Origin of the sequence: Serratia proteamaculans (assembly GCF_008830365.1) — a bacterium.
GTDB classification, from domain to species: Bacteria; Pseudomonadota; Gammaproteobacteria; order Enterobacterales; family Enterobacteriaceae; genus Serratia; species Serratia proteamaculans.
This window is the reverse complement of the sequence record NZ_WBKI01000002.1, coordinates 855,303-910,585: the sequence shown is the minus strand read 5'-3', so window position 1 is coordinate 910,585 and position 55,283 is coordinate 855,303. Positions and strand designations below refer to the sequence as shown.

Below are 55,283 nucleotides of genomic sequence, written 5' to 3'. Positions count from 1 at the left end.
CGCTGCCAACACCGGCTGTGCCTCGCCGGGATCGACGATAGTGCAATGCCCCTGCTGGTTATCCAATAACCAAATGTAATTGTCCTGGAAGGCGGGAATACTGATAAGATTCATGTTGGACCTCTCGTTGGCAACGGCTTGAAAGAAGATAATAAATCATGAAACCAGCCCATACTCTACAAAAGCTCACCGGCCCACAGTCCTGGTCGGAGTTGCCGTGGGGGGAATACTATCGTGAGGCGCTCGAGCGACAGTTGCAACCCTGGTGGTCGAAGCTGTTTGGTTTCCACCTGCTAAAACTCGGTAATCTCAGTGCCTGTCTGGCAACCGACAAATGCGCCATTTCTCATCAGGTGAATGTGGGTCTGGAAGGGGATAACCTGCAGGTGATTGGCGATGCCTACCAGCTCCCTTTTGCCGCCAAATCGGTGGATGCCTGCCTGTTGGCGCATACGCTGTCTTATGCTGACGATCCGCACCGCATGCTGCGCGAGGTTGATCGCGTGTTGATCGACGACGGCTGGCTGGTGATCAGCACCTTCAATCCGTTCAGTCTACTGGGGTTAGGCAAGTTGGTTCCCGGGTTACGCCAACGTCAGCCTTACGTCAGCCGGATGTTTACCCAGATGCGCCTGTTGGACTGGCTGAGCCTGCTGAATTATGAAGTCCTGCATCAGTCGCGTTTTCACGTGTTGCCGTGGCAGCGTAAAGGCGGGAAGTTTTTATGCACCCACTTACCGGCGCTGGGGTGCATGAGCGTGATTGTGGCGCGTAAACGCACCCTGCCGCTGACGCCAACACCGATGAAGTTCGGTGCGAGAAAGCCTGCTCTCAGCCGCGCCGTCGGCGCGACCAAGAGTTATCGCAAACTGCCTTAACTTTCCGGTTTATAACCGACGTCATCCTGGGTTGGATTACCGGCAGCATCGCGCGCCAGCACGTCGCAGCGTTCGTTTTCCGGATGGCCGGCATGGCCCTTGACCCATTCCCATTTGATGGTGTGGCGCTGAATGGCCAAATCCAATCGCTGCCACAAATCGACATTCTTGACCGGTTTTTTGTCGGCCGTTTTCCAGCCGCGCTTTTTCCAGTTGTGGATCCAAGTGGTAATGCCCTGGCGCACATACTGGCTGTCGGTGCTCAGAACCACTTCGCAAGGGGTGGTCAGAGCTTCCAACGCGACAATCGCCGCCATCATCTCCATGCGGTTGTTGGTGGTCAGGCGGAAGCCCGCGCTGAAGGTTTTTTCAGTCTGCTTATAACGCAGTATTGCGCCATATCCACCGGGGCCCGGGTTGCCAAGGCAGGAGCCGTCGGTGAAAATTTCTACCTGTTTGAGCATCTCTGGTAGACTCTTCCTATCAGTTTTATAAAAGCCAAGTCTGACATAAACACGCGCTGCGAGCACTGCAATATGATCTCTACAACCACCAGACAGATTGTCCTCGATACCGAAACCACCGGTATGAACAAACTCGGGGTGCATTACGAAGGCCACCGCATCATTGAAATTGGTGCACTGGAAGTGATTAACCGCCGCCCGACCGGCCGTCACTACCACGTCTACATCAAGCCGGATCGGCTGGTGGACCCTGAGGCCTATGGGGTTCACGGCATCAGCGATGAGTTCCTGGCGGATAAACCGACCTTTGCCCAGATTGCCGATGAGTTTATCGACTTTATCCGCGGTGGCGAGTTAGTCATCCATAACGCGGCGTTCGACATCGGCTTTATGGATCACGAATTCCGCATGCTGCAGCAGGGCATCCCGAAAACCGATACTTTCTGTACCATCACCGACAGCCTGTTAATGGCGCGCCGCCTGTTCCCGGGCAAGCGCAACAACCTCGATGCCCTGTGCGGCCGCTACGAGATAGACAACAGCAAGCGTACGCTGCACGGCGCGTTGCTCGATGCCGAGATCCTGGCGGAAGTTTATCTGGCGATGACCGGTGGTCAGACGTCGATGGCCTTCCAGATGGAAGGCGATACGCAGAATAATAATTCAACGCAGGACATTCAGCGCATTGTGCGTCCGGCGACGACGATGAAAGTGGTCTACGCCAGCGATGAAGAAGTGGTGGCTCACGAGGCGCGTCTGGATTTGGTGGCGAAAAAGGGCGGCAGCTGCCTGTGGCGTACAGAAGTGGAATAACGCTGTATTCGGCGTAAAAATACCGGGCGGTCGGCTTTTAGGTCCGGTTAGCTGAAAAACTGTGCAAACGGTTCATTTGGTAAGAGAAAGGCATTGACGCCATAGTGGCTCAACCGTAATATGCGCCTCGTTCCTCTCGAAAGAGAAGAACGGCGCGGAGCGGTAGTTCAGTTGGTTAGAATACCTGCCTGTCACGCAGGGGGTCGCGGGTTCGAGCCCCGTCCGTTCCGCCAACATTCAGAAGCCCTGAGTTAGCAATAACTCAGGGCTTCGTTGTTTTTAATCTTTGCTTAATTCTGCCTTGGCAAAGGTCACTGCCTGATTGGCTGCCCATTCATGGCGGGCAATGATTCGATAACATCCCCCACCCAGTGCTGCACCGATAAACCAACTGAAGTTAGCCACCTGATGCAGGCCCGGCGTAAAGCTGATGGCCAGCCCGATCACCACGGCTGGTACCAGCGCCCAAATCGCATTCGGATTGAAGCCGTTCTTGTACCAGTAACGGCCGTTTGGCGTGGCGTTATACAGGTCGTCGACGTGCAGTTCGCCGCGCTTGATGATGTAAAAATCCACCAACAGAATGCCGAACAGCGGGCCGATAAAGGCGGCCAGTACGTCCAGCGTGTAATGAATCAGCTCGGGTGACTGGAACAGGTTCCACGGCGTCAGCAGGAATGAGCCGACGGCGGCGATCATTCCGCCAGTGCGGAAGCTGATCTTCTGTGGTGAGCAGTTGGAAAAATCAAACGCCGGCGACACAAAGTTGGCCACGATATTGATGCCGATGGTAGCGACAATCATGGTCAGCAAACCCAGGGCCACGGCGATATCGCTGTCGAGGCGGGTGACGGTTTCGATCGGATCGGTGATGAGCTGCCCAAACAGCGGCAGGGTGCCGGAAACGATCACCACGGTCACCAGCGAGAACAGCAGATAGTTGAAGGGCAGGCCCCAGCGGTTACCGCGCTGCACTTCGGCAAAGCTTTTACCATAGCGGGTAAAGTCACCGAAGTTAAGCAGCGGGCCGGAGAAGTAAGACACCACCAGCGCGGTGGCGGTCAGCATCAGCCAACCTTGTTCACCGGTGCTCAGGGTTTTGCTCGACAGTGTGAGGGACAGGTTGGAAAAACCGACGCGATAAACAATCCAGCCTGCCAGCGCGAACATCACCACATAAACGGCCGGTCCGGCGATATCGATAAAGCGCTTAATGGCCTGCATACCGTGCCAAAACACCATCGCCTGCAACAGCCACATGGTGATGTAACAGACCCAACCCAGTTGCGACAACCCGAGGAAATGCGGCTGGGTCATCGGCTCCAGCGACGGGAAGAATTTCAGCAGCGTCAGCATCAGTGCGTTGGAAGCCAGATAGGTTTGGATGCCGTACCAGGCGAAGGCGATCATGCCACGGATCACCGCCGGAATATTGGCACCGAACACGCCAAACGCCTGACGGCTTAAAACGGCGTAGGGCACGCCGCCGAGCTGGCTGGGTTTAGCCACCAGGTTGGCACAAAACTGCACGATGCAAATTCCCACCAGCAGACAAATCAAGACCTGCCAGCTCGACAACCCGAGGGCGAAGAAGCTGGCGGCCACCACATAGCCGCCCATGCTGTGTACATCCGACATCCAGAAAGAAAAGATGTTGTACCAACTCCAGTTCTGGTCACGCGTGGGGGCCAGGTCGTCGTTACACAGCTTGGGACTGTAGTTTTCATTAGGGTTTGGCATAAATCGTGCTCCTCTCAAGAACGTCACCCGGATGTTGTTATCTGTTTTTGGCAAAGATTGCTGAGAGGGCTTTTGCAGGATCCAGGCCAGACTGCTCATTTTTGTATACAAAAGATATTATTCTTGTATACGATTTGATTATCTAAGGGGACGGGGAGCAGCAAAATGATCGGTACAGCGATCGGCACCAACGCCGCGTGGCATGGGCAGCAGGCCAGTTATTTCATTGAAGATAAAGACGATCATATTTACAACTCACTGGTGAAGGCGATTGTTGAGCATCGGTTGCTGCCCGGCAGCAAATTGCCGGAAGAAGCGTTGGCGGAGACCTTTGGTGTCAGCCGCACCGGTATCCGGCGGGTGCTGCAGCGCCTTGCCGCAGTGCAATTGGTCACCCAACTGCCCAAACGTGGTGCACAGGTTGCTACGCCGGGGCAGGGCGAAGCGGCGAATGTTTTCCAGACGCGAAAAATGCTGGAGTGCGCCAACCTGCCGCAGGTGATTGCTTACTGCCGTGAAGAGCACCTGTTGGCGATGGAACAGATAGTGGCGCAGGAGCAGCAGGCCCACCGCGATCAGGACGGTGCGGCGGCGATCCGCCTGTCTGCCGCGTTTCACGTTCAACTGCAGGCGATCGCCGGTAATCAGGTGCTGACCGAGATGGTTTCACTGCTCACCCTGCGTTCATCGTTGGTGATAGCCGTTTACGGCTCTCCCTGGCAGCAGGGCTGTCGCTGCCACGATCACAGTGATTTGCTGATGTTGCTGCGCGACAAAGACAGCGCGGCGCTGGCGGATCATATGGCCCGTCATTTTGACGACATTGTGGCCAATCTGCGGTTTGACCAGGGTGCAAACGAAACGCCAGATTTCGCCCAAATCTTTGCCGAATCCGGCTCGCGGGAGTCGCTATGACCGCGGGCTGCATCATTCAAGTCATCAATCCGAACACCAGTCGGAGCATGACCGAAACCATTGCTGTGGCAGCCCGATCGGTGGCTGCACCAGGTACCGAGATCCTGGCGGTCTGCCCGCAGGAAGGGGTGCCATCAATAGAAGGGCATTTTGACGAAGCCATTGCTGCCATCGGCGTATTACAGCAGGTGAAGTTGGGACGTGAGGCGGGCGTCAGCGGTCATGTCATCGCCTGTTTTGGCGATCCGGGCCTGCTGGCGGCGCGGGAGTTGGCAAACCGGCCAGTGATTGGCATCGCCGAGGCGGCCATGCATATGGCGACGCTGGTGGCGACGCGTTTTTCCATTGTCACCACGCTGCCGCGTACGTTGGTTATTGCGCGGCATTTACTGCATCAATACGGCTTTGAGCGCCACTGCGCCGCACTGCATGCGATCGATCTGCCGGTATTGGCGCTGGAAGATGGCAGCGGTCTGGCGCAGCAAAAGGTGCGTGAACACTGTATTCAGGCAAAACAACAGGACGGCAGCGGGGCGATTGTGCTCGGGTGCGGCGGCATGGCCGATTTGGCGCGTGAGTTGACTCAGGAACTGGGGATCCCGGTGATCGACGGTGTCAGCGCCGCGGTAAAAATGATCGAGTCGTTGCATGCTCTCGGTCTGAACACCAGCAAGCACGGCGATCTGGCTTTTCCGCAGGCCAAACCCCTGTCCGGTATGTTTGGTGGTTTTAACCGGTAATCAGTAAAGGGAAGCAGCGATGAGTAACTACCAGTTCAACCAGGATTATCCCCGTGATTTGATTGGCTACGGTGGCCAGCCACCCCATGCACGTTGGCCGGGACAGGCGCGGATCGCGGTGCAGTTTGTCCTCAACTACGAGGAAGGGGCGGAGAATAGCGTGCTGCACGGCGACGCCGGTTCTGAACAGTTCCTCTCCGATATTATCGGCGCGGCCAGCTACCCTGAACGGCATATGTCGATGGAGTCCCTGTACGAATACGGTTCACGCGCCGGGTTCTGGCGTATCCATAATGAGTTTCAGCGCCGTGGCCTGCCGCTAACGGTGTTTGGCGTGGCGATGGCACTGGCGCGTAATCCGTTGGTGGTTGAGGAAATTAAAAACGCCAATTATGACGTGGTCAGCCACGGCTGGCGCTGGATCCACTACCAGCACATGGACGAGGCGACCGAACGCCAGCATATGCAACAGGCGATCGCGGTATTGCGCGATCTGTTCGGCAAGGCACCGCTCGGCTGGTATACCGGTCGCGACAGCCCGAACACCCGGCGGTTGGTGGTGGAGCAAGGTGGACTGTTGTACGACAGCGATTATTACGGTGATGACTTGCCGTTCTGGACCGAGGTGCAGTGTGCCAACGGTGAGACGAAGCCGCATTTGATCGTGCCCTATACGCTCGAGGCTAACGACATGCGCTTTGCTTCGCCGCAGGGGTTTAACACCGGTGAGCAGTTCTTTACCTATCTGAAGGACAGCTTTGACGTGCTGTATGCCGAAGGGGCGGAGTCGCCGAAGATGTTGTCTATCGGCATGCATTGCCGTTTACTCGGGCGTCCGGGCAAGTTCCGTGCGTTGCAGCGTTTCCTGGACTATATCGAGCAGCACGATCGGGTCTGGGTATGTCGCCGGCAGGATATCGCCGAGCACTGGGTCGCGCAGCACCCGTTCAAGAAATGAAGAAAGGGCCGAAGTGGCCCTTTCTTCATTCTGTTTGGGTGCGAAAATGCGCCCAGGCAGGGATCAGAACAGGACGGAGTAGTTCAGGCCAAAGGTACGGCCGCGGCCTTTATAGCTGTAAAGCTCTGGCGAGCCGTAAGTTGGGCTATAGAGGATCGGTGCGCGCTGGCCCCAGACGGTGGTGTATTCCTTGTCCAGCAGGTTTTCCACGCTGAAGCTGACTTTACCCACCGGCAGGGCGTAGCTGCCGAGGAAATCGATGGTGTTGTAGCCATCAATTTTGCGGCCCTGAGTGGAGCCGGCCTTGGTGTAGTCGCCGTCATCCGACACGTCGAAGCTCTGCTGTGACTGCAGGCGCAGGTTCCAGTCACCCGGAGCCCAGCCGACATAGGCGGTGACTTTCGACGGGCTGGCGGTGTCCACCAGCAACTTTTTCCACTCGCCGTTGACCTTGGTCTCGGAGCGAATGAAGTTGAAGTTGGTGCCCGCGCTCCAGTCACTGTCTTCGAAGAAGTAATCGACCGCGCCTTCTACCCCATAGATACGACGCTTATCCGAATTGACGTTAATGGTCATGTCGGTTTTGTTGATCGAAATACTCTTATCGGACAGAGAATAATAGCCGGCGATCTGCGTGCGCAGGTTGTCGCCGGTATAGCGCCAGCCGAGCTCATAGGAGTTAACCTTGATGCCTTCCAACTTGGAGTCGCCGACGTTGACGCTTTTGTTCAACTGATAGTGGCCGTTGTTCAGCGAATAAGTGCCGTTGCCATAATATTTGCCCGGATCCGGAATTTCGTAGCCCTGTGAGAAGTTGACCCAGGTCTGTTGACGTTCTGTCAGGTGCGCCAGCAGGCCGGCGTTGAACAGAGCGTTGTTGTAGTCGGTTTTTCCGCCTGGGATCGCATCCGCGGAGGTTGCACCGCCGGTAGCGATGGCCTGCTGTTGGTTATAGCCGACAAAGTCATCAATCTTGTTTTCGGTGTACTGATAACGCACGCCGCCGCTCAGGGTAAAGATTGGGTTGATGTCGTAACTGGCTTGCATAAAGGTGGCCAGGTTGCTGGTGGTATAACCCGGATAGCGGCCGGTGTTATAGGCATTTTCCAGCGTCATACCGCCGGATTGCTGCGCCTTCGCCAGATTGAAGAACTGCTGATTGGAGTTAAAGCTTTCATGCTCGGCGTCGATGCCGTAGGTCAGCGTCAGGGCGTCGATCGGTTTACTGTTCAGCGTCAGCTTGCCGCCGTAAAAATCGGTTTTCTGCTGTGAGGCACCTATGCTGCTGACATAGTAGTCCGGCGCTTTGCCCGCCAGCGTCGGGAACGGATAGAAGGTCAGCGACTCATCGCGATAATAAACCTGAGCGACCAGATCCTGCCCGAGGAAATCGGTGTTGGAGTATTGCAGGTTAATCAGGTGGCGTTCAGTGCCTGGAATACGATCCGAATTCAGGTCACCGCTGTTGTACGCCTTGGCGCTGCCGGTCACGGCTGCGAAATTTTCCCCCAGATACAGGCCGTGGTCACCATCGGACTGGCTTTTGTAATACTGGGTGGTCAGCTGCAACTGCTGGTGATCGTCAATATTAATGGTGCCGGTACCCATCACGTCGAGACGATCGGAATACTGCAGGCCGGTCTGGGTATTGTCGATCAGGACTTCATTGCCTTTGCCATCGTACCAGCCGCCGTAACGCTGGTAAGAGACCGACAAGCGGCCCGAGGCATTGTCGTTGCCACCGCTGACCGCCGCCGCCACGTTCTCATCGTGGTCGTTATGACCGCCAAAGCCGGTTTTGCCGCCAACCTGCAGCTCAACCTGTTGCTCTTTCTGGCCCTTTTTGGTGACGATGTTGATCAAACCGCCGGTGCTGCCGCCGCCGTACAGCGAGGTGGCACCGGAGATCACTTCAATGTGGTCGATGTTAAACGGGTCGATCGAGTCCAACTGGCGGCTGTCACTGCGTGAAGAGTTCAAACGCACGCCGTCGATCATCACCATCATCGAACGGCCGCGCAGGTTCATGCCGTAGTTGGTACGGCCCTGACCGCTGACGTCCATCCCTGGGATCAACTGCGCCAGCATGTCCTTGATCTCTTTGCCGCCCTGTACCTGTTGCTCAATTTCCTGGCTTTCAATCACCCAGGTGGTCTGCGCCATTTCTGCCACGGAACGGTGCGAGCGGCTGGCGGAAACCACCATTTGTTCTTCGCTTTTTTGTTCTTCTGCCCAGGCTGCTGCGGGTGCGATCATCGCCAGCAGACAAGGATTTAATACCCAGAGGTGTTTGCGCTTCATCATTATTTTCCAGTGGTTCCCATCATTGGTGTGTAGTTAAAACTCGGTGTAATTGAGCATGGCGTGATCGGCACGGGTTGGGGTGCCCGGTTGCCGACTGCGCCATTGGATCACCGCCGGGGTGGACGTTAAATCGAACTGGTCGTGTCCTAAAGCCCGGTTGAGAATACGAGCCGATCGCCAGGCCATCAGGCTGAGCTGGGGTTCGGCGATGCCGTGACTGTGCATGCCGGCGTTAACCGCAAACAGGCAGTTTTCCTTGGGGCCTTCCCATTCGAGGGTAAAGTCAGGGGCCACGCGATATTGGTCATCGGCCGTGGTCAACAGACGATCCGCCAGCGGCTCGAGGAAAGCCGGGCGATCCTGCTGATAGCCGGTAGCGAAGATCACCACGTCGGTATTGAAGGTTTCCTTACCCTGATCGAGATGGTGATGAGTCACCAACTGCCAGCCGTTGCCTGCGGCCTGAATCGCCGCCAGCGAGCGGCTTGGCAGCAAGTGCGCCCAGGGTTTTTCACGCAGCACTTCAAACTGGTGATACATCGCGCGGTAAATAGCCAGCAGCGAATCGCTGGTGATGCCGTCTGAGGTCATCTTCTGTTCGGTCAGCATGCGCTGCTTGGCGTTGTCGTTCAGGCCATAGAAGCTGTCAACATAGTCCGGCGTGAAGTACTCGTTGGCGAAGGCGGCTTCGTCCAACGCGTTATAGTTGTTGCGACGTGAGATCCAGTTCAACTGCGCCGGCAGGCCCCATTCGGCACGGAAGATGTTCAGGAACAGATCGGCACCGCTCTGGCCGCCGCCGACGATAGTGACGCGCTTGCCGGTCAGGTCCGGGTTGCGCAGCGTCATCTCACTGGCGTGGAAGCAGCGGTCGTTCTGTTCGGTGACGCAGTCCGGCAGCTTGATGCGTTTGCCGATACCCAGACAGACGTGGCGCGCCCGGTAGGTGGCTCGCGGGGTGGTGACGACAAATTGGCGCTGCTGGTCGTCAAAATCCACGCTTTGGATCTCCTGGCTGAACTCGAGCGACTTCAGGCCATTGGCGGCCCAGTCGAGGTAGTCGGCGAACTCTTCACGCGATACCGTGCGCAGCTCGGTGGTCAGGAAACGGTAAAATTTCTTTCGTTTCACCAGATAGTTAATAAAGCTGTAGGGGTTGGTCGGCGATACCGCGCTGACCAGATCTTTCAGGAAACTGGTCTGCATATGGCAGTCCGGCACCATCATGCCGGGGTGCCAGGAAAAGTGCGGTTTGCGCTCGAGAAACTTCGCGTTAAAACCGGCAACTTCACTGCCGAGTGCGGCAATACTGAGGTTGAACGGGCCTACGCCAATGCCGATGAAATCCAGGGGCTGATTCATTGGGCAAACTCCTTGGTGACCAAATAAAGAGGGTTATCCAGATCCTGCAGATAGTTTGGCAACATGCGACTGCCGCCATCCTGCTCCGAGTAGGTGAGTTTCACCGGGTTGAGCACGACGCGAATGATTTGTGGTTTAAACAAATCAAACAGGGCAAAACGTTCAGCCATCTCCGGGTGCTGTGCCATATAGCTTTCCAGCACCTGCGCCAGCAGTTGATAGAAACGGGGTTCACTGACTCCGCAGGCCTGCATCAACGGTGAGATAAAACGCAGCACGGTGACGAAATGCCCGGTTTGCAAATCATGGATCAGATAGTCGGCGGACAGCCGTACGGTGACGTCTTTCACCACTTTCGGCAGCGAAGCCGCTTCGGGGAAGTCCTGATCCACCAGGCGCATATCCCCCTGGAAGTCTTTCAACAGCACGCGCTGCGGCACTTGGTCTTTCATCACCAACGTGATGTTCTGCCCGTGGGCGATCAGCGCCACGCCGTAGCGACACATCAGGTGGTACATCGGCAGCACCACCACGCGGAACATCTGTTGCAGCCAGGCTTCGGCGTCGAGATCGGAATTGGCAATATAGGCGGCGATCAACGGTTGGCCGAGGTTGTCGGTTTCCATCAACGTCGCCATCAAAATGGCCTGTTCGCCTTCCTGCAGATAACAAGAAGGGTTTTCTCGCCAGATCACCCCCAGCATTTCCTGATAGCGGTAGGGCGCCTTGGTCAGCGAAGCGTAGGTTGGGTGGGTCATGTAACCTGCCGCCGGTTCGCCAAGGATCTCGGCCCCGCTGTTACGCAGCGTGCTGTCTTCGGCAAAAATTTGTTGTAGCCAGCGGGAAGCAGCTGGCCCGGCGCTGATGTACTTGCCCGGGATACCGCGATAGCACGAGGTGTTGTAAATGGTCAGCGGCAGCTTGATGTCGAATGCGGAACGGCGGCTGATGTTGGTCAGGGTGCGCAACGATTGCTGTGCCAGATAGCTGTCGCCGAACTCACCCAGCTCCACCAGTTCCCCTTCGGCCAGTTGCGGCAAGAAGTGCAGGGCGATTTTTTGCTGCCACTGCCACGGGTGCAGCGGCACCGGGATCCAGTCTTGTGTCAGTTTCAGCTCGCGCCAGCGGCGGTCAAAGCGCTGACGTTCGGCGCTATCCATGGCGCTATCCAGCAGGTTGGCCAGCGGATAGGCTTCATCAGCACACCAGACGAAGCTGCCGCGTTTGGCTGCCACCCAGTGCAGCCGGAACTGGCCCTGGTATTCCGGTGCATATTGCTGCAGCGCGGTCAGCCCCCAACCGCGACGGCCTTTGTTAAAGATAAACTTGGGATGTCCTGCCAGCAGACATTGCAGCGCATCGGCGTCCAGCGCGATCAAATCCTGCGCGCTCATGCCGTGGCGGGCAGACAGCAACTGCATATCACCGCGCAGCGTGGCGTACAGGTCTTCCAGGTGTTCGGCGACCTGCGCATCGTCCATCTTCAACACCTGTGCCAGATGGCGCAGCGTTTGGTCGGCGGCTAACGGCGATTGATCGCAGGCCAGCGTAGTCGGATCGATGTGCAGCCAGCCCCAGATACCGCGTTCGGCGCTGAAGTGGTAGTGGGCATCACCCAGTGCAATGCGCCATTGCCCATCCTGTTGTTCGGCCTGCAGCGTGCGTTCGTATTCCAGTTCGGCCAGGATTTTGGCGATCATCTGGCGGTTAACGCGCTGCCAGTCGGCGTAATCAGGGGTCATCATACGCAAGCCTCCCGGAAGAACTCATCACGCTGATTCATAATCAAACGCGAACGTTTATGCGGGAAATCAAACTCTTTAAGGGTGTAATAGCCAGCGGCGGGCAGGTGACGGAACAGCCGCTGGTTGTCAGCACGCGGCTCGGCGACCACTCGCGTGGTGCGTGGCTCATCCAGATATAAGTAATGCGTCAGGCCGCGTAGCCAACTGCGGATGTACTGCGCGCCGCGGCAGTCTTCCTCACCGACCAGCATATGCAGCCCGCGATCGAACGGCTGCCAACGGTAGTGACGGCCAATGCGATCTTCGGGGGCCCAATAGACTTCGAAATAACCGAACGGGCGATCGTCAAAGCAACCCAGCAGCGGGTAGCAGTAGCTGGAATCCAGTTGCCGTTGCAGGTAGGCGGCCTGGGTTTCGAGCGGGCCGCTCATTTCCCAGAAGGCATCGACGCGCGGCGAGTTCATCCAGCGGGTGAATTGTTCGGCATCGTGTTCCACTTCCGGCAGGCGGAAGCTCAGGGTCTTCTTCAATTGCGGATCGTAACGGCGATAGACCTCACCGCTGGGCCGTACCGGACGCTGTGGAAACCACAGGCTGCGTTCAGCGTCATACTGCATCTGGCCAGAGGCACGGTTGCGTTCACCGCTGAGCCACAGCGGTAATTGATAAAAGGTTTCGCGCGCCAGATAGTCACCGCTGGCCAAAGCGAACAGTGCCTGCGCCTGCGGTTCTTCACGCCATTGCGCATAGGGCAAGGTGACACCGCTGAGCTGCGGTGCCGCTACCAATAACTGGTCCAGCGCCGCTACCAGCCAGCCCTGCGGCAACGAGCCCGGATAGTGCAGCACGGCGCTGCCATCGAGACCGAAACCCAATTGCAACTCCTGTTCCAGGCGTTCACAGCGAAAACCGCTGCCGGCATGCATCAGTTTGGCGTGTGGCATCATTGAATAGCCTCCTGGCGCAGCGGGTTAACGAAGTCGAAGTAAATCACCGCCGGATCGACGATGGTGTTTTCGTTATGGTCGTGCAGATAACAGAAGAAGTTTCCTTTGCAATTCCAGTGGCTGCTGTCGAGCACATAGTCCAGGCACAGGGTATTTTTGGCGCTGGCGCGCAGGCCGCTCAGTGCGTCGCGAACCCGGGCCATCAACTGTTCTTCACTGTCGAAACCGGCCGCGGCCAGTGCGGCGGTTACCGCCAGGCTGGAGTTCACCAGCAGGTAGTAAGGGAAGTAGCGCAGCAGTTGCTGTTCGCTGAAGCGGTTTTCCGCATCGGCTTCGCCAATCTCTTCCAGCCAGGGGCCGGCATCACGGGTAAAGCCGCTGCCCTGGCAGTCGCGGTACAGCATGCCGATCGGCAAATCCTGCTGCATCTCAACCAAAATGTTTTGCTGGTGAGCCAGCAACACCAGGCCGTAATCGGCTTCGGTGCTGAACAGCGGCAGCAGGACCTGTTGGCAGTAAGCGTCCAGCCAGGTATGGGCGGCCTGTTGCAATGGCAGATTCAGACGGCTGGCCAAACGGCGTACCGCTGCAGCCAGCAGGCTGTCACCGCCATCCGGCGCGGCCTGGGTCAGCGTCACCAACACGTTGGTCTGACTTTGCGGCTGATCGAACAACAGGTTATCGCGCAGTGCCATCAGGCTTTCTTCCTGGATGCTGCCGTCCGCCGAACGCAGACCGGCCCAGCCGTCTTCCTGCATTACGCGAAAGGTCGGATAGCGCGCCTGCAACTGCTGCCAGCGTGACGTTTGTGCCAGGCGTGCCAGGCGGATGCCGCGCTTCACTTCTTTTACTGACAGGGTGCGTACTGAGTTGGTCAGACGCACGCTGAGGGAAAACTTGATCATGTCGCGGTTGCTGGCGCTGTACAGCGAGCGCGAAGAGCTGGTTGGCAGCCAGCGTTCGCCGGCTTCGCCCAGATCGTGCAGCAGCCCCTGGGCCACCAGATCCTGACACCAGCTCTGGGTCAGCAAATGGTCGGCCTGCCAGGGATGCATCGGCAGCAGCCAGACGTCATCGCTAAAATGGGCCAGCAGTTGCGGGGCGCTTTCGGCGGCAAAACGTTGCAAGCGTTGCTGCAGCGTCAGGTTCAGGCTGTCACCGCACAGTTGGCGTTTATCCACGGCGAACCAACGCAGCGGGAAGCTGGCGCCAAAGTCCGGCAGATAACGGCGTGCCTGCTGTTGGTTGAACGGCTCATGAGACTTCGGTGCCGGGTGGAAGGCGTGACCGACCAGCAGGCCCTGTTCCGCCTGGGCGAAGTTCAGCGGCTTGTCGCGCAGCGCAGGCCAGTCCAGACGGATATCGATCGCCTGTTGGGTATTACCATGACTCTCCAGCACACGCTGACGAAAACGAGCGACCACGTCATCCGACAGTTCGCCTTTCACCGCCGGTTTTTCCAACATCAAGGAGATAAGCTGTTCCACGCTCAGCGCAACGCCGGCCCCGTCATCCTGCTGATGCAGGTAGGCGGGGAATAGATATTGGTGATGCTGAGTGGGGGAGGTATGGCGTAAAGAGATGCGAATAGCCTGAGAAGGCGAAAGTGGAATGTGGAGCTGCGGATGCTGTTGGTCGTTGGCTGGCGGAATGATTTGCCAGTCCCGGGTTTCACGCACCAATGCGTTGAGAAAACATTGTGCAGCCACGTCGGTCGTCGCGGTTTCAAACTGGATTGTCATGATCCCATTTCACTATTGAATCAATTGAGAATGATTCTTATATCAATAATATTTATTGTTATCAATCGTCCTATGATACAATTTTTTAATGAATTAAACATAACCTTATAATATTATTAACGGTAAATTTACGTTTGATGCATATTTCTTCTCCCCCAAAATCACCGACAATTGGGAATACGTCTCCTTCCAACTGGCCGCTGGCACTTTGCGCCGGGTTGTTGGGCATCGGGCAAAACGGCCTGCTGGTGGCGTTACCGGTGTTGGTCAGCATGACTCATCTGTCGCTTTCCGTCTGGGCCGGGCTATTAACGCTCGGCTCAATGCTGTTTCTGGTTGGCTCTCCGTGGTGGGGCAGGCAGTCTGAAATTCGTGGCTGCAAGTTTGTAGTAACCCTGGCTTTAACAGGGTATTTGTTCAGCTTTGCTTTACTGGCATTGGCGGTTTGGGGGCTGGCGGCCGGCTGGCTTTCGCCAATGCTGGGACTGGGCGGCCTGATCGTGGCGCGGATTATCTATGGTTTGACGGTTTCCGGCATGGTGCCAGCCAGCCAGACCTGGGCTTTGCAGCGTGCCGGTTACGAACAACGGATGTCGGCGCTGGCGACCATCAGCTCCGGGTTGAGCTGCGGGCGGCTGCTTGGCCCGCTGTGTGCGGCATTGGCGTTATCTATTCATCCGATGGCACCGCTGTGGCTGATGGCGATTGCGCCTTTAATCGCCTTGTTGGTGATATGCCGCCAACAAAACGATCCGCCTTTGCCACCAGTGGCCCATCAGCAGAATCGGCTGCGTCTGAATATGGTGCCTTACCTGTTGTGCGCGGTGCTGTTGGCGGCTTCGGTCAGCCTGATGCAACTGGGATTGGCACCGCATTTGACCCGTATGTTCAGCCACTCGGCCACTGGCGTCAGCCATCATGTGGCGGTGTTGCTGAGTGTGGCGGCGGCCTGTACGTTGTTGGCACAGTTCCTGGTGGTGCGGCCACAGCGCTTTAGCGCGCCACAACTGCTGCTGATTGCGGCGGTGTTGATGGTCGTCGGCCTGGGCCTAATGTGCGCTCAGCCGCTGGCCTTGTTCTATGCCGGTTGTGCGCTGGCCTCCTTTGGCGCGGCCATGGCGACACCGGGCTATCAACTGATGTTGAACGATAAATTATCCACCGGCAAAGGATCGGGAGCTATCGCCACCAGCCACACGCTGGGTTACGGCCTGAGTGCGCTGATGGTGCCGGTGGTGGCCAGGTTTTATGGTGAGTCGCAGCTGATCGCGGCGGCTCTGATGATGGCGGTTCTGCTGGGCGGTATCAGCGGCTGGTTATGGTGCCAGCACCGTATCCAGGTAAATTCTGCGGGAGAGTAACTGTTATGTCCGGCGCATCAAGCTACAGAATTTTTGATATCACACTGAAAGTAAAAGAAAACGTATCACCCTCCTTGCTGCGCTGTGTATTCGAAGGACCGGACGTTCATCGCATGAAGTTAGAGGCGCCGGATCAGCGTATCAAACTTTTGTTCCCGGCCGAGAATCGCCAGCAGCCACCGTTGGAAAATAGCGACGACTGGTATCGCCACTATATGGCGATCCCGAAAGAACAACGCCCGGTGATGCGAACTTATACGCTGCGTGCGTTGCGCACGGAACACAATCAGATGGACGTCGAGTTTGTGCTGCATGGCGTCAACGGCCCGGCTTCCGCCTGGGCGATCCAGGCCAAACCGGGAGATACCCTCCAGGTAGTGGCACCCAATGCCGATTTTGACGGTGACAGCGGCGGTTATGAATGGGCACCGCCGAGTGTGCTGCAACAGGCCCTGCTGATCGCCGATGAAACGGCGGTACCGGCAGCTGTGGGTATTTTGGAACAGCTGGCGCAGCGGCCCAATCCACCGCAAGTGCAGGCGTTCTTTGAAGTACCGGTAGCGGGGGATTGCCTGAATATGGATCGCTTCCCGTTTGCCGAGGTGTATTGGTTACCGCGTGACGTGGGGCATCAGCAGATGCACGGCACCTTGCTGGTGGAATCGGTACGCCAGCGGGTGAATATTCCAGAGTCGGCGCGTACGCAGTCACAGTCGCTGACCGAAAACAGCCTGGGTGGCGACCTGCTGTGGGAACGGGCCGAAGGGGCGAAAAGCTTCTACGCTTGGGTCGCGGCGGAGTCTTCAGCGGTGAAGGCGTTGCGCCGTTACCTGATTGGCGAACGCGATTTGGACCGCTCCACCGTGAATTTTATGGCCTATTGGTGTTGAGTTAAAGGGCGCGAGGCTCGCGCCCTAAGCCTTATCCCATCAAACTCACATGCGCAGCCACAATGCGCCAGCCGCAGGGCAGTTTGACCCAGGTTTGCATCTGACGGCCGACACTGTCGCTGCCGGGGCGACGGAATTCGGTACTGGCCACCGCCATATCATCGCCGTAGGTGGTGATGATGGTGTTCTCCAGCAGACGATCCAGCCCTTTCGAGGGGCGTTGCTGGCGGAAGTCGCGGATCTGTTCGATACCGTACAAATTCTCCGTCGCACCATAACGGACGGTGCGCCCATCGTGCCAAAACAGCTCGTCCAATACCTCAATATCATTACCAGTCAACGCCTGTTCGTAACGATAAAAGGCGGCGTTCACTTCTGCCAGCACTGCCGGCCGATCGATATATTCACTCTTCATTAGTTAATCCTGTTTCCCTGGTAAAACACAGGTAGCTACGCCGCGTTGTTCCAGTGCATAGGCGGCTCGCAGTGCCAGATCTTCACGCCATGGCGGTGCGATAAGCTGCAGCCCGATCGGTAGCCCCGCCGCGGTTTTCAGCGGCACCGTCACCACCGGCAGACCGAGGAAGGAGATCGGCTGTGTCAACATGCCCATGCTGGCGCGGATCGGCAGGTCGGTGCCGTTGATACGCATGGTTTCTTGACCAATCTCCGTCGCGCCGCACGGCGTGGCCGGGGCGATAAGAATGTCCCAGTGTTCAAACAGTGGTAATACCTGCTGCTGGAAATGAGAGCGGAAACGTTGCGCCTGCAGATACCAGGCGGCGGGCAGCATGGCACCGGCCAGCAGCCGCTCGCGCGACAGCGGTTCAAAGCGCTCAGGCTGGCTGCGCAACTGCGGTAGATACTGGTTCCCCCCCTCGGCGGCGGTGAGAATAAACGCCGCCGAGCGTGCCAGTTCGGCCTGCGGCAGTTCGACTTCGGCGATGGCCTCCAGCGCCTGAGCGACCTGTTGCACTGCCGCTTTGGCGTCGTCATTGCACCACTGCTGGAAATAACCGGCCAGTACCGCACAACGCAGCCCCTGTTGACCACGCGGCAGCAGCGATTCGGTTTGGGTGATCGGTTTTTCCGCCTGGAAGCGGTCTTCGACGTCGGTACCCTGCATCACGTCATATACCGCTGCCAGGTCGCGAACCCGACGGGCAAAGGGACCGACATGATCCAGACTGGCGACAAATGGCTGGCTGCCACTGCGCGAAAGGCGGCCAAAGGTCGGTTTCAGGCCAAAGATGCCGCACAGCGAGGCGGGCACGCGTATCGAGCCGTTGGTATCGCTGCCGAGCGAAAATGTCACCAGTCCGGCGGTGACCGCAGCCGCTGATCCGCCAGAGGATCCACCGGCAATACGTGTGGTGTCGTGTGGGTTGCGCGTTGCACCGTAGTGGCTGTTTTCGGTAGTGAAACCGTAGGCATAGGCGTCCATATTCAGCATGCCGGAGAGCAGCGCGCCTTGCGCCGCCAATGTGTTTACCACCCAGGCATCTTGTTTGGCAGGGGGGTTATCGCTGAACAGGCTGGCACCGGCCAGGGTGGTTTCCCCGGTGACGTCGAACAGGTTTTTCACCGCGTAAGGAATGGCTGCCAGGCTGGGTAGCGCTTGCCCCTGGGCACGGCTGCGATCGAGAAGATCAGCCTCACTCAACATACGTTCGCGGGTGACGTGGGTATAGGCGTTCAACGAAGGGTTTTGGGTGTCGATATTGTCCAGCGTTTGCTGGGCGATCTCGCGGGCGGAAATCGCGCCTTGTTTCAGGGCGGCGCGGATCTCGGCGATCGACAGTGCGCTGAGTGGATTCATGCTCGATATACCCCGGCAATCTCCAGACGCTGATCGAGCGGCAGGGCCATCAGCGGTTCCGCCATCGCAGCGATGCGGTTGAATTGGATCAGCAGTTCCTGACGGCGCACGTCATTCAGCTCCAGGGCCAGCACGGCTTCCATCTGGCTGATATAGGTCGCCCAGTCGGTGGCAGGTGGGTGGTTCATCGGTGTCCCCTTTTTGATAGAGCGGTTAGAAGCCGGCGGCGCTGCCGTTGCTGCGTGGATCAAAAGCGCCTTCGAGCATGCCGTTAGTATGGCGAACGATGGCACCGGCGTGGCCGACCGCTTCGCTGAAATCTGGCAACACTTCCACGTCGTGGCCGCGTTGACGCAGGTAGGAAAGGGTTTCTTCGCTGAAACGTCCCTCCAGTTTTAATGAGTCGGAGCTTTCACCCCAGGTGCGACCGAGCAGCCAGCGCGGCGCACTGATCGCCTGTTGCAGCGGTAGCCCCTGTACCACATGGCGGACAAACAGCGCCGCCTGGGTTTGCGGTTGGCCGTCACCCCCCATGGAGCCGTACACCAGGGTACGCCCGTCATACAGGCGTGCCGCTGCCGGATTCAACGTGTGGAAAGGTTGTTTGCCGGGTGCCAGTGCCAGCAGGTGCGCGGCATCCAGACTGAAGGACGCGCCGCGGTTTTGCCACAGTACGCCACTTTGCGGCAGTACCACGCCGCTGCCGAATTCGTGATAGAGACTCTGGATAAAGGACACCGCCAGACCGCTGCTGTCCATCACGCCCATCCAGACGGTATCGCCCGGTCCTTTGCCTTTACCCCAGGCGGCGGCTTGTTCAGGATCGATGCGCCTGGCCAGGGTATCCAGATGTTCGGCCGTCAGTAGCTCTTGCGGATCCTGAGTCATCTGACGCGGGTCGGTGATGAATTGATCGCGCAGGCCGAAAGCCAGTTTGGTGGCCTCGACGATACTGTGCACCACCGCGCCTTCGCTACGGCTGGCCAACGGCAGGCGGTCGGTCAGCCCGAGGATCGCCAGCGAGACCAGGCCCTGAGTCGGTGGTGTCAGGTTAAATATCTCCCCTTTCTGATGCTCCAGCCGCAGCGGGGTGCGGCGGCGCGGCCGATAATCTGCCAGATCCTGCGCGGTGAGCGGCATACCGAGCTTGGCCATATCCGCCGCCATACCCTGTGCCAGCGGACCGCGATAGAAGCTGTCCAGGCCCTGTTCGGCCAGAGTGATCAGGGTATCCGCTAACTGCGGCTGACAGAAACGTTGTCCGGCGTGAGGGATTTCCCCGTGCGGCAGGTAGGTGCGGGCAAAATGCTCCCGATCTGCCAACTCATGATATTTGCTGCGGGTAGCCGCCTCCTGCGAGGCAGTGACCGGAATGCCGTCTGCGGCATAGCGAATCGCATCTGCCAGCAGGCGCGACAGCGGCAACTGTTTGCCGCCCAATTCAACGGAGTAGTCCAGTGCTTCCTGCCAGCCACCAACGGTACCGGCGACCGTCAGCGCGGCTTTTGGCCCCCGGTGTGGAATGTGACTTTCACCAGCGTAAAAATCCAGAGTGGCCAGCGAGCCGGCAGCGCCGCTGGCGTCGATCGCCACCGGATCACCCTGCGGCGGAACGATCAGCCAGAATCCGTCGCCCCCCAGGCCATTCATGTGCGGGTAGACCACGGCGATGGTCGCGGCGGCGGCGACCATGGCTTCAATCGCGTTGCCGCCTGCGCGCAGTACCGCCAATGCACTTTCACTGGCGAGGTGATGTGGCGTGACGGCCATGCCCAATGGCGCGGTGTTGCTGTTAATCATTTCTTGGCCCTTGTTTGAGGTCAGCGTCTGCCTTAAACACAAGCAAGAGACGTTCCATGTTTTCTGCCAGGGCAATAATCGCTTGCCAGCGGGTGGATTGGCCGTGGTATGTTCCGCTGAAACAAAGGTTACAATCCCCGTCATATTTCATATTGCTGCGGCGTTGGCTTCCCTTGCTCACCCCAGTCACTTAGTTGACTAAGCTTCTGGGGACTTGCTCGGTTGCCGCCTGGCTGCACTTTGAAATCTATTGGGGAAAGCAGGAGTAACAATGAAGCAGATTGATGAACGCCTGCGCGGGGACTATCCGCAGCTCACGCCGCAGGAACAGCGGGTGGCCGATTTTATTTTCGATCACTTTGATGACCTGATCAGCTACAACAGTGCCGAACTGGCGCGCCTGAGCGGCGTCTCCAAAGCCACCGTCAGCCGCTTGTTCAAACGCCTGGGTTACCCGAGCTATCGCGCTATGCGTGATGAATTGCGCACTCTGCGACAGAGCGGTATGCCGCTGACCGATAACCGTGATGCGGTGCAGGGCAATACATTGCTGGCACGCCACTACAAGCAGGAAATGGCTAATCTCACCCAGTGGGTGAACCATATTGATGCTGACCAGTTCAACGCGGTGATCGCTGCTTTGGTGCAGGCGCGGCGCGTAGTGCTGATGGGTTTTCGCAACAGCTATCCGGTGGCGATGCATCTGCGTCAACAACTGATGCAGGTGCGTGAGCAGGTGTTACTGGTGCCGCAGCCCGGCCAGACGCTGGCGGAGGAACTGGTCGATATTGATCGGCGGGATGTAGCGGTGGTGGTGGCATTTCGTCGTCGGCCACGTCAGTTGCGGGCGTTATTGACGCAGTTACAGGTTCAACAGGTGCCGACTTTGCTGGTGTGTGAGCCGCAGGCGCAGGCGTTGATCCCGCTGGCCAACTGGCATCTGGCGGCGCCACTCGACAGCGTTTCTGCTTTCGACAGCTACTCTGCCGCTATGAGTCTGGCCAACTTGCTCAGCAATGCCTTGCTGCATGAGACGCTGGCGCAAGGGCGGCAACGTATTCACCAGATTGCCGATCTGTATAGCGATCTGGATGAGTTGGAACAGCGCTAAACTCAGCGCCATTTTGGTGCTTTCGCACTTTGATGGTGCGTTGCATCCCCCTTTTATTGACTCCCCCTGTCGCTACTCTGGCAGGAGGGGGCCGTCTCAATGCCCGAACTTACGGTAACTAAAGCCGATCGTTCCTGACACCCTGGATTGGCACATTAGTTGCAAAGTGATAATCAAAGAATCTTTTGTTTCATCATTTCACCATCGGGGATAATCTATGAACTTCAAGAAAATCGGGGTAGTGGCGTTAGGTGCGGTGCTGTTGATGGCGCAGGTCGCTTCGGCGATGGCGGATCAACTGCAGGAAATCCAGCAGCGTGGCGTGCTGCGGGTGGCGGTACCCCAGGACTTCCCACCGTTCGGCTCCGTGGGCACCGATCTGCAGCCGCAGGGTTATGACATCGATATGGCACAGTATCTGGCCGACAAGATGAAACTTAAGTTGCAGTTGGTGCCGGTCACCAGTGCCAACCGCGTACCTTATCTGCAAACCAACAAGGTCGATCTGGTGATTTCCAGCCTGGGCAAAAACGCGGAACGCGAGAAGGCAATCGCCTTCAGCCGTATCTATGCGCCGTTCTTCCTGGGTGTGTTTGGCCCGAAAGAGTCGGTACTGGCTGACGCCGCGCAGTTGGACGGTAAAACCATCGGAGTGACGCGCGGTGCGGTTGAAGACATGGTGCTGAGTGAGACCGCGCCGAAGGGCGCACAAATCAAGCGCTATGAAGACAACAACACTACGTTGTCGGCCTATCTGTCCGGCCAGGTGCAATACATCGCCACCGGCAACCTGGTGGTGAGCGCCATAGCGCGGCAGAACCCGACCAAAGCGCCGGTGGCCAAATTTATGCTGAAAGATTCACCCTGCTATGTCGGTCTGCGTCTGGGTGAGCCGGCGCTGAAATCGAAAGTGGACGAACTGATTGAGCAGGCGTTAAAGGATAACACCCTCAATGGCCTGTCCGAAAAATGGCTGAAAGCGCCGCTGCCTGCCGACTTCGGCGCATAACGGGAGCGCCTGATGACCTATCAGCTGAACTTTCCTGCCCTGTGGCCTTATCTGCCCGAATTGCTGGCCGGTCTGCTGACCACCATTGAGCTGACGGCGCTGGCCACCTTGATGGGGGTGGCGCTGGGTATTTGCGGTGCGGCGATCCGCAGCGGCAAGGCCAACTTGCTCAGCCGCGTTTGGGGTATTTACGTTGAGGTGGTGCGCAATACGCCGTTCGTGGTGCAACTGTTCTTCATCGTCTTCGGCCTGCCGAGTCTGGGCTGGAAACTGACCGCCGGGCAGGCGGCGCTGCTGGCGATGGTGATTAACCTGGGAGCCTACAGCACCGAGATCATCCGTGCCGGCATTCAGGTGACGCCGAAAGGCCAGTGGGAAGCCGGTAGGGTGTTGGGTCTCAGCCGCAGCCAAACATTTTTGCGCATCGTGTTGCCGCCGTCGCTGCAACGGATTTATCCGGCGTTGGTCAGCCAGTGCATTATTGTCATGCTGGGGTCATCGGTGGTGTCACAGGTGTCGTTCGAAGAGTTGACCTTCGCCGCCAACCTGATCCAGTCACGGACCTTCCTCAGTTTTGAGGTCTATCTGGTGACGGCGTTGTTTTACCTGTTGTTATCCATACTGATGCGCCAGCTGTTGCTGGCCGCCGGACGCCGTTTTCTAGGGAGCCAGGGCTGATGCTGACTTTTACCGACTGGGACATTGTGCGCAACCTGCTGTTGGCGGCACGCTGGACCTTGCTGCTGTCGCTGACGGCGTTTTTTGGCGGCACTCTGGTGACGTTGCCGCTGTTATTGCTGCGCCTGAGCAAGCGTAAGTGGGCGTTGCAGTTTGTCCGCTGTTATTCCGAGCTGTTTCAGGGTACGCCGCTGCTGATGCAGCTGTTCCTGGCCTTCTTTGGTCTGGCGCTGTTCGGCATTGATGTGAGCCCCTGGACCGCTGCCGCTTTGGCACTGACTTTGTTTACCAGCGCTTTTCTGGTGGATATCTGGTCCGGCAGTATTGCCGCGTTGCCGAAAGGCCAGTGGGAAGCGTCGCGCTGTCTGGGGCTGAGTTTTGGTCAGACCCTGGTGCGGGTGATTGTGCCGCAAGCGGTACGTATCGCTATCGCCCCCACCGTCGGTTTTTCGGTGCAGGTGATCAAGGGCACCGCACTGGCGTCGATCATTGGTTTTATCGAACTGACCAAGGCTGGCACCATGCTGAACAATGTCACTTATCAACCGTTTAAAGTTTTCGGCCTGGTCGCGTTGGGCTATTTCCTGATGTGTTATCCGCTGTCGCGCTACAGTCATTATCTGGAGAAGAAATTCCATGCCGCTCATCACAATTAATCAGGTGCAGAAATATTACGGTCAGAACCATGTGCTGAAGGGCGTGGATTTGGATATCGATATGGGCGAGGTGATTTCGATCATCGGCCGCAGCGGCTCCGGCAAGAGCACCTTGTTACGCTGCATCAACGGGCTGGAAGGCTATCAGGAAGGCAGTATCAAGCTGGGTGGCATGACCGTCACCGATCGCGATTCACAGGCCCGTGAAATCAGCCGCTCCATTGGCATGGTATTCCAGAACTTCAATTTATTCCCGCATATGACCGCGCTGGAGAACGTGATGCTGGCGCCGCGTCGGGTGCTGAAGAAAAGCCCGGCCGAATGCCGTGAACTGGCGGAAGAGATGTTGAACAAGGTCGGGCTGAGTGAGCGCATGCATTATTCACCGGCTAACCTTTCCGGCGGACAGCAGCAGCGGGTGGCGATTGCCCGGGCGCTGGCGATGAACCCGAAAGTCTTGCTGTGTGACGAAATTACCTCGGCGTTGGATCCTGAGCTGGTTGGCGAAGTACTCAAGGTGCTGGAGCAACTGGCCAAAGAGGGCATGACGCTGATCCTGGTGACCCATGAAATGAACTTTGCCCGCGAGGTCGGCGACCGGGTGGTGTTTATGCACCAGGGCAAGGTATGGGAGCAGGGCGACAGTCGCACGCTGTTCGCCAATCCGCAAACGCAGGAATTAAAACAGTTTATTGCATCGGTTCGCGGCCTGTCTGAGCACTGATGCTACCAAGTCTATTAAGTTATTAAGCTGGTAAGGAATTAACATGTTAGATATCACTCAATTCGATCAGATCAATCCACCCGCCCGCCTGCTGATGGGGCCGGGGCCGATCAACGCGGATCCGCGCGTGCTGCGCGCCATGTCGAGCCAGTTGATTGGTCAGTACGATCCGGCGATGACCGGTTACATGAATCAGGTGATGGAGCTGTATCGCGCGCTGTTCCGCACCGAAAACCGCTGGACGCTGCTGGTAGACGGCACTTCCCGCTCCGGTATCGAAGCGATGCTGGTCTCTTCAATCCGCCCTGGCGACAAGGTGCTGGTGCCGGTGTTTGGGCGTTTCGGTCATCTGCTGTGTGAGATAGCCCGCCGCTGCCGCGCCGAAGTGCACACCATAGAGGTGCCCTGGGGCGAGGTATTCACTGCCGACCAGATTGAAGACGCGATCAAGAAAGTACGCCCGCGCCTGCTTTTGACGGTGCAAGGCGACACCTCTACCACTATGCTGCAGCCGCTGGCGGAATTGGGGGATATCTGCCGTCGCCATGGCGTGCTGTTTTACACCGATGCCACCGCTTCGTTTGCCGGCAACCCGCTGGAAACCGATGCCTGGGGGCTGGATGCGGTCTCTGCCGGCCTGCAAAAATGTCTGGGTGGCCCGTCGGGCAGTTCGCCGGTCACTCTCAGCCCGCAGTTTGAAGAGATCGTTCGCCGCCGCAAATGCGTAGAGCAGGGCATTCGCACCCTCGACCACGCAGATGGTGACGACGAAATGATCTATTCCAACTACTTCGATCTCGGCATGATCATGGATTACTGGGGCCCGGAGCGTCTGAATCACCATACCGAAGCCACCAGTATGCTGTTTGCCGCGCGTGAGTGCGCCCGGGTGATCCTGGAAGAAGGGCTAGATAACACCATCGCCCGGCATAAGCTGCACGGCGCGGCGATGCTGGCCGGCATTCAGGGCATGGGGCTGGAAGTGTTCGGCGATCTTGATAACCGCATGAATAACGTGCTCGGCGTGGTGATCCCGCAACAGGTGCACGGCGAGCAGGTCCGCCAGATGATGCTGAACGATTTCGCCATTGAGATCGGCACCTCGTTCGGCCCGCTGCAGGGCAAGATTTGGCGCATCGGCACCATGGGCTACAACGCGCGTAAAGACTGCGTACTGCAGACCCTCACCGCGCTGGAAGCTGTGCTGAACCGGCTGGGTTTCGCCAGCAAACAGGGTGAAGCGCTGCAGGCGGCCTGGAATACCTACGACGACGGGAGTCGTTGATGGCGGCGCTGTTAACCGCCCAGGAGGCGGAGCAGGCTGCGGCTCGGGTGATGGCCCGCTGCGATGCGCTGGCGGCGATCAGCGCCACGCCGGGCCAGTTGACCCGGGTTTACCTGTCGCCGGAACATCAACGCGCCAACCAACTGGTGGGCGACTGGATGCGCACTATCGGCATGAAGGTCTGGCAGGACAGCGTTGGTAACCTCTGTGGCCGTTATGAAGGCCAAACGCCAGATGCGCCTGCGCTGCTGCTTGGTTCGCATCTGGACACGGTGCGCAACGCCGGGCGCTATGACGGCATGCTCGGCGTGTTGACCGCGCTGGAAGTGGTGGCGCATTTGCATCGGCAGCAGCGTCGTTTGCCGGTGGCGGTTGAGGTGATTGGCTTTGCTGATGAAGAAGGCACGCGCTTTAGTATCGCGCTGCTGGGCAGCCGGGGCATTACCGGACAGTGGCCGGCGGATTGGCTGGAACGCACCGATGCTGATGGCATTAGCGTGGCACAGGCATTACGTGAGTTTGGGCTGGATCCGGCGGCGGTTGGCGAAGCGCGACGCGCGCAAAGTGATATCTGTGGCTATCTGGAACTGCATATTGAGCAAGGGCCCTGTCTGGAGGCTGCCGATCTGGCTTTGGGCGTGGTGACGGCGATTAACGGCGCCCGTCGGCTTAACTGTACCTTTACCGGCCAGGCAGGCCATGCCGGTACCGTGCCGATGGGGCAACGTAAAGACGCGCTGGCGGCGGCGGCGGAATGGATGATGGCGGTAGAGGCGATGACTTCGGCCAGCGATCGGCACCTGGTGGCTACCGTTGGCCTAATTGAAAGCCTGCCGGGGGCGGTCAATGTGATCCCTGGTGAAGTCAAACTGACCCTCGATGTACGCGGCCCGGAAGATGGCCCGCTGGCAGCGCTGTTGACGCAATTGCTGGAGCAGGCGCAGGCGATCTGTACCCGTCGGGGACTGCGTTTTGACAGTGAAGAGTTTTACCGCATAAATGCAACGGCCTGTGATGCAAATTTGCAACAATGCTGGCAGCAGAGCGTGATGGCGGTACAGGGGCGCAGCATGGCGTTGCCGAGCGGCGCCGGGCATGATGCGATTGCCGTAGCGACCTGTTGGCCGGTGGGGATGCTGTTTGTCCGCTGCGATCGCGGCATTAGCCACCATCCGGCCGAAGCCGTCAGCCAGTCCGATGTGGCGCTGGCGATCCAGGCTTACTGCCAGACGGTTAGCGGTTGGGAGGAGGCCTGATGAGGCTGCAACGATTTAATCAATTGCCGCTGGAGGAAGCGGAGCGTTTGCTGCGGCCCTGCGTAGATATTGCGGCCTGGAACGCGGCAGTGATAGTAGCACGGCCCTTCAGCAGCATCGACGCCGCGCTGGCGGTGGCCTGGCAAGCGGCACTGCGCTGGCAGCCGGAAGAGATCAGCCAGGCACTGGCCCAGCACCCGCGTATCGGCGAACGTGCCAAGGGTCAGGGACAAGAGGCGCAGTTTTCGCAGCGCGAGCAAGCGGCGGTCAACGCGCAGGATGCTGAGTTAGCTGAAGCACTGCGGGACGAGAATCAACGCTATGAACAGCAATTTGGCCAGGTGTTTTTGATCCGTGCCGCCGGTCGCGATGGTCAGAGTATTTTACGTGAGTTACAACGGCGATTGAATAACAGTGCGGAGCAGGAACGGCAGGAAACCGCCGAACAACTGCGTGAAATCGTGATGCTGCGTTTTAAGGAGTTACTGAGCGATGAGTAATATCAGCACCCATATTCTGGACACCTCACTCGGTAAACCCGCTGCGGGGATGCGGGTGTGGCTGGAGCAGCAACAGGACGGGCAGTGGCGAACCCTGGCAGAAAGCCATACCGATGCCGACGGCCGTGCGCGTGACCTAACCCCTGATAGCCTGCCCGCCGGGCATTACCGTCTGTCTGCCGATCTCGGCGCTTACTTTGCCGCTGACCGGCGTGCAACCTTGTATGCCACGGCAATTATCGATTTTGTCATCAATGATGCGGCGCAGCATTACCATTTACCGCTGCTCATTAGTCCGTATTCCTACTCAACCTACCGGGGCAGTTAAACGCCCTTAGCGGTTAACCCGCATCGACGAGGTACCTATGGCTCTGTCTCAGGATAAGGGCGCGGCTTCGTGCTGCCCGGAAGATGAAAAACTGCCGCTGGCAAAGACCTTCGCCTACGGCTTGCAGCATATTCTGACCATGTACGGCGGGATTATTGCACCGCCGCTGATCATCGGGTCGGCCGCAGGGTTAAGCGCGCCGCAGATTGGTATGCTGGTGACGGCAGCCCTGTTTGTCAGCGGGCTGGCTACGCTGTTGCAAACCCTTGGGGCACCCGGTTTCGGCTCACGTCTACCGCTGGTACAGGGCGTTTCCTTTGCCGGGGTGGCGACCATGGTGACGATTGTGACCGGCGATGGCGGGTTGCCGGCGGTGTTCGGTGCGGTGATTGCCGCCTCGCTGATAGGGCTGTTGATCGCGCCGTTCTTCTCACAAATTATCCGCTTCTTCCCGCCGGTGGTCACTGGCACCGTGGTGACGGTGATCGGGCTGTCACTGATGCCGGTGGCGGTGCGCTGGGCCATGGGCGGCAACGCCAGGGCGGCAGACTGGGGATCAACCGGGAATATTGGCCTGGCGGCTTTCACGCTGGTGGTGATTCTGCTGTTGAACAAGGTCGGTTCTCCGGCGCTAAAACGGCTGTCGGTGTTGCTGGCGATGGCGGTCGGCTGCGTGGTCGCCGTGCTGGTGGGTAAAGTAAGCTTTGCCGCCGTAAGCAGCGGGCCATGGCTGGCATTCCCCGAGCCTTTCGCCTACGGTTGGCCGACCTTCGAACTGAGCGCGACCCTCTCCATGCTGTTGATCGTGCTGGTGTTGCTGACGGAAACCACCGCCGGGTTGATGGCGGTTGGCGAGATCGTCGGTTCGCCGGTGAATGCGCGCCGCATAGCCAATGGTCTACGCGCCGATATGTTGTCCAGCGCGCTGTCGCCAGTATTCAACTCATTCCCACAAAGCTCGTTTGCCCAGAACATCGGATTGGTGGCGATCACCGGCGTGAAGAGTCGCTTTGTGGTCAGCGCCGGAGGGGCCATTTTGGTGCTGCTGGGGTTACTGCCGGTGCTGGGGCGACTGGTGGCCTGTATTCCGTTGCCGGTGTTGGGTGGCGCAGGCGTGGTGCTGTTCGGTTCGGTGGCTGCCAGTGGGATCCGCACCCTGGCAAAGGTGGATTACAAGGACAATATGAATCTGGTGGTGGTGGCGACGGCGATTGCCTTCGGCATGATCCCGATCGTGGTGCCGACCTTTTACGATCAGTTCCCGAACTGGGTGCGTACCTTATTGCATTCCGGTATCAGCGCTTCTTGCCTGGTGGCGTTGCTGCTGAACCTGCTGTTTAACCCTATTGGTGCCAAAGAAGAAAAAGCGGTGGAAGAGGAGCTTTCCTGAAACAACGGGCGCAGCGGACCGCGCCCGACCCGAAAGGATTAATCGTGGCGCAGGAAGCTGTCGGCATCACGCCAGGCCGGGAAGGCGCTGCGGTAGCTTTGCAGGTTTTCCAGCGACAGTTCGGCGTCCAGCCGTGCGGCGACACCGGGTTCCTCCTGGGCCAATGTTTCCCCCTGCGGGCTGAGGATCAGGCTGTCACCGCTGTAGTTCAGGCCGTTACCGTCTTCGCCGACGCGGTTGCAGCCAGCCACGAACACCTGGTTCTCAATGGCGCGTGCCGCCAGCAGCGTTTGCCAGTGTTTGCTGCGCGGTGCCGGCCAGTTGGCGACGTACAGCGCCAGATCGTAATCCTGTTGATAGCGGGACCACACCGGGAAACGCAGGTCATAACAGATCTGCGGCAGGATGCGCCAACCACGCCACTCGAAAATTTCACGCCGTTTGCCAGCCTGATAGTGCAGGTGCTCACCGGCCATGCGGAACAGATGGCGCTTATCATAGGCATGCACCCGGCCGTTCGGCTCGACCAGCAGGAAACGGTTAACCGCGCCCTCGGCAGTTTTCAGCGCTACGCTGCCGCCGACCAGGGCGTTACTTTTACTCGCCCAGCCGTGCAGCCAGTCGACGACCTGCTGTTCCGGCAGTGCGCTTTCCCCGGCATCCATAGCAAAGCCGGTGGTAAACATCTCCGGCAGCACAATCAAATCGCGGCCGCTTAACGGCGCCAGCAGCGCATCAAAATGACGCAGGTTGGCCTCGCCATCGCGCCAAACCAAAGGTTGCTGCAACAGGGTAATTTTTAAAGTCGACATAACCGCTCCGCAGCCGCATCCAGCGTGGCATCCTGTTTAGCGAAGCACAGCCGGATCAATTTATGAGGGAAAGGATCGGCACAGAAGACCGACAGCGGGATCGCCGCCACGCCAACGTGCTCGGTTAACCAATGGCAGAATGCCACGTCGTCCAAATCGGAAACGGCGCTGTAATCTGCCAGTAAGAAGTATGTACCCTCGCAGGGTAAAATTTCCAGTCGACTGTTGGACAGCGCCTGCACAAAACGATCGCGCTTGGCACGGTAAAATGCCGACAATTGCTGCCAGTGTTCCGGCTCGCTGCGCAGCATATCCGCCAGTGCCAACTGGGCCGGGGTGTTGACCGAGAAGGTCAGGTACTGGTGCACCTTGCGCACCTCCGCACTCAGCGCGGCCGGAGCCACGCAGTAACCCACTTTCCAGCCGGTCATGTGGAAGGTTTTACCGAAGGAAGACACGGCGATGGCCCGCTGACGCAACTGTGGGTGAGCCAATACGCTGGTGTGGCCGCCTTTAGCAAAACAAATGTGTTCGTAGACTTCATCGCTCAGCACGTAGATTTCGTGATCGCCAATGGCGTGCCACAGTTGCTGCATATCTTCTGCCTGCCAGGCCGTGGCGGAAGGGTTGTGCGGCGTATTGAGGATCACCAGCCGGGTACGTGGTGAAAGCAACTTGCCGAACTGCGACCAGTCGACGTTGAACGCCGGGGGCTGTAGCGCAATGCGTTTTAGCGTGCCGCCGGATAAGGTCACCGCCGGCGCATAGCTGTCGTAGCTGGGATCAAAGCAGATAACTTCATCGCCAGGGCGTACCAGCGCGCTGATAGCGGCGAACAGCGCCTCGGTGGCACCCGCGGTGACGGTGACTTCGTTAGTGGCGTCCGGCAGCCAGCCGTACAGGGCGGCGGTTTTCTCGGCGATGGCCTCACGCAGTGGGGCGACACCGGTCATCGGAGCATATTGGTTCGCGCCCTGGCTGACATGCCAGGCCAGACGTTCTTTCAGGTGGTCCGGGCCATCGAAATCGGGGAAGCCCTGCGACAGGTTGATTGCCTGATGCTGCGCCGCCAGCGCACTCATCTGGGTGAAAATGGTGGTGCCCAGCGCGGGCAGTTTACTTTCGGGAATCAATGCTGAAGTGCTCATAGCAGGCTAATACTCCTGGCGCTTATGTTGCCGTCAATATAACACGATGTTAGTATTTGGCAATCAAGACGCTTAGATGGCTAAATGAAGAAAAAATCTAACCATTAATCAAATCATTCTAAGCTTCACCTGCAGATGACCTTACAGACCGGGAAACGATAATGACCGAAAATCCGCAACTTACAGCGCTATTGTCTGCCTGTCACTGGATTGGTGAAAAGGGCTGGTGCCCAGCGACCGGTGGCAATATGTCGCTGCGTCTCGATGACCAGCATTGTCTGGTGACCGAATCCGGGAAGGATAAAGGCAGCCTGACCGAAACTGACTTCCTGCTGGTGGAAACCGCCAGCAACCATGTACCGAGCGGCCGCACGCCGTCGGCGGAAACCGGTCTGCATACCCTGATTTACCGGCTATATCCGCAGATTGGTGCGGTGCTGCATACGCATTCGGTGAATGCGACCGTGCTGTCGCGGGTTGAACGCAGCGATGGACTGGTGTTGCAGGGCTATGAGATGCAAAAATCTCTCGGCGGCCAGAGTACGCATCTGGACAGCGTGGTGATCCCGATTTTCGATAACGACCAGGATATCCCGCGTTTAGCGGCGCGCGTGGCGGCCCATGCCGAAGTCACGCCGCTACAGTACGGTTTTCTGGTGCGCGGCCACGGTTTGTATTGCTGGGGCCGCCAGGTCGCGGAAGCACGTCGTCATCTTGAAGGGCTGGAATTCCTGTTCCAGTGCGAACTACAACGCCGTTTACTGGAGGCAAAATGATCCGCGCCATCGTTACCGACATTGAAGGCACGACCAGCGATATCCGTTTCGTCCATCAGGTGCTGTTCCCCTATGCACGCGAACGCCTGGCGACCTTTCTCCGTCAGCACGCTGAAGAGGCCGAAGTCGCCGCCCCGCTGGCCGCTTTGCGCCAGGAACTTGAGCAGCCGCAGGCGGATATCGAGCAACTGATTACCGCGTTGTACCGCTTTATGGATGAAGACCGTAAATCTACCGCGCTGAAGGCGCTGCAAGGCATCATCTGGCGCAGCGGCTACCAGAACGGCGATTTTCGCGGGCATTTGTACCCGGAGGTGGCCGAACAGTTGGCCGCCTGGCAACAGCAGGGGCTGAAGCTGTACGTCTATTCTTCCGGCTCGGTGGAGGCGCAGAAACTGCTGTTCGGCTACAGCGATGCCGGGGATTTACAGCCGCTGTTCAGCGGTTATTTCGATACCCACGTCGGTGCCAAGCGTGAAACTGCTTCGTACCGCAATATCGCCAGTGAAATCGGTATCGCCCCTGACCAGCTGTTATTCCTTTCCGACATTCATCAAGAGCTGGACGCCGCTCGTGCCGCAGGTTGGCATACCTGCCAACTGATCCGCGATGACGCCGATAACCAGAGTCAACATCCGCAGGTTAACCGTTTTGATCATATCGATTTAGGGGAGTTTGCCTCATGAGTGGCTTGACTATTTTCAGTGATAAAGAGCCGCAGCAGCCACTGTGGCAGAGCCGCGATGCGCAGGCGATTCAGCAGCAATTGGCGCAAATTGGCGTCCGTTTTGAGCGCTGGCAGGCGGACCGTGAACTGGGTGAGAACCCGGAGCCGGCGACGGTGATTGCCGCCTATCAGCAGCAGATCGATCGGCTGGTGGCGGAGAAGGGCTACCAGAGTTGGGATGTGATAAGCATGCGTCCGGATAATGCCCAGCGTGAAGTGCTGCGCAGCAAGTTTTTATCCGAACACACGCACGGCGAAGATGAAGTACGTTTCTTTGTTGAAGGGGCCGGGCTGTTCTGCCTGCATCTGGACGGCAAGATCTTCCAGATCCTGTGTGAGAAGAACGATCTGATCTCGGTGCCGGCCGATACCCGCCATTGGTTCGATATGGGGTCGGCACCGAATTTTACTGCGATCCGCGTGTTCGATAACCCGGAAGGCTGGGTAGCGCATTTCACCGGCGATAACATCGCTGATGCCTATCCGCGCCTCGACTGACCGCTACGATGCGGGTGTTAACCTAACGCCCGCTGGAAAATTCCTTCATTGACCTGCTGTGGCGTGATCACGCCGCTGTCGAACACCCAACCGCTAATCAACGCCGCGGGCGTCACGTCAAACGCCGGGTTATAAACCTGGGCATCGGCAGGGGCCCACTGGCAAGAGCCAAAACTGCCGGATACACCGGTCACTTCAGTTGCGGCGCGCTGCTCGATAGGGATTGCGGCACCATTCGGACAGTGCGGATCGTGCGTAGTGTGCGGGGCCGCGACGTAGAACGGAATGCGGTGATAGTGTGCCAGTACTGCCAGGCTATAAGTGCCAATCTTGTTGGCGACGTCACCGTTGGCGGCGATGCGGTCTGCACCCACCCACACCGCATCCACCTGACCTTGCGCCATCAGGCTGGCTGCCATGGAGTCACAAATCAGCCGGTAGGGGATACCCAGCTCACCCAACTCCCAGGCGGTCAATCGGCCACCTTGCAGCAACGGGCGGGTTTCATCGACCCACACCTGCTGTACCTTGCCTTGCTGATGAGCGCGCAACAGCACGCCGATAGCAGTACCAATACCGGCGGTTGCCAGACCCCCGGTATTGCAGTGGGTCAGCAGGCGGCTGCCGGGTTTCACCAGCTCGGCGCCGTGATCGGCAATGCGATCGCACAATTGACGATCTTCTTCCACCAGGCGTAGTGCTTCTTCCACCATTGCCGGCACCCAGTGCGGTTGTGCCAGTGCCAGCTTCATGCGGTCCAGGTTGTTCATCAGGTTGACCGCCGTCGGTCGTGAGGCGCGCAGGGTGAGCAGTGCCTGCTCCAGTTCCTCACGCGACAAGCCGCGTTCCGCCAGCAGAGCCAATAACAGGCTGGCAGACAGGCCGATCAGCGGCGCACCCCGCACCCGCAAGGTGAGAATATGGTCAACCAGTTGTTCCACGCTGTCGCAGGTCCGCCACTGTTTTTCCTGCGGCAAAGCCTGCTGGTCGAGGATCCAAAGTCGGTTGTCACTCAGGGTCAAACTGGTGGTGTTAAGCGCTTGCATCGGCGGTTAATTCCTTGTTGCGTAGTTATTGCATCTGGAAAGCTATTCTGCCAACATGACTTCCGGATGTATAGACGTCCAAATGCTTTTACGTCTAAAAAAATATAATCGCTGGGTCAGTGAGAAAGTTCAGAGGGGTTGGGAATGTCGCATTATCGTACGTTTACTGCTGCTGATGCCGTTGAGTATGCCCGTCAATATGGGCAGTTAGCCGATCCCCAGGCGTTGGTTAGCGCTGACGAGATTGGTGACGGTAATCTGAACCTGGTATTCAAGATCCGCGATCGTGATGGTGTGAGCCGGGTGATAGTCAAACAGGCGCTGCCGTATGTTCGATGCGTGGGCGAATCCTGGCCGTTAACCCTGGATCGCGCACGTATTGAAGCGGAAACCCTGTTGATCCATGGCGGTTTTTGTCCAAGGCATACGGTAAAGGTGTTGCATCACGATCCTGAACTGGCAGTGATGGTGCAGGAAGATCTTTCTGATCACCACATCTGGCGCAGTGAGTTACTCAAGGGGCACTATTACCCGTTGGCTGCCGGGCAACTGGCGGAGTATTTGGCGCAAACCCTGTTCCATACTTCCGACTTTTATCAGACCGCGCAGGAGAAAAAAGCGGAGGTTAGTCGCTTTAGTAACCCCGAACTGTGCCAGATCACCGAAGATCTGTTCTTTACCGATCCCTATATTGACCATGAGCGTAATCAGTTTGATCCGGTGCTGTTGCCGCAGGTCCTTGAGTTGCGTGACGATGCGGCACTGAGGCTGGCGGTCGCCGGATTGAAGCATCGTTTCCTGAGCAAGGCGGAGGCGCTGTTGCACGGTGATATCCACAGCGGCTCGGTTTTTGTCGCGGAAGGCAAGCTGAAGGCGATAGACGCCGAATTTGGTTTCTATGGCCCGATCGGTTTCGACGTCGGCAGCGTATTGGGCAATCTGTTACTGAACTATTGCGGTCTGCCAGGGCTTTTGGGGCCGCGTGACGCCGCTGCCGGGCGCGAGCAGCGTTTGCAGGATGTTCGTGAACTATGGCTGATTTTTGCCGATCGTTTCCTGGCATTGTGTCACCAACAGGCCCGAGAACTGGCACTGGCAGTACCGGGCTACGCCGAACAGTTCCTGCAGCAGGTGTGGACCGATGCGGTTGGCTACTGTGGCAGTGAGTTGATCCGTCGTACCATAGGTCTGGCGCACGTTGCCGATCTGGACAGTATCAGCGATGACGAGATGCGTACCGAATGCCAGCGCAGTGCATTGAGTCTGGGCCGCGCGCTGATCGTCAACGCGTCGCAAATCGAACATATCGACGCGTTGTTGGCGCGCATCCGCCAGAACGGTTAAATCTCCTGGATACCGTGAAAAAAGGGTGCTCATGGATCCGTCACCAACAACCAACAGGCGGGGCGAACCCCGCCGTTGGGTTGCCTTACCCTTCGGTTTCGTAAGCCAAAATGGCGGCAACCTCCGTGTCTCCCTGTGTGATGCGCAGTTCACATAGCGAACCGCGGTTGATCCACATCAGCGCTATCAGCGTGATACAGATAATCATCAGCCTTAGAATGACCCGTTCTTGCTGCATTTTTGACCTCCTTATCCTTGCCTTGCGGCGGGGAAGAGGCTAACCTGACGTTGCTAGACGTTCAGAGTGGCCTCGGGTTGATTACATCGACTCGGGGCCTTTCTCTTTCTATCCGTTACCAATACAAGGCTCCGGACAGAAAGATCCAGAGCACCCACCTACAGTCTATCCGATTATTCCCGGGGTTAAATTAGTCGTTCTGGCAACGTTGCGGAGCACCGCGCACTTATGCGGAGAAATAGAAAAGGGGCGATGATTATCGCCCCTGGGTAAGTCAGTTTATTGCAGTTACGCGGCTTCGGTGTGTTTCTGGCGCTTATCCTGCTTGAGCAACTTTTCCGGCTTACTGGCCGCCAGCGCATCCGGCTCGAAGTCATCCACGTTGATGGAACGCAAACGGCTCTCTTCGGCTTTCACCAGGATCTTCGCTTCGTCGGCGTTAATCTTGCCTTCTTCCAGTGCACGCTGCGCCAGACGATCCAGTCGGGTGAACGGCAGGTTCTTGCCGGCCGCCTTGCACAACCGATCGTGGATCGGCTCGGCGGCGATCACGTCAACCAATGCGGCTTCCAGCAGGCCGACCGGGTTATGCTCGCTTGGCGTCAGATACTGACCACGACCCAGACGGCTACGGGTGGCGGACGGTTGTTGGATAATCTTGGCCAACTGGTGATCCAGACGGTCAGACGGTGCAGTATGCACGCGACCTAACGGGAAGATAACCAGACGCATCACGCCGGCGATAAAGCGGTTCGGGAAGTTGCGCAGCAGATCGTCCAGCGCCTGTTCTGCCTGATGCAGACTGTCCTGTACGGCCCAATGTACCAGCGGCAAATCTTCTTTCTGACGGCCTTCATCTTCAAAGCGTTTCAGCGAAGCGGAAGCCAGATACATTTGGCTGAGAATATCCCCCAGACGGGCGGAGATACGTTCACGGCGCTTCAGGCTGCCGCCCAGTACACCCATGGAAACGTCCGACAGCAGCGCCAGGTTAGCGCTCAGGCGGTTCAACTGCTGGTAGTAACGACGAGTTGCATCTTTGGTCGGTGTACTGCTGGTGCGGCCGTTGGTCAAACCCAGCCAGAAGCTGCGTACCTTGTTGCTGCCTACGTGGCCCAGATGACCGAACAGTAATTTGTCATAGGCGTTCAGATCGTTATTCTGCGCTGCCGCCATTTCGTCCAGCACATAAGGATGGCAACGGATCGCACCCTGACCGAAGATCATCATGGTACGGGTCAGGATATTGGCGCCTTCTACCGTGATAGCGATAGGCGCGCCCTGATAGGCACGGGCCAGGAAGTTGGATTTCCCCAACATGATGCCTTTACCGCCGGCGATATCCATTGCATCAATGATTGCCTGCTGGCCGCGGTGGGTACAGTGGTATTTCACGATGGCCGACAGCACGGCCGGTTTCTCGCCCAGCATCAGACCACTCGTGATAAGCGTAGCCGCTGCGTCCATCACATAGGTGTTACCGGCGATACGCGCCAGTGGCTCTTCGATACCTTCCATCTTGCCGATCGACAGTTTGAACTGACGGCGGATATGGGCGTATGCGCCAATCCCCAGCGCCATGGATTTCACGCTACCGGTAGAGTTGGAAGGCAGGGTGATACCGCGACCTACCGACAGGCATTCAACCAGCATACGCCAGCCCTGACCGGCCATTTTTGGCCCGCCGATGATGTAATCAATCGGGACGAACACGTCATTGCCGCGAGTTGGACCGTTCTGGAACGGCACGTTCAGCGGGAAGTGACGGTTGCCGATTTCAACACCCGGCGTGCTGGTTGGGATCAGCGCACAGGTGATGCCCGGTGATTCGTTGGTGCTCAGCAGGTGGTTCGGGTCATACAGTTTGAACGCCAGGCCCAGCACGGTCGCCACCGGTGCCAATGTGATATAGCGTTTGTTCCAGGTCAGGCGCATGCCCAGAACCTGTTCGCCTTGCCACTCGCCCATACAGACGGTGCCGACGTCCGGAATGGCACCGGCATCGGAACCCGCTTCCGGGCTTGTCAGAGCGAAACAAGGGATCTCGTCGCCGCGTGCCAGGCCTGGCAGGTAATGGTTTTTCTGTTCGTCAGTACCGTAATGTTGCAGCAGCTCGCCCGGACCGAGGGAGTTCGGCACGCCGACGGTGATGGCCAGAATGCCGGAAACACCGGACAGTTTTTGCAGTACGCGTGCCTGAGCATAAGGAGAGAAGTCCAGGCCGCCGTATTCTTTCTTGATGATCATCGCGAAGAAGCGGTGTTCTTTCAGGTATGCCCAAAGTTCCGGCGGCAAATCGGCCAGTTCATGGGTGATCTGGAAGTCGTTGGCCATGCGGCAGGCTTCTTCCACCGGACCGTCGATAAACGCTTGTTCTTCGGCGGTCAACTGCGGTTTAGGGTAATTATGCAGCTTGTTCCAGTCCGGCGTACCGCGGAACAGATCGCCTTCCCACCAGGTGGTCCCGGCTTCGATCGCTTCCTTTTCGGTGGTGGACATTGGCGGCATCACCTTGCGGAACGCGCGCAGCGCCGGTGCAGACAGCAACGAACGGCGCAGTGACGTGACGTTCAGTGGCAGCAGAATAATCGCCAGCGGCAGCAGCATCCAGAAGCTCCACAGACCGATGGCGCCCATGGCGGCGGTGTATGCCAGAAGAATAAGGCTACTGAGGGTGAGGTTCACTCGGTGATAAAACACCACACCAATGAGTGCCAGTAAAACAACAATACTAAGAACCATCATAAGAAGCTCCGAAGTGGCAAGAGGTCTGACCTGTTGTGTGTATGTAATAGGTTTTAGTACAACCCCATATTTTTATCAATGCATTTACAGTTTAATTACAACTTAAGTCACAAACTGACCGCATCAATCATCAAAAACCTCATCGGCGCCTCAACCGGGCTGCTGTTTGACTGACAATGCTTCTCGGTTTTTCCCCGATCCGTTACACTGCGGAGCGGAAGATTGACGATAACAAGAGGTTCCTCATGTACCACGACCTTATTCGTAGTGAACTGAACGAAGCGGCCGATACCCTGGCGAAATTTATCAATGATGATGCCAATATCGACGCGATCCAACGCGCAGCCGTGCTGCTGGCTGATTCCTTTAAAGCCGGTGGGAAAGTCATTTCTTGCGGTAACGGTGGCTCCCACTGTGACGCGATGCACTTTGCCGAAGAGCTGACTGGCCGCTACCGTGAAAACCGTCCGGGTTATCCGGCGATTGCCATTTCTGACGTTAGCCACCTGTCTTGCGTCAGCAACGACTTTGGTTACGAGTATGTATTTTCACGCTATGTGGAAGCGGTAGGCCGTGAAGGCGACGTATTGCTGGGGATTTCCACCTCAGGCAATTCCGGCAACATCATTAAAGCCATCGAAGCGGCGCGCGCCAAAGGGATGAAAGTGATCACCCTGACCGGTAAAGACGGCGGCAAAATGGCCGGTTCTGCCGATGTGGAAATCCGCGTACCGCACTTCGGTTACGCAGACCGTATTCAGGAAATTCATATCAAAGCGATCCACATCTTGATTCAGCTGATTGAAAAAGAGATGGTTAAGGCATAACGGCTTTTGGGGGCATGGCGCCCCCGTTAATAATGCACAGGGGCGCAGTTGATCGCGCCCGAATAGACGGTGTCAGTGGGAGTTAAGGAGTGGCTGGCGATGTGTGAATTGCTCGGGATGAGCGCAAACGTACCGACCGATATTTGCTTTAGCTTTACCGGGCTGGTTCAGCGCGGTGGCCGTACCGGGCCACATAAAGATGGTTGGGGCATTACCTTCTATGAAGGGAACGGTTGCCGCACGTTTAAGGATCCTCAGCCGAGTTTCGACTCGCCGATCGCCCGTCTGGTGCAGGAATACCCGATCAAATCCTGCGCGGTGGTATCACATATCCGTCAGGCCAATCGCGGTGAAGTGGCGCTGGAGAATACCCACCCGTTTACCCGCGAACTGTGGGGCCGTAACTGGACCTACGCGCACAATGGCCAGTTGAAAGGCTACCGTCAGTTGGAAACCGGTACTTTCCGCCCGGTCGGCCAGACTGACAGCGAGTACGCTTTCTGCTGGTTGCTGCATCAGCTTTCCCTGAAATACCCGCGTACCCCAAGCCGTTGGCCGCCGGTGTTCCGTTATATCGCTCTGCTGGCGGATCAACTGCGTCAGAAGGGGGTATTCAATATGTTGCTGTCGGATGGGCGCTTTGTGATGGCTTATTGCTCCACCAACCTGTATTGGATCACGCGGCGCGCGCCGTTTGGCAAAGCCACGTTACTCGATCAGGATGTAGAGATTGATTTTCAGCAGCAGACCACACCCAATGATGTGGTCACGGTGATTGCTACCCAGCCGCTGACGGCGAATGAAACCTGGCACAAAATTGCACCAGGCGAATTCGCATTATTTCACTTCGGTGAGCGGCTTGGTCTGAGCGAAGGGATTGGTACTGACAGCGGGAGCCGTGTTTGACGCATACTGCGTCATCTGGCCGCTGCTCAGCACGGGTTGACCCAATACGTACTGACCATTGGCTACGCTGACCATCGGTGGCTGGTGGTTTTTGACGAAGTAGTCATAGCCCGGTTTCAGCTGACGCCAGAAGGCGATGTAGCTGGAAGAACTGTGGCGTTTCAGGTTCTTATCGGTCATGCGGAACGGATAGATACTGATATCAATCCGGTTCTGTCCGTAAGCGAACGCAGCTTCGACGTAGCGGTAAATCTCATCCATATAGGTGTTGGTCATCGCGTAACAACCAATCGATTTACATTCACCGTGGATCATCAGATAAGCACCGGAATAGCCCTGTGATTTATCGTAATCATTAGGGAAGCCGATATTGATTGCCCGATAATACTTGCTGTCGGGTTTCAGATGGCGCGCGTCGACGCTATAAAAGCCTTCCGGACTCTTAAAGTCACCTTCACGGCGTTTTGGGCCGAGGCCGCCGGAGAAATTACAGATTTGGAAAGAGTTCACCAGACGGAATTCGTTGCCCATTTTGGCATACAATTCCAGCGTGCGTTCTTCTTTGAAAATCTGAATATAGACCGGTGAACCCACTAATTGCTGCTTAACTACCGGAACCTCGGGAACCTGCTCGCTGGCGCTGCAGGCCGTGATCATCGGCATAGAAAAAAGCATCGCAAACAACAACGCGATTTTGCTCATTATTATTCCTGCTTATATTTATCTGTCGGCTCAATGCAATTGGCCAACATGCCACTGATTATTGTTTTACGGTCTTAAAACACCGCCAGATTACCAGTGTGTTCTTTTTTAGCAATATGCGATGTGTATAAAAAAACTACAAACTTCGATAAAAGTGAATCTATAGGCAGATTTTAACGATTAGTCGCGTAAAACGGCCGAAATTTAATTGTGTTTGCTTGACTCAGGTCACTGCCTGACACAGAAAAATGTTGTGGAAAATGTTAATATTCCGGCTCGAATAAATGCGCAAAAAATGGACGCAGGAGTTAATCAACGGAATGTACGTTAGCCCATTTTATCAGTGCGAAAGATTTCATGTTGAGCGTGATGCCGTTGCGCTCAACCCAGAGGCTGCTGATGCGGCCTCATCATCCAGGCATCGTCAGTACCAGCCTCTGGGGTCGGTAAGACGTGTGAAACTAACCAACATCGTATAAAACCTATGATTAAAATCAGAAAAGGGTTAGACCTGCCAATTGCCGGAACCCCGGTTCAGGCGATTCAGGACGGCCCAGTCATTCAGCATGTCGCCCTGCTTGGGGAAGATTACGTCGGAATGCGCCCGTCTATGCTGGTGCAGGAAGGCGAGAGCGTTAAAAAAGGCCAGGCACTGTTTGAAGATAAGAAGACCCCCGGGGTTTTCTTCACCGCTCCTGCCAGCGGTCGTATTGTGGCCATCAACCGTGGTGAACGACGCGTATTGCAGTCGGTCGTCATTGCCGTTGAAAACGGCGGCGATGATCAACTGGAGTTCGCTCATTTTCCGGTCGCCGAACTGGCGATGCTGCCGCGCGAACAGGTTGAAAGCGAATTGATCGCCAGTGGCCTGTGGACCGCACTGCGCACCCGTCCCTTCAGTAAAACACCGGCACCGGGCACCAGCCCACGCGCCATCTTCGTTACTGCCATCGACAGTCAGCCGCTGGCCGCCGATCCGCAGGTGATTATTGCCGAGCAGTTGGCGGCGTTTAACGCCGGGCTGGCGGTATTGGCTCGCCTGACCGACGGCAAGGTGCACGTTTGTCATGCCGCAGGGGTGAACCTGGGCAAGCAACCTGATGCGCAAGTGACCTATAACGAATTCGCCGGTCCGCATCCTGCCGGGTTGGTGGGCACCCATATTCATTTCCTCGAGCCGGTCAGTTTGAAAAAAACCGTCTGGCATATCGGCTATCAGGATGCGATTGCCATCGGCACCTTGTTCACCACCGGCAAGCTCGATACCTGCCGGGTAGTGGCACTGGCCGGGCCGCAGGTGGAACAGCCGGTACTGCTGCGCACCCGGTTGGGCGCCAGCATCGACGAACTGACCGCCGGCCGGCTGAAAGCGGGGGAGAACCGGGTCATTTCCGGCTCGGTGCTGAGCGGCACCCACGTCGCCGGGCCGAATGCTTACCTTGGCCGTTTCCACGCGTTGGTTTCCGTGCTGCAGGAAGGGCGTGATAAAGAGCTGTTCGGTTGGATTGCCCCATCACCGGATAAATTCTCCATTACCCGCACCACGCTGGGCCACTTCCTGAAGAACAAGTTGTTTGCCTTCTCGACCACCACCCACGGCGGTGAGCGTGCGATGGTGCCGATCGGCAACTACGAGCGGGTAATGCCGCTGGATATCCTGCCGACCCTGCTGCTGCGTGACCTTCTGGCGGGTGACAGTGACAGCGCGCAGGCGCTGGGCTGTCTGGAACTGGATGAAGAAGATCTGGCGCTGTGCACCTTTGTTTGCCCCGGCAAGTATGAATACGCTCCGGTGCTGCGCGATGTGCTGACCAAGATTGAGCAGGAAGGATAACCGATGGGCCTGAAGAATTTTTTTGAAAAGATCGAGCATCACTTCACTCCGGGCGGCAAGCTGGAAAAGTGGTACCCGCTGTATGAAGCGACCACCACGGTGTTCTACACCCCGGGGCAGGTGACGCGCGGTGCTTCGCATGTGCGCGATGCTATCGATCTGAAACGCATGATGATCCTGGTATGGCTGGCGGTCTTCCCAGCGATGTTCTGGGGGATGTACAACGTCGGCCAGCAGGCCATTCCGGCGCTGCACCACCTTTACAGTGACGATCAACTGCAGCAGGTGCTGGCGGGCGATTGGCACTACCGGTTGGCGCAATGGCTCGGGGCATCACTGGCGGCGGACGCAGGTTGGATCAGCAAAATGGTGCTGGGTGCCTGCTATTTCCTGCCAATTTATGCCGTGGTGTTCCTGGTGGGGGGCTTCTGGGAGGTACTGTTCGCGGTCATTCGCAAGCATGAGATTAATGAAGGCTTCTTCGTTACCTCGATTCTGTTTGCGCTGATTGTGCCGCCAACGCTGCCGCTGTGGCAGGCCGCGCTGGGTATTACCTTCGGCGTAGTGGTGGCCAAAGAGATATTCGGCGGCACCGGACGCAACTTCCTTAACCCGGCGTTGGCGGGGCGTGCGTTCCTGTTCTTCGCTTACCCGGCGCAGATTTCCGGTGACCTTGTGTGGACCTCCGCCGACGGTTTTTCCGGCGCGACTCCGCTGGCACAGTGGAGCGCGGGCGGGGCACACAGCCTGAGCAACGTGGCTACCGGCCATTCCATTAGCTGGATGGACGCGTTTCTCGGCAACATCCCCGGCTCGGTCGGTGAAGTCTCCACGCTGATGATCCTGCTCGGCGGGGCGATAATCCTGTTTGGCCGCGTGGCTTCCTGGCGCATTGTCGCCGGTGTGATGCTCGGCATGATGGCTACCGCCTTCCTGTTCAATTCGATCGGCTCTACCACCAACCCGCTGTTCGCCATGCCGTGGTACTGGCACCTGGTGTTGGGGGGCTTCGCCTTCGGTATGATCTTTATGGCTACCGACCCGGTTTCCGCCTCGTTTACCAACAAGGGGAAATGGTGGTACGGCATTCTGATTGGCGTGATGTGCGTGCTGATCCGGGTGGTCAACCCGGCCTATCCGGAAGGCATGATGCTGGCGATCCTGTTCGCCAACCTGTTCGCGCCGCTGTTCGATTACCTGGTGGTGCAGGCCAACATCAAGCGGAGAAAAGCCCGTGGCGAATGAATCTAAAAACGACAGCATCGGTAAAACGCTGCTGGTGGTACTGCTGCTGTGCCTGGTGTGTTCTGTGGTGGTGGCGGGTTCCGCCGTCGGCCTGAAGTCCAAACAGCAGGAACAGAAGTTGCTCGACAAGCAGCGCAATATTCTCGACGTGGCCGGTTTGCTGCAGCCAAAAATGGAAGGCGAGCAGGTCAAGGCGCTATTCACCCAACGTATCGAACCGCACCTGCTGGATTTGAACAGCGGTGAGTTTGTCACCGGCAAGGCGACAGCGTTCGATCTGGCTGCGGCCCTGCGTGATGACGCCAAAAGCGTAGCACTGCCGGCGGCTGACGATCCCGCCGGCATCAAACGTCGCAGCAATCAGGCGGAAATCTACCTGGTGCGCGACGACAGCGGTGCGGTCAACAAAATTGTGCTGCCTGTCTACGGCACTGGCCTGTGGTCGATGATGTACGCCTTTGTGGCGTTGGATAACGACGGCAATACGGTGAAAGGCATCACTTACTACCAGCAGGGGGAAACTCCGGGACTGGGCGGTGAAGTTGAGAATGCCAGCTGGCGCCAGCAGTGGATCGGTAAAAAGTTGTTTGACGACAACGGCCAACCGGCGATTCGCGTGGTGAAAGGCGGGGCGCGTCAGGGGGATGAACACGGGGTGGACGGTTTGTCCGGTGCCACGCTGACCTCCAACGGCGTGCAGCATACTTTTGACTTCTGGTTGGGCGAGCACGGCTTTGGCCCGTTCCTGCAAAAAGTTCGTGAAGGAGCGCTGAAAAATGGCTAATTCCAAAGAGATTAAACGGGTCCTTTTAGGGCCGCTGTTCGACAACAACCCGATTGCCTTGCAGGTGTTGGGCGTCTGTTCCGCGCTGGCGGTAACCACCAAGCTGGAAACGGCTGTGGTGATGACCATTGCGGTGACGCTGGTCACCGCGTTCTCCAGCTTCTTTATTTCCCTGATCCGTCACCATATTCCGAACAGCGTGCGCATCATCGTACAGATGGCGATTATTGCCTCACTGGTGATTGTGGTCGATCAATTGCTGCGCGCCTATGCGTTTGAAATCTCCAAGCAGCTGTCGGTGTTTGTTGGCTTGATCATCACAAACTGTATCGTGATGGGGCGCGCCGAGGCGTACGCCATGAAGTCACCGCCGATCGAGAGCTTTATGGACGGCATCGGTAACGGGCTGGGCTACGGGGTGATCCTGGTGTTGGTCGGCTTCCTGCGTGAGCTGTTCGGTTCCGGCAAGCTGTTCGGCATTCCGGTGCTGGAAACGGTGCAGAACGGCGGCTGGTATCAACCGAACGGCCTGTTCCTGCTGGCACCGAGCGCGTTCTTTATCATCGGCCTGCTGATTTGGGCGCTTCGCACCCTGAAACCAGCGCAGATCGAAAAGGAGTAATGGCCGATGGAACATTATATCAGCCTGTTTGTACGCGCGGTGTTCGTTGAGAACATGGCGTTGGCGTTCTTCCTGGGGATGTGTACCTTCCTGGCGGTGTCGAAAAAGGTGTCGACCGCCTTTGGTCTGGGTATCGCGGTAACGCTGGTGCTCGGGATCTCCGTACCGGTGAACAATCTGGTCTACAACCTGATCCTGCGCGATGGCGCGCTGGTGGAAGGCGTTGATCTGAGCTTCCTTAACTTCATTACCTTTATCGGCGTGATTGCGGCGTTGGTGCAGATTCTTGAGATGATCCTCGATCGCTTCTTCCCGTCGCTGTACAACGCACTCGGCATTTTCCTGCCATTGATCACCGTGAACTGCGCCATCTTTGGCGGCGTGTCCTTCATGGTGCAACGTGACTACAACTTCGTCGAATCGGTGGTGTATGGCTTCGGCTCCGGCACCGGCTGGATGTTGGCGATTGTCGCGATGGCGGGGATCCGCGAAAAACTCAAGTATGCCAATGTCCCCGCAGGGTTGCGTGGCCTGGGCATTACCTTTATCACCACCGGGCTGATGGCGTTGGGCTTTATGTCCTTCTCCGGTGTTCAGTTGTAAAGGCGGGAAGAATTTATGGAAATTATTTTAGGCGTCGCGATGTTTACCGGCATCGTTATGGTGCTGGTGCTGCTCATCCTGTTTGCCAAATCCAAGCTGGTGAACACCGGTGACATTGCAGTGGAAGTGAACGGCGATCTGGACAAAAGCTTTACCGCTCCGGCGGGTGACAAGCTGCTGAATATGCTCTCCAGCCAGGGGATCTTCGTTTCGTCCGCCTGCGGCGGCGGCGGTTCCTGCGGCCAGTGTCGGGTGGTGATCAAAGAGGGCGGCGGCGATATCCTGCCGACCGAGCTGTCGCACATCAACAAGCGTGAAGCGAAAGAGGGCTGTCGCTTGGCTTGCCAGGTGAACGTGAAGCAGAACCTGAAAATCGAACTGCCGGAAGAAATTTTTGGCGTGAAGAAGTGGGAATGCGAGGTTATCTCCAATGATAACAAAGCCACTTTTATCAAAGAGCTGAAGCTGAAAATCCCTGATGGGGAAGATGTGCCGTTCCGCGCCGGTGGTTTTATCCAGATCGAAGCGCCGGCACATGACATCAGCTATGCCGATTTTGACGTGCCGGACGAGTACCGTGGCGACTGGGACAAGTTCAACCTGTTCCGCTACCGCTCAGTGGTGAATGAAACCACGGTGCGCGCCTACTCGATGGCCAACTACCCGGACGAGAAGGGCATCATCATGCTCAACGTGCGTATCGCTACGCCGCCACCGCGTGATCCGGACGTGCCACCGGGCATTATGTCTTCTTATATCTGGTCGTTGAAAGCCGGTGACAAGGTGACTATCTCCGGGCCGTTCGGCGAGTTCTTCGCCAAGGAAACCGACGCGGAAATGATCTTCATCGGCGGCGGTGCTGGTATGGCACCGATGCGTTCACATATCTTTGACCAGCTCAACCGCCTGAAGTCGAAGCGAAAAATCACCTTCTGGTACGGCGCGCGTTCACTGCGTGAAATGTTCTACGAGGAAGATTTCAACCAACTGCAGGCAGAGAACGAGAACTTCACCTGGCATGTGGCGCTTTCCGATCCGCAGCCTGAGGATAACTGGACGGGTTACACCGGCTTTATCCATAATGTTCTGCTGGAGAACTATCTGCGTAACCACCCGGCGCCGGAAGACTGCGAATTCTACATGTGTGGTCCGCCAATGATGAACGCCGCGGTGATCAAGATGTTGAAAGATCTGGGCGTCGAAGACGAAAATATCATGCTTGATGACTTTGGTGGCTAAATGCGTGCAGGGGCAATGAAGGGGTTAGTGACCACGGTGGCGCTCAGCGCTACCCTGTTATTGACCGGCTGCGGACCGGAGCAGGTGAATCTCGATGGCAAAACCATGGGGACCTCTTATTCGATCCGCTATGTCACCGGGGACGACACGCCGTCTGCCACAAAAATGCAGGCGGAGATCGACAAGCGTCTGGAATTGGTGAACGACCAAATGTCCACCTACCGGCCGGGCTCTGAACTGAGCCGCTTCAACGCCAGCCGCGCAGTGGATAAACCCTTCCCGGTATCGGCAGCGACCACCGAGGTGGTGCTGGAGGCATTGCGTATCAACCGCGTCACCGACGGTGCGCTGGATGTGACCGTCGGGCCGTTGGTTAATCTGTGGGGCTTTGGCCCGGAAGGGCGACCGGACAAGGTACCGAGTGCCGCCGAGCTGGAGCAACGCCGCGCCTGGACCGGGATCGACAAGCTGTCGGTACAGGGCAACGCATTGGTGAAGAGCATTCCTGAGCTGTATGTCGATCTTTCCTCGATCGCCAAGGGCTATGGGGTGGATGTGATTGCCCAGTATCTGCAATCGCAGCAGGTTAAGAACTACATGGTGGATATTGGCGGTGAAGTACGTACTCGTGGCCATAACGGTGAGAAAAAACCGTGGCGTATCGCCATTGAACGGCCAACCGCCGGCATGGAGCAGAAGGCACAGTTGGTGATCCAGCCGGGCGAGATGTCGATCGCCACTTCGGGGGATTACCGTAACTACTTCGAGCAGGGCGGTGTGCGTTATTCGCATACCATAGATCCAGTCACCGGCAAGCCGATCCACCACCATCTGGTCTCGGTCACGGTGCTGAGCCCGACCTGTATGGCTGCCGACGGCCTGTCGACCGGGCTGAACGTACTGGGGCCGGAACGCGGCATGGCGCTGGCAAACCTGATGGGGATCCCGGTGTTCATGATTGTGAAAACCGCTAAAGGTTTTGAAGAACGTTACTCCGAGGCGTTCAAACCCTATTTGAATAAGAGCTGATGAGGTCGCTATGTTGACGGTATTTGTCGCCAGCTTCGTGTTGTTTCTGCTGATTGTCGGCGGGATGTCGTTGGGTTACGTGTTCAAGCGTAAAAGCCTGCAGGGCAGTTGCGGCGGCATTACGGCGCTTGGGATGGATAAAGTCTGCGACTGTCCTGAACCCTGTGATGCCCGTAAAAAGCGTTTGGAAAAAGAGGCGCTGCGCCAGCAGCAGTTGGAAAAACACCGGATCATCTGAATAACAGGGGCGCATGCAGCGCCCCTTTTTACATCAGTTATTTGGCCTTAACGAAGCTCTTCGCTTCGGCCGGTGAGTTAACCATAACTCCGTCTACGCCTAGCGCCAGCGCCTGCTGGTATTCCGCCGGTGAGTTGATGCCGAACAGGATGATGTGCGCCGGTCCTTGTGAACGGAAGCAGTCGATCGATTCTTTATCCCAGGTCAGAAACGCCTTGGAGCGCCCTTCGCCCAGCGTAAATTTCTCCACCACTTCCACTTCACGTTTCAGTTCCAGCCCGTACCAGCGCGGTTGCTGATTGTCTGGCTTCAGCTCACACAGGTGTGACAGGCTGATATTCGCCAACAGGTTGCGGGTTTCATCGCGAGTCTCAAAACGTTTAATCGCTGGTGGCAGCGCCTGCAGATATTTGGCATCGGTGGAGTACACGCGGGTGCGGTTCAGGCTGTGGGTTTTTTCCAGCGTTGCCAGCAGGGCTTTGCCGAACTGGGCCGGGTCAGCGTCCGGTGATTTGATATCCAGATAGAAATTGACCTTGGGGAAGGCGTTGAGGATCTCATCCAGCCGGGGAATACCAATGCCCTTACCGCGGAACGGATGAGTTTCCTCTTTGGCAAATGACCAACCAACGTCAACTTTTGCCAGTTGCGCGGCGGTAAAGGCAGAGACCAGCCCCTGCTGATTGGTCAACGCCTTTAGATCCGAAGGACGGTACAACACAATCACCCCGTCTTTGGATTCCTGCAGGGTGATCCAAATGGCATCGGCACCGTTTTTCAGTGCGGTTTCAATGGCGACGCGGGTATTTTCAGGGGCGTCGGCCGTACCACCACGGTGAGCGATAATGGCGGGGGCGGCGGTAACGGCAAGGGATATCAGGGATAAGGCTGAAGCTAATAAATAGCCCGATAATGTTTTCATGTAGAGCACCATCCTGTGCGTAGCGTTATTGTTATCAGTAAGCGAGCGGTTAATTTGCCACAGCGTACTATTGAAAAATTACGCTTTTTTAACAAGTCGAAGATAATTGGGTGAAACCCTGTTTTCTCCGAGTGGAGCCGAGGCTTGAGCTTTCCATTATTGCCTGTATACTTATACAGTGTTGTTGGAGGCGAGATGCGTAAAATCATTCATGTCGATATGGACTGCTTCTTCGCGGCGGTAGAAATGCGCGACGATCCCAGCCTGCGCGATATTCCGTTGGCGATCGGCGGCAGTGCCGACCGGCGTGGGGTGATCAGCACCGCCAACTATCCTGCCCGTCGCTATGGCGTGCACAGTGCGATGTCGACGGCGATGGCGCTCAAGCTTTGCCCACACCTGAAACTGCTGCCCGGTCGCATGGCGGCGTATAAAGAAGCCTCTCAGCATATCCGCGAAATCTTTGCCCGTTACACCCCGTTGATTGAGCCGCTGTCACTGGATGAAGCCTATCTGGACGTGACCGACTGCAGCCAGTGCAACGGATCGGCGACCCTGATCGCCGAACAAATTCGCCAGACTATCTCCGATGAACTCAACCTCACTGCCTCTGCCGGTATCGCGCCGATCAAATTCCTCGCCAAGATTGCCTCAGAGCTGAATAAACCGAACGGACAATACGTCATCACGCCGGCGCAGGTGCCGGCGTTTTTACAGCAGTTGCCGCTGAGTAAAATTCCCGGCGTGGGCAAAGTGACGGCCAAACGGCTGGAGGACGTGGGGCTGATCACCTGTGCCGACGTGCAGCAGTATGACCTGGTGGCACTGTTAAAGCGCTTCGGCAAATTCGGCCGGGTCCTGTGGGAGCGTTGTCAGGGGATCGATCTGCGCGAGGTCTCGCCAGAGCGGCTGCGTAAGTCGGTGGGAGTGGAACGCACGCTGGCGGAAGACATTCATGACTGGGAAGACTGTGAAACACTGATTGTCGACAAGCTTTATCCCGAGCTGGAACTGCGATTGCGAAAGGTGAAACCGGACCTGCACATCGCCCGACAAGGGGTAAAATTCAAGTTTCAGGATTTCCAGCAAACCACCCAGGAACACGTCTGGCCGGTACTGAATAAAGACGATTTGATCAACGTGGCGCGGCAGGTCTGGCGTGAGCGGCGTGAAGGACGCGGGGTGCGACTGGTCGGGTTGCACGTGACGCTGCTGGATCCGCAGTTGGAGCGGCAACTGTTACTGCCGTGGGAATAACAAGGGCGCAATTCAGGTTTGCGCCCTTGGTTTAATCGCTCGGTTATTGTCGGGGTTTAGTAGGCCGAACCCATAACATTACGCGCGCTCTGGGATGGCCTTTAGCAGTGCGGTCAGCAACTTCCAGTACAGACCCACGCTTTCGATATGCACCTGCTCATCCGGCGAGTGTGGCCCGGTGATGGTTGGCCCAATCGACACCATATCCATATTCGGGTACGGCTTTTTGAACAGGCCGCATTCCAGACCGGCGTGGATCACCATGATGTTCGGCGTCTTGTTGAACAGGTCCTGATAGATCTCGCGCACCAGATGCATGACCGGTGAGTCTGCGTCCGGCTGCCAGCCTGGGTAGCCGCCTTTTGGCGCGACTTTGGCGTTGGCCAACTGGCCCAGTGCGGTCAGCATGCCAACCACGTAGTCTTTACCGCTGTCGATCAGCGAGCGGATCAGGCAGATGATTTCTGCTTCGCTGTCGCTGGTGGTAACCACGCCCACGTTCAGTGAGGTTTCCACCACGCCTTTCACCGCGTCGCTCATGCGGATCACACCGTTTGGCGTACCGTTCAGCAGCGCCACAAAACGCTGTTGGCTGTCAGCAGTCATCGCCTGAGAGGTGCTGGTGACAGGCTCCAGCAGCACGGTGATGTTCTTCTCTTTGGCCGCCAGTTCGTTTTGCAGGGTCGCCAGGAACGCCTGGCTCAGCGTTTTCAGCGCATCGGCTTTCTCGGCCGGTACGGCAACCACCGCAGAGGCCTCACGCGGGATAGCATTACGCAGCGTGCCGCCGTTCAGGTCCAGCAGGCGCAGGTTCAGCTCAGCGCTATGATCGAACAGGAAGCGTGCCAGCAGTTTGTTGGCATTGCCCAGCCCGACGTGGATATCAGCGCCAGAGTGGCCGCCTTTCAGGCCTTTGAGCGTCAGTTTCAGGGTTTGATAACCGGCAGGCACGGCTTCTCGCTGCAACGGCAGGGTGGTGATGAAATCGATACCCCCGGCGCAACCCATGTAGATCTCGCCTTCCTCTTCGGAGTCGGTGTTGATCAGGATATCCGCCTGCAGCCAGTTCGCCTGCAGGCCGAATGCGCCGTCCATGCCCGCTTCTTCGGTCATGGTCAGCAGCACTTCCAGTGGACCGTGCTCGACGCTGTCGTCGGCCAACACTGCCAGCGCGGAAGCCATACCGATACCGTTGTCGGCACCCAGCGTGGTACCACGGGCCTTGATCCACTCGCCGTCAATGTACGGCAGGATCGGATCCTTGGCGAAGTCGTGCACGGTGTCGTTATTTTTCTGCGGCACCATATCCAGGTGCGCCTGCAGGGCGACTGGCTTGCGGTTTTCCATGCCTTTGGTGGCAGGTTTACGCAGCAGGATGTTGCCTACAAGGTCACGCTCGGCGTGCAGGTGTTTCTCTTTGGCCCACTCGAGGATGTGCTGTGCCAGCGCTTCTTCATGATATGAAGGATGCGGAATAGAGCAGATTTTGGCAAAAATATCCCACAGCGGCTGTGGCGAAAGTTGAGACAATTCAGACACTATAAGTCTCCTGTAACAGCATTCTCGGCAGTGCGGGAATGCCGCTCGGTTAGGGTTAGGGGCATCTGTGCTTCGTGGCACGATCTCCAGAGAATATCACTTTCTTCCGGGCGGTGCCCGTGCCGTATTGCGCTGTTTAAGCGCTTGATCACACTAGTTTGATGCGTAATTGCTCATTTATGCAGCATCAATCACCAGACGAAATACTTATGATTTCCAAGGTACAACTGGTATTTGGTGCGTCCAGTCTTTATAATCTCGCGCAACCTTTTTTCCCCTGATTACTGAGTAAGCCGCACCACTGCTGGCTGGGACACCATTCTATGAGCGAAAAATACGTTGTTACCTGGGACATGCTGCAAATGCAAGCGCGCAAACTGGCTCACCGCCTGCTGCCTGTTGAACAATGGACTGGCATTATTGCCGTAAGCCGCGGCGGTCTGGTACCGGCAGCGTTACTGGCGCGTGAGCTGGGTATTCGCCATGTAGATACCGTCTGCATCTCCAGCTATGACCATGACAACCAACGCGAAATGAAAGTGCTCAAGCGCGCCGAAGGCGACGGTGAAGGCTTTATCGTGATCGACGATCTGGTGGATACCGGCGGCACCGCGAAAGCGATCCGCGATATGTACCCGAAGGCGCATTTCGTCACCATTTTTGCCAAGCCGGCAGGTCGTCCGCTGGTTGATGACTATGTGGTTGATATCCCACAGGATACCTGGATCGAGCAGCCATGGGACATGGCGGTGACCTTCGTGCCACCGATTGGCGGCCGTTAAGCGAGCCACGCTGATTCATTAAAGCGCCCGGTTCTGCCGGGCGTTTGCGTTATTTTGCTTTATCGCTCCAGAGTTAGGTACACTACCTCCAGTTGATTAGGCTGTTTGCGGCCTATTACCAGATTTACGGAGGCTGTTGTTACCATGGCACAAGCCAACCTTTCTGAAATCCTGTTCAAACCCTCATTTAAACACCCTGAGACCTCAACTCTGGTACTGCGCGCGCGCAATAAAGTCAGCGCCGATCTGCATTCCACTCTGGAAGGCAATACCGTCAGCAATTGGTACCGCATGCTCAACCCGCTGTTGTGGGCCTGGCGCGGTGTTGATCCGATCGAAATCAACGAAGTGCTGGCACGCATCGCGGTCGCGGATGTGGAACACACCAACGACAAATGGCTGGATACCGTGATCGGTTACCGTAACGGCAACTGGATCTACGAGTGGGTGCATCAGGGCATGCTCTGGCAACAGCGTGCGCTGGAACAACAGGATCCGCTGATTGGCGGCCAGTACTGGCTCAACGCCGCCAACTTTTACAGCATTGCCGGCTACCCGCACCTGAAGGGCGACGAGTTGGCCGAGCAGGCGGAGTCGTTGTCCAACCGGGCTTACGAAGAGGCCGCGCTGTTATTGCCGTACCAGTTGAAAGAGCTGGAATTCCGCATTGAAGGCGGCAGCAGCATTACCGGCTTCCTGCATTTGCCGGAGAAGGGCGAAGCGCCGTTCCCGACGGTCTTTATGTGCGGCAGCCTGGATACCCTGCAGACCGACTATCACCGCCTGTTCCGCGATTATCTGGCGCCACAGGGCATCGCCATGCTGACCATTGATATGCCTTCCATCGGTTCTTCTTATAAGTGGAAGCTGACCCAAGATTCCAGCTTCCTGCATCAGCAGGTGCTGACCCAATTAGCCTCAGTGCCGTGGATTGACCATCAGCGCGTCACCGCGTTTGGCTTCCGCTTTGGTGCCAATGTGGCCGTCCGGTTAGCCTATCTGGAACCACAGCGGCTGCGTGGCGTGGCCTGCCTGGGACCGGTGGTGCATCGCCTGTTGTGCGACATCAACACCCAGAAGAACGTGCCGGACATGTATATGGACGTGCTGGCCAGCCGGATGGGCATGGCCAACGCTTCGGACCATGTGCTGAAGGTCGAGCTAAACAGCTATTCGTTGAAAAATCAGGGGCTGTTGGGCCGCCGCTGCCCGACGCCGATGCTGGCCGGTTACTGGGATCAGGATCCGCTCAGCCCGAAAGAAGAGGCGCAGTTGATCGCTTCATCCTCGATGGACGGCAAATTGATCGCCATACCGCGCAAGCCGGTGTACAGCAGTTTTCACAAGGCGCTGCAGCAAATGTCTCATTGGATGAAAGATAAAATGCGTTAAATAGTTGCTAAATTTTAACAATTTGTTAAAAAGAGTGGTCTACATTGAGGAGCTTAAGAATGACGTTACCGAGTGGTCACCCTAAAAGCCGACTAATGAAACGTTTCGCCAGCTTGGGGCCGTATCTGCGTGAAGGGCAATGTGAGAACGACCGTTTTTTCTTTGATTGTTTAGCCGTCTGCGTCAATGTTAAGCCTGCTCCAGAGCTGCGAGAGTTTTGGGGGGGGTGGATCGAACTGCATGCTGAAGATACGCGTTTCACCTACGCCTATCAGTTTGGCCTGTTTGATAAGAAAGGGCAGTGGACGCCGGAAAAGATTAAGGATACTGAAGTAAAAACCAAGCTGGAAACTACCCTGCGTGATTTCCATCGTCGTCTGGGCGAGCTGCTGACCACCATGGAGCTGACGCTTGAACCGGCTCCTGATTTCAAAGAAAAATTGATTAAACTTTCCGCCTGACCCCGTTTGACCGCAAGTATTCTGCTGATTTCGCGTTGTGCCTGTTGGCATAACGCGTCTCTCCTGTTACAAAGTCCTTTGCATTATTCTTCTCATCTTACACGGCAGAAACACTATGAACGGCAGCCAGACACTGGTTGTGAAATTGGGCA

At 57.2% G+C, this 55,283-nt stretch carries 56 protein-coding genes and 1 tRNA gene (2 of these 57 cut by a window edge); 37 read left to right on the top strand and 20 right to left on the bottom strand.

The window, feature by feature from the left end; translation table 11 throughout:
• Positions 1 to 114: the start of a hydroxyacylglutathione hydrolase gene (gene gloB, locus F8R23_RS13335; protein ID WP_129936084.1), read on the bottom strand. Its footprint begins 642 nt before the window's first position; only the first 114 of its 756 coding nucleotides appear in the window; it begins with the start codon at positions 112 to 114; the stop codon falls past the left edge of the window.
• Positions 115 to 158: 44 nt separating this feature from the next.
• On the opposite strand from gloB, the gene F8R23_RS13330 reads away from it, so the two are divergent.
• Positions 159 to 878: a class I SAM-dependent methyltransferase gene (locus tag F8R23_RS13330; protein WP_129936083.1), complete on the top strand. Its 720-nt coding sequence runs from the start codon at positions 159 to 161 to the stop codon at positions 876 to 878.
• On the opposite strand, the gene rnhA is transcribed toward F8R23_RS13330, so the two are convergent.
• Entirely contained in the window at positions 875 to 1,342 is a 468-nt protein-coding gene (gene rnhA, locus F8R23_RS13325; RefSeq protein WP_099064963.1) for a ribonuclease HI, read from the bottom strand. The genes F8R23_RS13330 and rnhA overlap by 4 nt on opposite strands.
• 72 nt (positions 1,343 to 1,414) lie before the next feature.
• Between rnhA and dnaQ the strand changes: the two genes are divergently transcribed.
• Positions 1,415 to 2,155, top strand: a complete 741-nt coding sequence (gene dnaQ, locus F8R23_RS13320) for a DNA polymerase III subunit epsilon (RefSeq protein WP_099064962.1) — start codon at positions 1,415 to 1,417, stop codon at positions 2,153 to 2,155.
• A 156-nt stretch (positions 2,156 to 2,311) separates the two neighbouring features.
• A tRNA-Asp gene (locus tag F8R23_RS13315) sits at positions 2,312 to 2,388 on the top strand.
• A gap of 46 nt (positions 2,389 to 2,434) precedes the next feature.
• Here the strand turns inward: F8R23_RS13315 and F8R23_RS13310 are convergent.
• Entirely contained in the window at positions 2,435 to 3,895 is a 1,461-nt protein-coding gene (locus F8R23_RS13310) for an NCS1 family nucleobase:cation symporter-1 (RefSeq protein ID WP_129939069.1), read from the bottom strand.
• 165 nt (positions 3,896 to 4,060) lie between these two features.
• Here F8R23_RS13310 and F8R23_RS13305 point away from each other — a divergent pair, with 165 nt between their 5' ends.
• The 3 genes from F8R23_RS13305 to puuE are packed head-to-tail and all read left to right on the top strand — an operon-like array spanning position 4,061 to position 6,508.
• Complete coding sequence (locus F8R23_RS13305) at positions 4,061 to 4,810, top strand: GntR family transcriptional regulator (protein ID WP_112347825.1); 750 nt, start codon at positions 4,061 to 4,063, stop codon at positions 4,808 to 4,810.
• Positions 4,807 to 5,550 (top strand): allantoin racemase, encoded by a 744-nt coding sequence (gene hpxA / locus F8R23_RS13300; protein ID WP_112347824.1) that lies wholly within the window; start codon positions 4,807 to 4,809, stop codon positions 5,548 to 5,550. The genes F8R23_RS13305 and hpxA overlap by 4 nt, the downstream gene beginning before the upstream one ends.
• A 19-nt stretch (positions 5,551 to 5,569) precedes the next feature.
• A complete protein-coding gene (gene puuE, locus F8R23_RS13295) occupies positions 5,570 to 6,508 on the top strand; it encodes an allantoinase PuuE (RefSeq protein WP_129936081.1) in 939 nt (312 codons plus the stop codon).
• Between the two features lie 63 nt (positions 6,509 to 6,571).
• Here the strand turns inward: puuE and F8R23_RS13290 are convergent, their stop codons facing one another.
• From F8R23_RS13290 to F8R23_RS13270, 5 genes are read right to left on the bottom strand one after another with little or no spacing between them, the layout of a single operon-like run.
• Positions 6,572 to 8,809, bottom strand: coding sequence for a TonB-dependent siderophore receptor (locus tag F8R23_RS13290; protein ID WP_099064955.1), 2,238 nt, complete (start codon positions 8,807 to 8,809; stop codon positions 6,572 to 6,574).
• Between the two features lie 36 nt (positions 8,810 to 8,845).
• Positions 8,846 to 10,174 carry a lysine N(6)-hydroxylase/L-ornithine N(5)-oxygenase family protein gene (locus F8R23_RS13285; RefSeq protein ID WP_129936080.1) on the bottom strand — a complete coding sequence of 443 codons (1,329 nt, stop codon included), beginning with the start codon at positions 10,172 to 10,174 and terminating at the stop codon, positions 8,846 to 8,848.
• Positions 10,171 to 11,919, bottom strand: a complete 1,749-nt coding sequence (gene iucC / locus F8R23_RS13280; RefSeq protein ID WP_129936079.1) for an IucA/IucC family protein — start codon at positions 11,917 to 11,919, stop codon at positions 10,171 to 10,173. Before iucC ends, F8R23_RS13285 begins: the two co-directional genes overlap by 4 nt.
• Positions 11,916 to 12,866 (bottom strand): GNAT family N-acetyltransferase, encoded by a 951-nt coding sequence (locus tag F8R23_RS13275; RefSeq protein ID WP_129936078.1) that lies wholly within the window; start codon positions 12,864 to 12,866, stop codon positions 11,916 to 11,918. The genes iucC and F8R23_RS13275 overlap by 4 nt, the downstream gene beginning before the upstream one ends.
• A complete protein-coding gene (locus tag F8R23_RS13270; protein ID WP_129939068.1) occupies positions 12,863 to 14,608 on the bottom strand; it encodes an IucA/IucC family protein in 1,746 nt (581 codons plus the stop codon). Before F8R23_RS13270 ends, F8R23_RS13275 begins: the two co-directional genes overlap by 4 nt.
• Before the next feature lie 137 nt (positions 14,609 to 14,745).
• Here F8R23_RS13270 and F8R23_RS13265 point away from each other — a divergent pair, with 137 nt between their 5' ends.
• Together F8R23_RS13265 and F8R23_RS13260 are read left to right on the top strand one after the other, a co-directional pair.
• Positions 14,746 to 15,969, top strand: a complete 1,224-nt coding sequence (locus F8R23_RS13265; protein WP_151415708.1) for an MFS transporter — start codon at positions 14,746 to 14,748, stop codon at positions 15,967 to 15,969.
• A gap of 5 nt (positions 15,970 to 15,974) precedes the next feature.
• Entirely contained in the window at positions 15,975 to 16,859 is an 885-nt protein-coding gene (locus F8R23_RS13260) for a siderophore-interacting protein (RefSeq protein ID WP_129939066.1), read from the top strand.
• Positions 16,860 to 16,890: 31 nt separating this feature from the next.
• Here the strand turns inward: F8R23_RS13260 and hpxZ are convergent, their stop codons facing one another.
• Genes hpxZ through F8R23_RS13240 form a run of 4 tightly spaced genes read right to left on the bottom strand, consistent with a single transcriptional unit; the run spans position 16,891 to position 20,478 of the window.
• On the bottom strand, positions 16,891 to 17,274 hold the full coding sequence (hpxZ, locus tag F8R23_RS13255) for an oxalurate catabolism protein HpxZ (protein WP_129936075.1): 384 nt from the start codon (positions 17,272 to 17,274) through the stop codon (positions 16,891 to 16,893).
• Between the two features lie 3 nt (positions 17,275 to 17,277).
• Positions 17,278 to 18,678 (bottom strand): AtzE family amidohydrolase, encoded by a 1,401-nt coding sequence (locus tag F8R23_RS13250; RefSeq protein WP_151415707.1) that lies wholly within the window; start codon positions 18,676 to 18,678, stop codon positions 17,278 to 17,280.
• A complete protein-coding gene (gene hpxX, locus F8R23_RS13245; RefSeq protein ID WP_099064945.1) occupies positions 18,675 to 18,866 on the bottom strand; it encodes an oxalurate catabolism protein HpxX in 192 nt (63 codons plus the stop codon). The genes F8R23_RS13250 and hpxX overlap by 4 nt, the downstream gene beginning before the upstream one ends.
• A gap of 25 nt (positions 18,867 to 18,891) precedes the next feature.
• Positions 18,892 to 20,478 carry a gamma-glutamyltransferase family protein gene (locus F8R23_RS13240; protein ID WP_151415706.1) on the bottom strand — a complete coding sequence of 529 codons (1,587 nt, stop codon included), beginning with the start codon at positions 20,476 to 20,478 and terminating at the stop codon, positions 18,892 to 18,894.
• Positions 20,479 to 20,749: 271 nt separating this feature from the next.
• Here F8R23_RS13240 and F8R23_RS13235 point away from each other — a divergent pair, with 271 nt between their 5' ends.
• The 10 genes from F8R23_RS13235 to F8R23_RS13190 all read left to right on the top strand — a co-directional run bounded on the left by F8R23_RS13235 (position 20,750) and on the right by F8R23_RS13190 (position 29,415).
• On the top strand, positions 20,750 to 21,589 hold the full coding sequence (locus F8R23_RS13235; RefSeq protein WP_129939064.1) for a MurR/RpiR family transcriptional regulator: 840 nt from the start codon (positions 20,750 to 20,752) through the stop codon (positions 21,587 to 21,589).
• 217 nt (positions 21,590 to 21,806) lie between these two features.
• Positions 21,807 to 22,598 (top strand): transporter substrate-binding domain-containing protein, encoded by a 792-nt coding sequence (locus F8R23_RS13230; protein ID WP_129936071.1) that lies wholly within the window; start codon positions 21,807 to 21,809, stop codon positions 22,596 to 22,598.
• Between the two features lie 12 nt (positions 22,599 to 22,610).
• On the top strand, positions 22,611 to 23,276 hold the full coding sequence (locus F8R23_RS13225) for an amino acid ABC transporter permease (RefSeq protein WP_099064942.1): 666 nt from the start codon (positions 22,611 to 22,613) through the stop codon (positions 23,274 to 23,276).
• Positions 23,276 to 23,932 carry an amino acid ABC transporter permease gene (locus tag F8R23_RS13220; RefSeq protein ID WP_129936070.1) on the top strand — a complete coding sequence of 219 codons (657 nt, stop codon included), beginning with the start codon at positions 23,276 to 23,278 and terminating at the stop codon, positions 23,930 to 23,932. The genes F8R23_RS13225 and F8R23_RS13220 overlap by 1 nt, the downstream gene beginning before the upstream one ends.
• Entirely contained in the window at positions 23,913 to 24,656 is a 744-nt protein-coding gene (locus F8R23_RS13215; RefSeq protein WP_129936069.1) for an amino acid ABC transporter ATP-binding protein, read from the top strand. Before F8R23_RS13220 ends, F8R23_RS13215 begins: the two co-directional genes overlap by 20 nt.
• A 43-nt stretch (positions 24,657 to 24,699) precedes the next feature.
• Complete coding sequence (locus F8R23_RS13210) at positions 24,700 to 25,941, top strand: pyridoxal-phosphate-dependent aminotransferase family protein (protein ID WP_099064940.1); 1,242 nt, start codon at positions 24,700 to 24,702, stop codon at positions 25,939 to 25,941.
• Entirely contained in the window at positions 25,941 to 27,197 is a 1,257-nt protein-coding gene (hpxK, locus tag F8R23_RS13205) for an allantoate amidohydrolase (protein ID WP_151415705.1), read from the top strand. Before F8R23_RS13210 ends, hpxK begins: the two co-directional genes overlap by 1 nt.
• A complete protein-coding gene (gene uraD / locus F8R23_RS13200; protein WP_129936067.1) occupies positions 27,197 to 27,697 on the top strand; it encodes a 2-oxo-4-hydroxy-4-carboxy-5-ureidoimidazoline decarboxylase in 501 nt (166 codons plus the stop codon). The genes hpxK and uraD overlap by 1 nt, the downstream gene beginning before the upstream one ends.
• Positions 27,690 to 28,025 carry a hydroxyisourate hydrolase gene (gene uraH / locus F8R23_RS13195; protein ID WP_112347804.1) on the top strand — a complete coding sequence of 112 codons (336 nt, stop codon included), beginning with the start codon at positions 27,690 to 27,692 and terminating at the stop codon, positions 28,023 to 28,025. Before uraD ends, uraH begins: the two co-directional genes overlap by 8 nt.
• 37 nt (positions 28,026 to 28,062) lie before the next feature.
• A complete protein-coding gene (locus F8R23_RS13190) occupies positions 28,063 to 29,415 on the top strand; it encodes a nucleobase:cation symporter-2 family protein (RefSeq protein WP_129939063.1) in 1,353 nt (450 codons plus the stop codon).
• Positions 29,416 to 29,453: 38 nt separating this feature from the next.
• On the opposite strand, the gene F8R23_RS13185 is transcribed toward F8R23_RS13190, so the two are convergent.
• Both F8R23_RS13185 and F8R23_RS13180 read right to left on the bottom strand, forming a co-directional pair.
• Positions 29,454 to 30,227 carry an amidohydrolase gene (locus F8R23_RS13185; RefSeq protein ID WP_129936065.1) on the bottom strand — a complete coding sequence of 258 codons (774 nt, stop codon included), beginning with the start codon at positions 30,225 to 30,227 and terminating at the stop codon, positions 29,454 to 29,456.
• Positions 30,215 to 31,375 (bottom strand): pyridoxal phosphate-dependent aminotransferase, encoded by a 1,161-nt coding sequence (locus F8R23_RS13180; protein WP_129936064.1) that lies wholly within the window; start codon positions 31,373 to 31,375, stop codon positions 30,215 to 30,217. The genes F8R23_RS13185 and F8R23_RS13180 overlap by 13 nt, the downstream gene beginning before the upstream one ends.
• 161 nt (positions 31,376 to 31,536) lie before the next feature.
• Here F8R23_RS13180 and F8R23_RS13175 point away from each other — a divergent pair, with 161 nt between their 5' ends.
• From F8R23_RS13175 to F8R23_RS13165, 3 genes are read left to right on the top strand one after another with little or no spacing between them, the layout of a single operon-like run.
• Entirely contained in the window at positions 31,537 to 32,151 is a 615-nt protein-coding gene (locus tag F8R23_RS13175) for a methylthioribulose 1-phosphate dehydratase (protein WP_112347801.1), read from the top strand.
• The gene (gene mtnC, locus F8R23_RS13170) at positions 32,148 to 32,837 is read left to right on the top strand and encodes an acireductone synthase (protein WP_129936063.1); all 690 of its coding nucleotides are present in this window, start codon (positions 32,148 to 32,150) and stop codon (positions 32,835 to 32,837) included. Before F8R23_RS13175 ends, mtnC begins: the two co-directional genes overlap by 4 nt.
• Complete coding sequence (locus tag F8R23_RS13165; protein ID WP_099064932.1) at positions 32,834 to 33,376, top strand: 1,2-dihydroxy-3-keto-5-methylthiopentene dioxygenase; 543 nt, start codon at positions 32,834 to 32,836, stop codon at positions 33,374 to 33,376. The genes mtnC and F8R23_RS13165 overlap by 4 nt, the downstream gene beginning before the upstream one ends.
• A 17-nt stretch (positions 33,377 to 33,393) precedes the next feature.
• Here the strand turns inward: F8R23_RS13165 and mtnA are convergent, their stop codons facing one another.
• Entirely contained in the window at positions 33,394 to 34,422 is a 1,029-nt protein-coding gene (gene mtnA / locus F8R23_RS13160; protein ID WP_112347799.1) for an S-methyl-5-thioribose-1-phosphate isomerase, read from the bottom strand.
• Between the two features lie 144 nt (positions 34,423 to 34,566).
• On the opposite strand from mtnA, the gene mtnK reads away from it, so the two are divergent.
• A complete protein-coding gene (mtnK, locus tag F8R23_RS13155) occupies positions 34,567 to 35,766 on the top strand; it encodes an S-methyl-5-thioribose kinase (RefSeq protein ID WP_129936061.1) in 1,200 nt (399 codons plus the stop codon).
• An 85-nt stretch (positions 35,767 to 35,851) separates the two neighbouring features.
• On the opposite strand, the gene F8R23_RS13150 is transcribed toward mtnK, so the two are convergent.
• Together F8R23_RS13150 and fadE are read right to left on the bottom strand one after the other, a co-directional pair.
• Positions 35,852 to 36,004 carry a Hok/Gef family protein gene (locus tag F8R23_RS13150; protein ID WP_129936060.1) on the bottom strand — a complete coding sequence of 51 codons (153 nt, stop codon included), beginning with the start codon at positions 36,002 to 36,004 and terminating at the stop codon, positions 35,852 to 35,854.
• Positions 36,005 to 36,292: 288 nt separating this feature from the next.
• Entirely contained in the window at positions 36,293 to 38,749 is a 2,457-nt protein-coding gene (gene fadE / locus F8R23_RS13145) for an acyl-CoA dehydrogenase FadE (RefSeq protein WP_151415704.1), read from the bottom strand.
• Between the two features lie 245 nt (positions 38,750 to 38,994).
• On the opposite strand from fadE, the gene lpcA reads away from it, so the two are divergent.
• Together lpcA and F8R23_RS13135 are read left to right on the top strand one after the other, a co-directional pair.
• Positions 38,995 to 39,576 (top strand): D-sedoheptulose 7-phosphate isomerase, encoded by a 582-nt coding sequence (lpcA, locus tag F8R23_RS13140; RefSeq protein WP_004949058.1) that lies wholly within the window; start codon positions 38,995 to 38,997, stop codon positions 39,574 to 39,576.
• Positions 39,577 to 39,675: 99 nt separating this feature from the next.
• A complete protein-coding gene (locus F8R23_RS13135; protein WP_099064928.1) occupies positions 39,676 to 40,482 on the top strand; it encodes a class II glutamine amidotransferase in 807 nt (268 codons plus the stop codon).
• On the opposite strand, the gene dpaA is transcribed toward F8R23_RS13135, so the two are convergent.
• Positions 40,414 to 41,184 (bottom strand): peptidoglycan meso-diaminopimelic acid protein amidase, encoded by a 771-nt coding sequence (gene dpaA / locus F8R23_RS13130; protein ID WP_099064927.1) that lies wholly within the window; start codon positions 41,182 to 41,184, stop codon positions 40,414 to 40,416. The two genes, F8R23_RS13135 and dpaA, sit on opposite strands and share 69 nt — an antisense overlap.
• 484 nt (positions 41,185 to 41,668) lie before the next feature.
• Here dpaA and F8R23_RS13125 point away from each other — a divergent pair, with 484 nt between their 5' ends.
• Genes F8R23_RS13125 through nqrM form a run of 8 tightly spaced genes read left to right on the top strand, consistent with a single transcriptional unit; the run spans position 41,669 to position 48,778 of the window.
• On the top strand, positions 41,669 to 43,018 hold the full coding sequence (locus F8R23_RS13125) for a Na(+)-translocating NADH-quinone reductase subunit A (protein ID WP_151415703.1): 1,350 nt from the start codon (positions 41,669 to 41,671) through the stop codon (positions 43,016 to 43,018).
• Between the two features lie 3 nt (positions 43,019 to 43,021).
• Positions 43,022 to 44,263 carry an NADH:ubiquinone reductase (Na(+)-transporting) subunit B gene (locus tag F8R23_RS13120; protein WP_151415702.1) on the top strand — a complete coding sequence of 414 codons (1,242 nt, stop codon included), beginning with the start codon at positions 43,022 to 43,024 and terminating at the stop codon, positions 44,261 to 44,263.
• The gene (locus F8R23_RS13115; protein ID WP_085115342.1) at positions 44,253 to 45,047 is read left to right on the top strand and encodes a Na(+)-translocating NADH-quinone reductase subunit C; all 795 of its coding nucleotides are present in this window, start codon (positions 44,253 to 44,255) and stop codon (positions 45,045 to 45,047) included. Before F8R23_RS13120 ends, F8R23_RS13115 begins: the two co-directional genes overlap by 11 nt.
• The gene (locus F8R23_RS13110) at positions 45,040 to 45,669 is read left to right on the top strand and encodes an NADH:ubiquinone reductase (Na(+)-transporting) subunit D (RefSeq protein ID WP_151415701.1); all 630 of its coding nucleotides are present in this window, start codon (positions 45,040 to 45,042) and stop codon (positions 45,667 to 45,669) included. Before F8R23_RS13115 ends, F8R23_RS13110 begins: the two co-directional genes overlap by 8 nt.
• Before the next feature lie 6 nt (positions 45,670 to 45,675).
• Complete coding sequence (gene nqrE / locus F8R23_RS13105) at positions 45,676 to 46,272, top strand: NADH:ubiquinone reductase (Na(+)-transporting) subunit E (protein ID WP_085115343.1); 597 nt, start codon at positions 45,676 to 45,678, stop codon at positions 46,270 to 46,272.
• A 15-nt stretch (positions 46,273 to 46,287) separates the two neighbouring features.
• Positions 46,288 to 47,511, top strand: a complete 1,224-nt coding sequence (gene nqrF, locus F8R23_RS13100; protein ID WP_112347795.1) for an NADH:ubiquinone reductase (Na(+)-transporting) subunit F — start codon at positions 46,288 to 46,290, stop codon at positions 47,509 to 47,511.
• The gene (locus F8R23_RS13095) at positions 47,512 to 48,540 is read left to right on the top strand and encodes an FAD:protein FMN transferase (RefSeq protein ID WP_129936057.1); all 1,029 of its coding nucleotides are present in this window, start codon (positions 47,512 to 47,514) and stop codon (positions 48,538 to 48,540) included.
• Between the two features lie 10 nt (positions 48,541 to 48,550).
• Positions 48,551 to 48,778 carry a (Na+)-NQR maturation NqrM gene (gene nqrM / locus F8R23_RS13090; RefSeq protein ID WP_012005403.1) on the top strand — a complete coding sequence of 76 codons (228 nt, stop codon included), beginning with the start codon at positions 48,551 to 48,553 and terminating at the stop codon, positions 48,776 to 48,778.
• Between the two features lie 37 nt (positions 48,779 to 48,815).
• Here nqrM and F8R23_RS13085 read toward each other — a convergent pair whose 3' ends face one another.
• Positions 48,816 to 49,700 carry a glycerophosphodiester phosphodiesterase family protein gene (locus F8R23_RS13085; protein ID WP_129936056.1) on the bottom strand — a complete coding sequence of 295 codons (885 nt, stop codon included), beginning with the start codon at positions 49,698 to 49,700 and terminating at the stop codon, positions 48,816 to 48,818.
• Positions 49,701 to 49,895: 195 nt separating this feature from the next.
• On the opposite strand from F8R23_RS13085, the gene dinB reads away from it, so the two are divergent.
• Positions 49,896 to 50,957 (top strand): DNA polymerase IV, encoded by a 1,062-nt coding sequence (gene dinB / locus F8R23_RS13080; protein WP_112347791.1) that lies wholly within the window; start codon positions 49,896 to 49,898, stop codon positions 50,955 to 50,957.
• Positions 50,958 to 51,035: 78 nt separating this feature from the next.
• Here the strand turns inward: dinB and pepD are convergent, their stop codons facing one another.
• Positions 51,036 to 52,496 carry a beta-Ala-His dipeptidase gene (gene pepD / locus F8R23_RS13075; RefSeq protein WP_151415700.1) on the bottom strand — a complete coding sequence of 487 codons (1,461 nt, stop codon included), beginning with the start codon at positions 52,494 to 52,496 and terminating at the stop codon, positions 51,036 to 51,038.
• 323 nt (positions 52,497 to 52,819) lie between these two features.
• Between pepD and gpt the strand changes: the two genes are divergently transcribed.
• The 4 genes from gpt to proB form a co-directional block, all read left to right on the top strand.
• Complete coding sequence (gene gpt, locus F8R23_RS13070; protein WP_112347789.1) at positions 52,820 to 53,278, top strand: xanthine phosphoribosyltransferase; 459 nt, start codon at positions 52,820 to 52,822, stop codon at positions 53,276 to 53,278.
• Between the two features lie 144 nt (positions 53,279 to 53,422).
• The gene (frsA, locus tag F8R23_RS13065) at positions 53,423 to 54,670 is read left to right on the top strand and encodes an esterase FrsA (protein ID WP_129936054.1); all 1,248 of its coding nucleotides are present in this window, start codon (positions 53,423 to 53,425) and stop codon (positions 54,668 to 54,670) included.
• 59 nt (positions 54,671 to 54,729) lie between these two features.
• Positions 54,730 to 55,131: a sigma factor-binding protein Crl gene (crl, locus tag F8R23_RS13060; RefSeq protein WP_151415699.1), complete on the top strand. Its 402-nt coding sequence runs from the start codon at positions 54,730 to 54,732 to the stop codon at positions 55,129 to 55,131.
• Positions 55,132 to 55,246: 115 nt separating this feature from the next.
• A protein-coding gene (proB, locus tag F8R23_RS13055) for a glutamate 5-kinase (RefSeq protein ID WP_085115352.1) crosses the window boundary here: on the top strand, positions 55,247 to 55,283 show its beginning. It continues 1,067 nt past the right edge of the window; 37 of the gene's 1,104 nt are visible here — the first part of the coding sequence; the start codon lies at positions 55,247 to 55,249; the stop codon falls past the right edge of the window.

Bases quoted from the DNA above. Each gene is read 5' to 3' on its own strand.
- F8R23_RS13230 (WP_129936071.1), top strand. From the start codon at position 21,807: ATGAACTTCAAGAAAATCGGGGTAGTGGCGTTAGGTGCGGTGCTGTTG.
- F8R23_RS13135 (WP_099064928.1), top strand. From the start codon at position 39,676: ATGTGTGAATTGCTCGGGATGAGCGCAAACGTACCGACCGATATTTGC.
- uraD (WP_129936067.1), top strand. From the start codon at position 27,197: ATGAGGCTGCAACGATTTAATCAATTGCCGCTGGAGGAAGCGGAGCGT.
- rnhA (WP_099064963.1), bottom strand. From the start codon at position 1,342: ATGCTCAAACAGGTAGAAATTTTCACCGACGGCTCCTGCCTTGGCAAC.
- F8R23_RS13180 (WP_129936064.1), bottom strand. From the start codon at position 31,375: ATGAGCACTTCAGCATTGATTCCCGAAAGTAAACTGCCCGCGCTGGGC.
- mtnC (WP_129936063.1), top strand. From the start codon at position 32,148: ATGATCCGCGCCATCGTTACCGACATTGAAGGCACGACCAGCGATATC.
- dinB (WP_112347791.1), top strand. From the start codon at position 49,896: ATGCGTAAAATCATTCATGTCGATATGGACTGCTTCTTCGCGGCGGTA.
- fadE (WP_151415704.1), bottom strand. From the start codon at position 38,749: ATGATGGTTCTTAGTATTGTTGTTTTACTGGCACTCATTGGTGTGGTG.
- F8R23_RS13330 (WP_129936083.1), top strand. From the start codon at position 159: ATGAAACCAGCCCATACTCTACAAAAGCTCACCGGCCCACAGTCCTGG.
- mtnA (WP_112347799.1), bottom strand. From the start codon at position 34,422: ATGCAAGCGCTTAACACCACCAGTTTGACCCTGAGTGACAACCGACTT.
- mtnK (WP_129936061.1), top strand. From the start codon at position 34,567: ATGTCGCATTATCGTACGTTTACTGCTGCTGATGCCGTTGAGTATGCC.
- nqrM (WP_012005403.1), top strand. From the start codon at position 48,551: ATGTTGACGGTATTTGTCGCCAGCTTCGTGTTGTTTCTGCTGATTGTC.
- F8R23_RS13185 (WP_129936065.1), bottom strand. From the start codon at position 30,227: ATGTCGACTTTAAAAATTACCCTGTTGCAGCAACCTTTGGTTTGGCGC.
- F8R23_RS13225 (WP_099064942.1), top strand. From the start codon at position 22,611: ATGACCTATCAGCTGAACTTTCCTGCCCTGTGGCCTTATCTGCCCGAA.
- F8R23_RS13240 (WP_151415706.1), bottom strand. From the start codon at position 20,478: ATGATTAACAGCAACACCGCGCCATTGGGCATGGCCGTCACGCCACAT.
- F8R23_RS13235 (WP_129939064.1), top strand. From the start codon at position 20,750: ATGAAGCAGATTGATGAACGCCTGCGCGGGGACTATCCGCAGCTCACG.
- F8R23_RS13310 (WP_129939069.1), bottom strand. From the start codon at position 3,895: ATGCCAAACCCTAATGAAAACTACAGTCCCAAGCTGTGTAACGACGAC.
- hpxK (WP_151415705.1), top strand. From the start codon at position 25,941: ATGGCGGCGCTGTTAACCGCCCAGGAGGCGGAGCAGGCTGCGGCTCGG.
- F8R23_RS13215 (WP_129936069.1), top strand. From the start codon at position 23,913: ATGCCGCTCATCACAATTAATCAGGTGCAGAAATATTACGGTCAGAAC.
- frsA (WP_129936054.1), top strand. From the start codon at position 53,423: ATGGCACAAGCCAACCTTTCTGAAATCCTGTTCAAACCCTCATTTAAA.
- F8R23_RS13270 (WP_129939068.1), bottom strand. From the start codon at position 14,608: ATGACAATCCAGTTTGAAACCGCGACGACCGACGTGGCTGCACAATGT.
- F8R23_RS13305 (WP_112347825.1), top strand. From the start codon at position 4,061: ATGATCGGTACAGCGATCGGCACCAACGCCGCGTGGCATGGGCAGCAG.
- F8R23_RS13285 (WP_129936080.1), bottom strand. From the start codon at position 10,174: ATGAATCAGCCCCTGGATTTCATCGGCATTGGCGTAGGCCCGTTCAAC.
- puuE (WP_129936081.1), top strand. From the start codon at position 5,570: ATGAGTAACTACCAGTTCAACCAGGATTATCCCCGTGATTTGATTGGC.
- F8R23_RS13165 (WP_099064932.1), top strand. From the start codon at position 32,834: ATGAGTGGCTTGACTATTTTCAGTGATAAAGAGCCGCAGCAGCCACTG.
- F8R23_RS13260 (WP_129939066.1), top strand. From the start codon at position 15,975: ATGTCCGGCGCATCAAGCTACAGAATTTTTGATATCACACTGAAAGTA.
- nqrF (WP_112347795.1), top strand. From the start codon at position 46,288: ATGGAAATTATTTTAGGCGTCGCGATGTTTACCGGCATCGTTATGGTG.
- F8R23_RS13175 (WP_112347801.1), top strand. From the start codon at position 31,537: ATGACCGAAAATCCGCAACTTACAGCGCTATTGTCTGCCTGTCACTGG.
- dpaA (WP_099064927.1), bottom strand. From the start codon at position 41,184: ATGAGCAAAATCGCGTTGTTGTTTGCGATGCTTTTTTCTATGCCGATG.
- crl (WP_151415699.1), top strand. From the start codon at position 54,730: ATGACGTTACCGAGTGGTCACCCTAAAAGCCGACTAATGAAACGTTTC.
- F8R23_RS13210 (WP_099064940.1), top strand. From the start codon at position 24,700: ATGTTAGATATCACTCAATTCGATCAGATCAATCCACCCGCCCGCCTG.
- F8R23_RS13275 (WP_129936078.1), bottom strand. From the start codon at position 12,866: ATGATGCCACACGCCAAACTGATGCATGCCGGCAGCGGTTTTCGCTGT.
- lpcA (WP_004949058.1), top strand. From the start codon at position 38,995: ATGTACCACGACCTTATTCGTAGTGAACTGAACGAAGCGGCCGATACC.
- hpxX (WP_099064945.1), bottom strand. From the start codon at position 18,866: ATGAACCACCCACCTGCCACCGACTGGGCGACCTATATCAGCCAGATG.
- F8R23_RS13085 (WP_129936056.1), bottom strand. From the start codon at position 49,700: ATGAAAACATTATCGGGCTATTTATTAGCTTCAGCCTTATCCCTGATA.
- F8R23_RS13220 (WP_129936070.1), top strand. From the start codon at position 23,276: ATGCTGACTTTTACCGACTGGGACATTGTGCGCAACCTGCTGTTGGCG.
- hpxA (WP_112347824.1), top strand. From the start codon at position 4,807: ATGACCGCGGGCTGCATCATTCAAGTCATCAATCCGAACACCAGTCGG.
- F8R23_RS13125 (WP_151415703.1), top strand. From the start codon at position 41,669: ATGATTAAAATCAGAAAAGGGTTAGACCTGCCAATTGCCGGAACCCCG.
- F8R23_RS13250 (WP_151415707.1), bottom strand. From the start codon at position 18,678: ATGAATCCACTCAGCGCACTGTCGATCGCCGAGATCCGCGCCGCCCTG.
- iucC (WP_129936079.1), bottom strand. From the start codon at position 11,919: ATGATGACCCCTGATTACGCCGACTGGCAGCGCGTTAACCGCCAGATG.
- hpxZ (WP_129936075.1), bottom strand. From the start codon at position 17,274: ATGAAGAGTGAATATATCGATCGGCCGGCAGTGCTGGCAGAAGTGAAC.
- F8R23_RS13265 (WP_151415708.1), top strand. From the start codon at position 14,746: ATGCATATTTCTTCTCCCCCAAAATCACCGACAATTGGGAATACGTCT.
- F8R23_RS13095 (WP_129936057.1), top strand. From the start codon at position 47,512: ATGCGTGCAGGGGCAATGAAGGGGTTAGTGACCACGGTGGCGCTCAGC.
- gpt (WP_112347789.1), top strand. From the start codon at position 52,820: ATGAGCGAAAAATACGTTGTTACCTGGGACATGCTGCAAATGCAAGCG.
- F8R23_RS13150 (WP_129936060.1), bottom strand. From the start codon at position 36,004: ATGCAGCAAGAACGGGTCATTCTAAGGCTGATGATTATCTGTATCACG.
- F8R23_RS13290 (WP_099064955.1), bottom strand. From the start codon at position 8,809: ATGAAGCGCAAACACCTCTGGGTATTAAATCCTTGTCTGCTGGCGATG.
- nqrE (WP_085115343.1), top strand. From the start codon at position 45,676: ATGGAACATTATATCAGCCTGTTTGTACGCGCGGTGTTCGTTGAGAAC.
- uraH (WP_112347804.1), top strand. From the start codon at position 27,690: ATGAGTAATATCAGCACCCATATTCTGGACACCTCACTCGGTAAACCC.
- F8R23_RS13110 (WP_151415701.1), top strand. From the start codon at position 45,040: ATGGCTAATTCCAAAGAGATTAAACGGGTCCTTTTAGGGCCGCTGTTC.
- F8R23_RS13190 (WP_129939063.1), top strand. From the start codon at position 28,063: ATGGCTCTGTCTCAGGATAAGGGCGCGGCTTCGTGCTGCCCGGAAGAT.
- F8R23_RS13120 (WP_151415702.1), top strand. From the start codon at position 43,022: ATGGGCCTGAAGAATTTTTTTGAAAAGATCGAGCATCACTTCACTCCG.
- dnaQ (WP_099064962.1), top strand. From the start codon at position 1,415: ATGATCTCTACAACCACCAGACAGATTGTCCTCGATACCGAAACCACC.